This window comes from Microvirga splendida, assembly GCF_016427565.1.
GTDB classification, from domain to species: Bacteria; Pseudomonadota; Alphaproteobacteria; order Rhizobiales; family Beijerinckiaceae; genus Microvirga; species Microvirga splendida.
In genome coordinates this window covers 1-55,544 of the sequence record NZ_JAELXT010000023.1, presented here as the reverse complement: position 1 = coordinate 55,544, position 55,544 = coordinate 1, and the positions used below count along the sequence as shown (strand labels likewise).

General features: G+C 65.4%; 56 protein-coding genes, 1 tRNA gene, 1 other RNA gene and 1 pseudogene (1 of these 59 running past the window's edge). 32 read left to right on the top strand and 27 right to left on the bottom strand.

Annotated elements, in window-relative coordinates:
- A protein-coding gene (locus tag JAO75_RS18270; protein WP_199050575.1) for an AsmA family protein crosses the window boundary here: on the top strand, positions 1-2,743 show its 3' portion. The gene continues 827 nt to the left of window position 1, outside the view; the window shows 2,743 of its 3,570 coding nt (coding positions 828-3,570); its start codon lies beyond the left edge, outside the window; it ends in the stop codon at positions 2,741-2,743.
- 175 nt (positions 2,744-2,918) lie between these two features.
- Here the strand turns inward: JAO75_RS18270 and JAO75_RS18265 are convergent, their stop codons facing one another.
- From JAO75_RS18265 to fumC, 3 genes are all read right to left on the bottom strand, one after another.
- Positions 2,919-3,170 (bottom strand): ribbon-helix-helix domain-containing protein, encoded by a 252-nt coding sequence (locus JAO75_RS18265; RefSeq protein WP_199050574.1) that lies wholly within the window; start codon positions 3,168-3,170, stop codon positions 2,919-2,921.
- Entirely contained in the window at positions 3,171-3,359 is a 189-nt protein-coding gene (locus JAO75_RS18260; RefSeq protein WP_199050573.1) for a DUF4169 family protein, read from the bottom strand.
- 168 nt (positions 3,360-3,527) lie between these two features.
- The gene (gene fumC / locus JAO75_RS18255; RefSeq protein ID WP_199050572.1) at positions 3,528-4,922 is read right to left on the bottom strand and encodes a class II fumarate hydratase; all 1,395 of its coding nucleotides are present in this window, start codon (positions 4,920-4,922) and stop codon (positions 3,528-3,530) included.
- Between the two features lie 89 nt (positions 4,923-5,011).
- Here fumC and JAO75_RS18250 point away from each other — a divergent pair, with 89 nt between their 5' ends.
- Positions 5,012-6,427 (top strand): cytochrome P450, encoded by a 1,416-nt coding sequence (locus JAO75_RS18250; protein ID WP_199050571.1) that lies wholly within the window; start codon positions 5,012-5,014, stop codon positions 6,425-6,427.
- Between the two features lie 7 nt (positions 6,428-6,434).
- Here JAO75_RS18250 and JAO75_RS18245 read toward each other — a convergent pair whose 3' ends face one another.
- Both JAO75_RS18245 and ssrA read right to left on the bottom strand, forming a co-directional pair.
- Positions 6,435-7,016 (bottom strand): SspB family protein, encoded by a 582-nt coding sequence (locus tag JAO75_RS18245; RefSeq protein ID WP_199050570.1) that lies wholly within the window; start codon positions 7,014-7,016, stop codon positions 6,435-6,437.
- A 23-nt stretch (positions 7,017-7,039) separates the two neighbouring features.
- Positions 7,040-7,396: a transfer-messenger RNA gene (gene ssrA, locus JAO75_RS18240) on the bottom strand.
- Between the two features lie 68 nt (positions 7,397-7,464).
- Here ssrA and JAO75_RS18235 point away from each other — a divergent pair.
- The 8 genes from JAO75_RS18235 (at position 7,465) to JAO75_RS18200 (ending at position 13,679) form a co-directional block, all read left to right on the top strand.
- Complete coding sequence (locus JAO75_RS18235) at positions 7,465-8,259, top strand: thymidylate synthase (protein WP_199050569.1); 795 nt, start codon at positions 7,465-7,467, stop codon at positions 8,257-8,259.
- A gap of 5 nt (positions 8,260-8,264) precedes the next feature.
- Complete coding sequence (locus JAO75_RS18230) at positions 8,265-8,570, top strand: DUF2293 domain-containing protein (protein WP_199050568.1); 306 nt, start codon at positions 8,265-8,267, stop codon at positions 8,568-8,570.
- Between the two features lie 36 nt (positions 8,571-8,606).
- Positions 8,607-9,089 (top strand): GNAT family N-acetyltransferase, encoded by a 483-nt coding sequence (locus JAO75_RS18225; RefSeq protein ID WP_199050567.1) that lies wholly within the window; start codon positions 8,607-8,609, stop codon positions 9,087-9,089.
- Positions 9,086-9,598, top strand: a complete 513-nt coding sequence (locus JAO75_RS18220; RefSeq protein WP_199050566.1) for a dihydrofolate reductase — start codon at positions 9,086-9,088, stop codon at positions 9,596-9,598. Before JAO75_RS18225 ends, JAO75_RS18220 begins: the two co-directional genes overlap by 4 nt.
- A 138-nt stretch (positions 9,599-9,736) precedes the next feature.
- Positions 9,737-10,882, top strand: coding sequence for an FtsH protease activity modulator HflK (gene hflK, locus JAO75_RS18215; RefSeq protein WP_199050565.1), 1,146 nt, complete (start codon positions 9,737-9,739; stop codon positions 10,880-10,882).
- A complete protein-coding gene (gene hflC / locus JAO75_RS18210) occupies positions 10,879-11,868 on the top strand; it encodes a protease modulator HflC (protein ID WP_199050564.1) in 990 nt (329 codons plus the stop codon). Before hflK ends, hflC begins: the two co-directional genes overlap by 4 nt.
- A 15-nt stretch (positions 11,869-11,883) precedes the next feature.
- Complete coding sequence (locus JAO75_RS18205; protein WP_036350916.1) at positions 11,884-12,075, top strand: DUF2065 domain-containing protein; 192 nt, start codon at positions 11,884-11,886, stop codon at positions 12,073-12,075.
- Between the two features lie 86 nt (positions 12,076-12,161).
- Entirely contained in the window at positions 12,162-13,679 is a 1,518-nt protein-coding gene (locus JAO75_RS18200; protein WP_199050563.1) for a DegQ family serine endoprotease, read from the top strand.
- 67 nt (positions 13,680-13,746) lie between these two features.
- Here the strand turns inward: JAO75_RS18200 and serB are convergent, their stop codons facing one another.
- A complete protein-coding gene (gene serB / locus JAO75_RS18195) occupies positions 13,747-14,655 on the bottom strand; it encodes a phosphoserine phosphatase SerB (protein WP_199050562.1) in 909 nt (302 codons plus the stop codon).
- A gap of 45 nt (positions 14,656-14,700) precedes the next feature.
- Here serB and miaA point away from each other — a divergent pair, with 45 nt between their 5' ends.
- Positions 14,701-15,636 carry a tRNA (adenosine(37)-N6)-dimethylallyltransferase MiaA gene (gene miaA, locus JAO75_RS18190; RefSeq protein ID WP_199050561.1) on the top strand — a complete coding sequence of 312 codons (936 nt, stop codon included), beginning with the start codon at positions 14,701-14,703 and terminating at the stop codon, positions 15,634-15,636.
- On the opposite strand, the gene JAO75_RS18185 is transcribed toward miaA, so the two are convergent.
- Positions 15,611-16,441 carry an RMD1 family protein gene (locus JAO75_RS18185; RefSeq protein ID WP_199050560.1) on the bottom strand — a complete coding sequence of 277 codons (831 nt, stop codon included), beginning with the start codon at positions 16,439-16,441 and terminating at the stop codon, positions 15,611-15,613. The two genes, miaA and JAO75_RS18185, sit on opposite strands and share 26 nt — an antisense overlap.
- A gap of 276 nt (positions 16,442-16,717) precedes the next feature.
- On the opposite strand from JAO75_RS18185, the gene JAO75_RS18180 reads away from it, so the two are divergent.
- Genes JAO75_RS18180 through ilvN form a run of 4 tightly spaced genes read left to right on the top strand, consistent with a single transcriptional unit; the run spans position 16,718 to position 20,204 of the window.
- Positions 16,718-18,490, top strand: a complete 1,773-nt coding sequence (locus JAO75_RS18180) for an acetolactate synthase 3 large subunit (protein WP_199050559.1) — start codon at positions 16,718-16,720, stop codon at positions 18,488-18,490.
- Positions 18,491-18,544: 54 nt separating this feature from the next.
- The gene (locus JAO75_RS18175) at positions 18,545-18,946 is read left to right on the top strand and encodes an endonuclease domain-containing protein (protein ID WP_199050558.1); all 402 of its coding nucleotides are present in this window, start codon (positions 18,545-18,547) and stop codon (positions 18,944-18,946) included.
- Positions 18,946-19,626: a glutathione S-transferase family protein gene (locus JAO75_RS18170; RefSeq protein ID WP_199050557.1), complete on the top strand. Its 681-nt coding sequence runs from the start codon at positions 18,946-18,948 to the stop codon at positions 19,624-19,626. Before JAO75_RS18175 ends, JAO75_RS18170 begins: the two co-directional genes overlap by 1 nt.
- A gap of 29 nt (positions 19,627-19,655) precedes the next feature.
- Complete coding sequence (ilvN, locus tag JAO75_RS18165) at positions 19,656-20,204, top strand: acetolactate synthase small subunit (protein ID WP_199050556.1); 549 nt, start codon at positions 19,656-19,658, stop codon at positions 20,202-20,204.
- A 55-nt stretch (positions 20,205-20,259) separates the two neighbouring features.
- Here the strand turns inward: ilvN and JAO75_RS18160 are convergent, their stop codons facing one another.
- On the bottom strand, positions 20,260-20,808 hold the full coding sequence (locus JAO75_RS18160) for a DUF924 family protein (protein ID WP_199050555.1): 549 nt from the start codon (positions 20,806-20,808) through the stop codon (positions 20,260-20,262).
- Positions 20,809-21,050: 242 nt separating this feature from the next.
- On the opposite strand from JAO75_RS18160, the gene ilvC reads away from it, so the two are divergent.
- Both ilvC and JAO75_RS18150 read left to right on the top strand, forming a co-directional pair.
- Positions 21,051-22,103 carry a ketol-acid reductoisomerase gene (gene ilvC, locus JAO75_RS18155; protein WP_199050554.1) on the top strand — a complete coding sequence of 351 codons (1,053 nt, stop codon included), beginning with the start codon at positions 21,051-21,053 and terminating at the stop codon, positions 22,101-22,103.
- 159 nt (positions 22,104-22,262) lie between these two features.
- Entirely contained in the window at positions 22,263-24,014 is a 1,752-nt protein-coding gene (locus tag JAO75_RS18150) for a patatin-like phospholipase family protein (protein ID WP_199050553.1), read from the top strand.
- Positions 24,015-24,035: 21 nt separating this feature from the next.
- Here JAO75_RS18150 and JAO75_RS18145 read toward each other — a convergent pair whose 3' ends face one another.
- From JAO75_RS18145 to JAO75_RS18135, 3 genes are all read right to left on the bottom strand, one after another.
- Positions 24,036-24,383 carry a hypothetical protein gene (locus JAO75_RS18145; RefSeq protein WP_199050552.1) on the bottom strand — a complete coding sequence of 116 codons (348 nt, stop codon included), beginning with the start codon at positions 24,381-24,383 and terminating at the stop codon, positions 24,036-24,038.
- Between the two features lie 108 nt (positions 24,384-24,491).
- Positions 24,492-24,647 (bottom strand): hypothetical protein, encoded by a 156-nt coding sequence (locus JAO75_RS18140; RefSeq protein ID WP_199050551.1) that lies wholly within the window; start codon positions 24,645-24,647, stop codon positions 24,492-24,494.
- Between the two features lie 171 nt (positions 24,648-24,818).
- Entirely contained in the window at positions 24,819-25,340 is a 522-nt protein-coding gene (locus tag JAO75_RS18135) for a DedA family protein (RefSeq protein WP_199050550.1), read from the bottom strand.
- Between the two features lie 152 nt (positions 25,341-25,492).
- On the opposite strand from JAO75_RS18135, the gene pdxY reads away from it, so the two are divergent.
- The 3 genes from pdxY to JAO75_RS18120 are packed head-to-tail and all read left to right on the top strand — an operon-like array spanning position 25,493 to position 27,962.
- Complete coding sequence (gene pdxY / locus JAO75_RS18130; protein ID WP_199050549.1) at positions 25,493-26,341, top strand: pyridoxal kinase PdxY; 849 nt, start codon at positions 25,493-25,495, stop codon at positions 26,339-26,341.
- A 5-nt stretch (positions 26,342-26,346) separates the two neighbouring features.
- On the top strand, positions 26,347-27,252 hold the full coding sequence (locus JAO75_RS18125) for a PhzF family phenazine biosynthesis protein (protein ID WP_199050548.1): 906 nt from the start codon (positions 26,347-26,349) through the stop codon (positions 27,250-27,252).
- Positions 27,249-27,962 carry an NUDIX hydrolase gene (locus tag JAO75_RS18120; protein ID WP_199050547.1) on the top strand — a complete coding sequence of 238 codons (714 nt, stop codon included), beginning with the start codon at positions 27,249-27,251 and terminating at the stop codon, positions 27,960-27,962. The genes JAO75_RS18125 and JAO75_RS18120 overlap by 4 nt, the downstream gene beginning before the upstream one ends.
- On the opposite strand, the gene JAO75_RS18115 is transcribed toward JAO75_RS18120, so the two are convergent.
- On the bottom strand, positions 27,953-28,258 hold the full coding sequence (locus JAO75_RS18115) for a hypothetical protein (protein WP_199050546.1): 306 nt from the start codon (positions 28,256-28,258) through the stop codon (positions 27,953-27,955). The two genes, JAO75_RS18120 and JAO75_RS18115, sit on opposite strands and share 10 nt — an antisense overlap.
- Positions 28,259-28,684: 426 nt before the next feature.
- On the opposite strand from JAO75_RS18115, the gene JAO75_RS18110 reads away from it, so the two are divergent.
- Entirely contained in the window at positions 28,685-30,247 is a 1,563-nt protein-coding gene (locus JAO75_RS18110) for a 2-isopropylmalate synthase (RefSeq protein ID WP_199050545.1), read from the top strand.
- A 295-nt stretch (positions 30,248-30,542) separates the two neighbouring features.
- Positions 30,543-30,618, top strand: a tRNA-Lys gene (locus tag JAO75_RS18105).
- Positions 30,619-31,184: 566 nt separating this feature from the next.
- On the opposite strand, the gene JAO75_RS18100 is transcribed toward JAO75_RS18105, so the two are convergent.
- The 11 genes from JAO75_RS18100 to JAO75_RS18050 form a co-directional block, all read right to left on the bottom strand.
- A complete protein-coding gene (locus tag JAO75_RS18100) occupies positions 31,185-31,583 on the bottom strand; it encodes a Na+/H+ antiporter subunit G (RefSeq protein WP_199050544.1) in 399 nt (132 codons plus the stop codon).
- An 8-nt stretch (positions 31,584-31,591) separates the two neighbouring features.
- Positions 31,592-31,861, bottom strand: a complete 270-nt coding sequence (locus JAO75_RS18095) for a K+/H+ antiporter subunit F (RefSeq protein WP_199050543.1) — start codon at positions 31,859-31,861, stop codon at positions 31,592-31,594.
- Positions 31,858-32,346 carry a Na+/H+ antiporter subunit E gene (locus tag JAO75_RS18090; RefSeq protein WP_199050542.1) on the bottom strand — a complete coding sequence of 163 codons (489 nt, stop codon included), beginning with the start codon at positions 32,344-32,346 and terminating at the stop codon, positions 31,858-31,860. The genes JAO75_RS18095 and JAO75_RS18090 overlap by 4 nt, the downstream gene beginning before the upstream one ends.
- Entirely contained in the window at positions 32,346-33,881 is a 1,536-nt protein-coding gene (locus tag JAO75_RS18085) for a monovalent cation/H+ antiporter subunit D (RefSeq protein WP_199050541.1), read from the bottom strand. Before JAO75_RS18085 ends, JAO75_RS18090 begins: the two co-directional genes overlap by 1 nt.
- Entirely contained in the window at positions 33,878-34,240 is a 363-nt protein-coding gene (locus JAO75_RS18080) for a Na+/H+ antiporter subunit C (RefSeq protein ID WP_199050540.1), read from the bottom strand. Before JAO75_RS18080 ends, JAO75_RS18085 begins: the two co-directional genes overlap by 4 nt.
- 2 nt (positions 34,241-34,242) lie before the next feature.
- Positions 34,243-37,119, bottom strand: coding sequence for a monovalent cation/H+ antiporter subunit A (locus JAO75_RS18075; protein ID WP_199050539.1), 2,877 nt, complete (start codon positions 37,117-37,119; stop codon positions 34,243-34,245).
- A gap of 590 nt (positions 37,120-37,709) precedes the next feature.
- Positions 37,710-39,647 carry a beta-galactosidase gene (locus tag JAO75_RS18070; protein ID WP_199050538.1) on the bottom strand — a complete coding sequence of 646 codons (1,938 nt, stop codon included), beginning with the start codon at positions 39,645-39,647 and terminating at the stop codon, positions 37,710-37,712.
- A gap of 39 nt (positions 39,648-39,686) precedes the next feature.
- A complete protein-coding gene (locus JAO75_RS18065) occupies positions 39,687-40,766 on the bottom strand; it encodes an ABC transporter ATP-binding protein (RefSeq protein WP_199050537.1) in 1,080 nt (359 codons plus the stop codon).
- 14 nt (positions 40,767-40,780) lie between these two features.
- Positions 40,781-41,635: a carbohydrate ABC transporter permease gene (locus JAO75_RS18060; protein ID WP_199050536.1), complete on the bottom strand. Its 855-nt coding sequence runs from the start codon at positions 41,633-41,635 to the stop codon at positions 40,781-40,783.
- On the bottom strand, positions 41,635-42,558 hold the full coding sequence (locus JAO75_RS18055) for a carbohydrate ABC transporter permease (protein WP_199050535.1): 924 nt from the start codon (positions 42,556-42,558) through the stop codon (positions 41,635-41,637). The genes JAO75_RS18060 and JAO75_RS18055 overlap by 1 nt, the downstream gene beginning before the upstream one ends.
- 58 nt (positions 42,559-42,616) lie before the next feature.
- The gene (locus JAO75_RS18050) at positions 42,617-43,852 is read right to left on the bottom strand and encodes an ABC transporter substrate-binding protein (protein WP_199050534.1); all 1,236 of its coding nucleotides are present in this window, start codon (positions 43,850-43,852) and stop codon (positions 42,617-42,619) included.
- Between the two features lie 136 nt (positions 43,853-43,988).
- Between JAO75_RS18050 and JAO75_RS18045 the strand changes: the two genes are divergently transcribed.
- Positions 43,989-44,909, top strand: a complete 921-nt coding sequence (locus JAO75_RS18045) for a helix-turn-helix domain-containing protein (RefSeq protein ID WP_246742590.1) — start codon at positions 43,989-43,991, stop codon at positions 44,907-44,909.
- 4 nt (positions 44,910-44,913) lie between these two features.
- Here JAO75_RS18045 and JAO75_RS18040 read toward each other — a convergent pair whose 3' ends face one another.
- The gene (locus JAO75_RS18040) at positions 44,914-45,819 is read right to left on the bottom strand and encodes a MurR/RpiR family transcriptional regulator (RefSeq protein ID WP_199050533.1); all 906 of its coding nucleotides are present in this window, start codon (positions 45,817-45,819) and stop codon (positions 44,914-44,916) included.
- A 98-nt stretch (positions 45,820-45,917) separates the two neighbouring features.
- Between JAO75_RS18040 and JAO75_RS18035 the strand changes: the two genes are divergently transcribed.
- The 7 genes and pseudogenes from JAO75_RS18035 (at position 45,918) to JAO75_RS18005 (ending at position 52,095) form a co-directional block, all read left to right on the top strand.
- Complete coding sequence (locus tag JAO75_RS18035; RefSeq protein WP_199050532.1) at positions 45,918-46,685, top strand: transporter substrate-binding domain-containing protein; 768 nt, start codon at positions 45,918-45,920, stop codon at positions 46,683-46,685.
- A 128-nt stretch (positions 46,686-46,813) separates the two neighbouring features.
- Entirely contained in the window at positions 46,814-47,506 is a 693-nt protein-coding gene (locus tag JAO75_RS18030) for an ABC transporter permease (RefSeq protein WP_246742589.1), read from the top strand.
- Positions 47,503-48,207 (top strand): ABC transporter permease, encoded by a 705-nt coding sequence (locus JAO75_RS18025; protein ID WP_199050531.1) that lies wholly within the window; start codon positions 47,503-47,505, stop codon positions 48,205-48,207. Before JAO75_RS18030 ends, JAO75_RS18025 begins: the two co-directional genes overlap by 4 nt.
- Complete coding sequence (locus JAO75_RS18020; protein ID WP_199050530.1) at positions 48,207-49,322, top strand: succinylglutamate desuccinylase/aspartoacylase family protein; 1,116 nt, start codon at positions 48,207-48,209, stop codon at positions 49,320-49,322. Before JAO75_RS18025 ends, JAO75_RS18020 begins: the two co-directional genes overlap by 1 nt.
- Positions 49,323-49,363: 41 nt before the next feature.
- Positions 49,364-50,155, top strand: a complete 792-nt coding sequence (locus JAO75_RS18015) for an ABC transporter ATP-binding protein (RefSeq protein WP_199050529.1) — start codon at positions 49,364-49,366, stop codon at positions 50,153-50,155.
- A 559-nt stretch (positions 50,156-50,714) separates the two neighbouring features.
- Positions 50,715-51,317: pseudogene (locus tag JAO75_RS18010) on the top strand (ABC transporter permease); the annotation flags it as partial.
- 7 nt (positions 51,318-51,324) lie between these two features.
- Entirely contained in the window at positions 51,325-52,095 is a 771-nt protein-coding gene (locus JAO75_RS18005) for a metallophosphoesterase (protein ID WP_199050528.1), read from the top strand.
- 26 nt (positions 52,096-52,121) lie between these two features.
- Here the strand turns inward: JAO75_RS18005 and JAO75_RS18000 are convergent, their stop codons facing one another.
- Positions 52,122-52,457 carry a hypothetical protein gene (locus tag JAO75_RS18000; protein WP_199050527.1) on the bottom strand — a complete coding sequence of 112 codons (336 nt, stop codon included), beginning with the start codon at positions 52,455-52,457 and terminating at the stop codon, positions 52,122-52,124.
- A 118-nt stretch (positions 52,458-52,575) separates the two neighbouring features.
- The gene (locus tag JAO75_RS17995) at positions 52,576-52,959 is read right to left on the bottom strand and encodes a hypothetical protein (protein WP_199050526.1); all 384 of its coding nucleotides are present in this window, start codon (positions 52,957-52,959) and stop codon (positions 52,576-52,578) included.
- 184 nt (positions 52,960-53,143) lie between these two features.
- Between JAO75_RS17995 and hemN the strand changes: the two genes are divergently transcribed.
- Positions 53,144-54,496: an oxygen-independent coproporphyrinogen III oxidase gene (gene hemN, locus JAO75_RS17990; protein ID WP_199050525.1), complete on the top strand. Its 1,353-nt coding sequence runs from the start codon at positions 53,144-53,146 to the stop codon at positions 54,494-54,496.
- Positions 54,497-54,511: 15 nt separating this feature from the next.
- On the opposite strand, the gene JAO75_RS17985 is transcribed toward hemN, so the two are convergent.
- The gene (locus JAO75_RS17985) at positions 54,512-54,970 is read right to left on the bottom strand and encodes a MarR family winged helix-turn-helix transcriptional regulator (RefSeq protein WP_199050524.1); all 459 of its coding nucleotides are present in this window, start codon (positions 54,968-54,970) and stop codon (positions 54,512-54,514) included.
- 59 nt (positions 54,971-55,029) lie between these two features.
- Between JAO75_RS17985 and JAO75_RS17980 the strand changes: the two genes are divergently transcribed.
- Positions 55,030-55,544 (top strand): homogentisate 1,2-dioxygenase (locus tag JAO75_RS17980; RefSeq protein WP_199050523.1); only part of this gene is annotated, 515 nt, incomplete at its 3' end.

The following is a 55,544-nucleotide window of genomic DNA, read 5'->3' as shown; positions in this document are numbered from 1 at the left end:
CGTCAGCCTGGAGGCGGGCGAGGGCGGGGCGAGCCTGCGCATGACCGGTGAGGGCCGGGTCGCGCTCGACGATCCGCGCATATCGCTGCGCCTCGAAGGGCGCCGGCTCGATGCCGACAGCTTCATCCTCTCCGGCAACGGGCAGGATTTCGCGAGCCGCCTGCAGCAATGGTCCCTGCCGCTGATCCGGGTGCCCATCGATCTCGACCTCAAGATCGACAGCATCGGACTGGGCCAGGAGGATCTGACGAACGCCAGTCTGCGCCTGTCCCTGGATACCGGACGGGCGCGGCTGGACCGCATCGTGTTCACGGCTCCCGGCGACACCAAGGTGGCGCTCGAGGGCCAGCTCGGCCTGACCACGAAGGGCGGCATCAACGGCAAGGTGGCGTTGGCCTCTAAAGCGTCCGACCGTCTCGCGCGCTACCTTGCGAAGATCAATCTAAAATCGCCGCTGCTGACGGCCCTCGACGGGCGTCCGGTCGAGCTCTCCTCGGAGGTGGCGTTCTCGAACCCGGTCCTGTCATTCAACCGAATGCGGCTCAAGATGGGCGAGTCCACGCTCACCGGCAATGTCCGCTACACGGCCCCGGAGGCGAACGAGCGCGGCAAGCTTGAGGCGCAGGTTGCCATCCAGGGCCTGGATCTCGACGACCTGCCTCAGGTCTCCAGCGTGTTCCAGGCCACCGAGAATCTCGATGTCGGCTTCATCCTGGACGCGCGCGGGGTCAGCGCCGGCAGGAGCCCGCCGACGGGGCGGATCACGGCGCGCATCCTCTCCGACGGCCGGGCCCTGGTGGTCGAGACCCTCGACATCGTGGATCTTGCCGGCGCCAATGCCCGGGTGCGCGGGCGGATCGCCCCGGACGGCACGGGCCGGATCTCCGGCAAGGTCACCGCCCAGCGGGCCGAGCCCCTGATCGATCTCCTGGGAAGCGTCTGGATTGGCGGAATCTCCAAGCTCGTGCCGCATTTCGTCCGGGAAGGGGCGCTCGATCTCGATGTGGTCTCCGAGCGGGTGGCGCCCGCTCCCGGCTCCAACGAGCTGCGCCTGCGCACGACGGCCACCGGCCGCATGGCCGGCGGGCCCTTCGAAGGCAGGGTCGAGTCCATCGACGGGCGCACCGAGAGCCTGACCCTCAGCCTCTCGACCGATAACACGGGGCGCTGGGTCAACCGGCCGAACATGGCCGGCCTCAACCAGCCCTCCAGGATCGACATCCGCGGCTCCCGCGTCGATTCCGGCCGCTTCAGCGTCACCCTCACGGGGGACATGGCCGGGTTGAAGGTTGCCACGACACGGCCGTTCGCCCTGAGCCAGGGCGACGACGTGGTGGACAGCGGCGAAGTGGAGATCGCCACCCCCGACATTACCCCCTTCCTGCGCCTGCTCGGCGACGGGGCCGGCGTTTCCCCGCCGGTGCCGGTGAGCGGGCGGGTCACCCTCGGCCGGGAGCGCGGGGCGACCCTTCTGGACATCAACGCCAAGGTCTCCAACGAGCCCGTGCAGGCGCGCCTCGTGGCCGCCTCCCGCTCCGAGATCAGCGGCGAGGTCTCTCTCGGCCGCCTCTCCATGCCGTGGTTCGTGGCCGCGCTGGCGCTCAACGTGCCGGGCGATCAAACCACAAATTCCATCTGGTCCACGGCCCAGTTCGGCCAGAGCGGGCGCCTCGTCACCGGCGGCCAGGTGACCTTCCGGGTGGGGATGCTCGAACTGGGCCGCGGCCTCCAGGCCACCCGGGCCTCCTTCCTCCTGGCCGCCCAGCCGGACGGGATCTCCATCCGGAACCTCGAGGCGACCATCGGTTCGGGCAGGATCACCGGCACGACGACGATCACCCGGCAGGGGGCGCTGGCCACCATCGTGGGCGAGGGAGCTCTGGACCGGGTACCCCTGTGGGCCCTGGTGGGCCAAACGCCCTTCGAGGCCGTTCTGTCCGGCCCGCTCCGCTTCGGGGCGGCAGGATCGAGCCTGTCGGAGCTGGTCGCCAATCTCGGCGGCGCCGGCGAGTGGCAGGTCACGAACCTCCGGATTCCCGCGGCCGACCCGAATGCCTTCGACCGCGCGTTCAAGCGGGCGCTGGCCGAGAACGATCCCCTGGTCGAGGGCAAGGCGGAAGCCATTCTCGGCATGGAGCTTGGAAAGGCGCCTTTCAATGCAGGCCCGGTCAAAACCTCGGCGGCCCTCGTGGGCGGGGTGCTGCGGCTCTCGCCCTTCGTGGCGGAGAGCGGGCCGGCCGTCTGGCAGGGCGGCATCACCTACGACCTGAAGAACCTCCAGCTCGAGGCCCGTGGCGCGCTCACGGCCAAGACGGCCCCGGCCGAATGGGTCGGCGCTCCGCCGTCCATCGGGCTGAACTGGCAGGGCTCCCTGGCGGCTCCCACCCGCCAGATCGACGCCGGGCCGTTCCGCAATGGGCTCGCCGCCATCGTGCTCAAGCGGGAACTAGAGAAGATCGAGGCGTTCGAGCGGGCCGCTGCGGCGCGCCAGCGCCAGATCGAGGCGCAGCGCGAGGCCGAGCGCCAGAGGGCTAAGGCGGCCGAAGAAGAGGCCCTGCGGCAGGCCAAGGCACGGGCCGAGGCCGAGCGGGTGCGCCGGGAGGCGGAGCGGCTGCAATCGGAGCAGCGCAGGCAGCCGGAGGAGCCCGAACCGGCCCCGACGCAGACCTCCCTGCCGCCCCTGAATCCGCCCGTCGAGGTGGCTCCCCCGCCGTCGGTCTACGGGGCTCCGCCGGTACGCTGATCGGCGCATTTCTCCCTCTCCCGTTCGGGAGAGGGCTGGGGTGAGGGAAGGCCGGTGCCGAACGAGGCGCTGCGGGTGACGTGCTGCATCGGACGTGTCGGCGCAGGCTGGTGAAGCGTCACGCCCTCACCCCTGCCCCTCTCCCGCCCGGGAGAGGGGAACCCGCGCAAACTTTCTAAACCGATACGGCACTGTCCGATGGCGGCATGCCCAGCCGCTGCCGCAAATCGTTGAGCACGAAGACGCGGATGGCGGAGGACAGGTTCTGCTCGCCGCGCTCCGCATCGATGCGCCCGATCAGGGCCTGAACGGAGATCGTCTCCCGTTCAGCAATCTCCCTCAGGCCCTCCCAGAACGGCTCCTCAAGGGAGATGCTCGTCCGGTGGCCGGCAATGGAGACGGAGCGCTTGAGAACCGCGAAGCCCATTCACGGGGTCTCGTCGGGATCGCGCTTGTGGGCCTCGAGGCGGCTCTTCGCCCTATCCTGCTCGGCCTTCGTCAGCGTCTTCTCGGCCTTGGTGCGGCCGAAGCTGACACGGTTCTGTTCGGCGCGGGCCTCCTTGTCGGCCCGAGCCTTGTTCTTGCGCGCCTGGCGCAGATTGATGATCTCAGCCATGGTGCGACGCCAGCATCGGCCCCAAAAGTGGAATGCACTTTTGGGACTCAGGCGATGCTGCCTTTTCTAAGCGGCGCATGGTTCGGTGCGTAAAACCGGAGCCACTTTTCACTGTCGTGGCCCTTCGGGTCGCTAGCGCGGCCCGCTGGGTCCGCACGATGCGCTGCCTCATTCGCCCGGCTGCAGCATCGTCTCGGGACGAACCACGGCGTCGAACTCCTCGGACGAGACGCCGGCCTTGAGGGCCTCTTCCTTGAGCGTCGTGCCGTTCTTGTGCGCGGACTTCGCAATGGCGGCCGCCTTGTCGTAGCCGATGGTCGGCGCCAGCGCCGTCACGAGCATGAGCGAGCGCTCCATCAGCTCCTTGAGGCGGTCCTTGTTCGGCTCGATGCCGACGACGCAGTTGTCCGTGAAGCTGACCGCGCCGTCCGCCAGCAGGCGGATCGACTGCAGCACGGCATTCACGATCACCGGCTTGAACACGTTGAGCTCGAAATGGCCCTGGCTGCCGGCGAAGGTGACCGTGGTCTGGTTGCCGGCCACCTGGCAGCACAGCATCGTCATGGCCTCGGCCTGGGTCGGGTTGACCTTGCCGGGCATGATCGACGAGCCGGGCTCGTTCTCGGGCAGGGAGATCTCGCCGATGCCGGAGCGGGGGCCGGAGCCCATCAGGCGGATGTCGTTGGCGATCTTGAACAGGCCGGCAGCCAGGCTCGCCAGCGCGCCGTGGGTGAAGACCAGGGCATCCTTCGAGGCCAGCGCCTCGAACTTGTTGGTGGCCGAGGTGAAGGGCAGCGCCGTGAGCTCCATGACCTTCGCGGCGAAGCGGTCCGCAAATTCCGGATGCGCATTCAGGCCGGTGCCGACGGCGGTGCCGCCCTGGGCCAGGGCATAGATGCCGGGAAGGGTCGCCTCGATGCGGGCGATGCCGAGACGCACCTGCGCGGCGTAGCCGGAGAACTCCTGGCCGAGGGTCACCGGGGTCGCGTCCTGCAGGTGCGTGCGGCCGATCTTGACGATGTCCTTGAAGGCTTCCTGCTTGGCTTCCAGCGCCTTCAGAAGGTGCTTGAGACCGGGGATCAGCCGATCATGGACCTCGCGGGCGACCGCGATGTGCATGGCGGTGGGAAACGAGTCGTTTGACGACTGGCCCATGTTCACATGGTCGTTGGGGTGAACCGGCTTCTTGCTGCCGCGCTCGCCGCCCAGGCGCTCGATGGCGAGGTTCGAGAGAACCTCGTTCATGTTCATGTTGGACTGGGTGCCCGAGCCCGTCTGATAGACCACGAGCGGGAACTGGTCGTCATATTTGCCCTGCACAACATCGGCGGTCGCCGCCGCGATGGCGTCGGCCAGGCGCGGCTCCAGCTTGCCCAGATCCTTGTTCACAAGCGCGGCCGCCTGCTTCACGATGGCCAGCGCATGGACCAGCGGGAGCGGCATCCGGTCCGTCCCGATGCGGAAGTTCTGGATGGAACGCTGCGTCTGCGCGCCCCAGAGCTTGTCGGCGGGAACGTCGATGGGGCCGAAGGTATCTGTTTCGATGCGGGTGGAGGGCGACATCCTGACCTCTTTCGATGGAGTTGCGTGTTCTTATCTCAAATGATGGCGCTCGCAACCGTCGAACGCGCATGGAGGCCTTGGAAATTCGCATGAGCGACACCCTGGAAACGCCCCTTTTCCGCCCGCCTCACCCCAAGCCCCGCACCGAGCTTCTCGGCATGGTGGCCTTCCTGCGCGCGGTGCGCGAGAACCCCCTGAACATGTGGATGGAGGCTCATTTCGAGGAGCCGGTCGTCACGGGCGACGGCGCCATGGGGCGCATGACCGTGGTGAGCGATCCCGCCGGCATCCGCCACATCCTGGTGGACAACGTCGCCAACTACCGCAAGGACGACTTGCAGATCCGGATCCTGGCGCCGGGACTGGGCCGGGGCCTCGTGACGGCGGAGGGCGAGGAGTGGCGGCTTCAGCGCCGCACCCTCGCGCCGCTCTTCACCCCGCGCACGGTCACGGGCTTCTTCCCGGCCATGGTGGAGGCGGCGGACCGCCTCGTCAGGCGCTGGCAGAGACGGCCCGACGGGCGCGTGGTCGATGCCGCTCTCGACATGACCCGGGTCACCCTCGACGTGCTGGAGCGGACGATCTTCACGCAAGGCGTGCCGAAGGACCCGGATGCGCTCGGCCGGGCGATCACCCGCTACTTCAACTCCATCGGCCGGGTCGACCCGCTCGACATCTTCGGCTTCCCGGACTGGGTGCCCAGGATCGGGCGCCTGCGGGCGAGGCCGTCGATCCAGTTCTTCGAGGAGACGGTCAACGCGCTGATCGACGCCCGCAAGGCGCTGCTCGCCAGCGGGGAGCCCGCTCCGCGAGACCTGCTCACCCTGCTGCTCGAAGCGGCTGACCCCGAGACCGGCAAGGGGCTCTCCGACATCGAGGTGCGGACGAATATCGTCACCTTCATCGGCGCCGGGCACGAGACCACGGCCAATGCCCTGTCCTGGACGCTCTATCTGCTCTCGCAGGACGAGCGGGCCCGCGCCCGTGTCGAGCGGGAGGTGGACGAGGTGCTGGGGGAGGGGGAGATCGAGCCGCATCACCTGGAGCGGCTCGTCTATACCCGGGCGGTGATCGACGAGGCGGTCCGGCTCTACCCGCCGGCACCATACATGAGCCGCACGGCCATCGCGGACGACCGGATCGGCGATGTGGACATCCCGGCCGGATCGATGGTGGCGATCTCGCCTTATGTGCTGCACCGTCACCGCAGGCTGTGGGACGAGCCCGATGCCTTCCGGCCTGAGCGCTTCCTGCCTGAGAACCGTAAGGGGATCGACCGCTTCGCGTATCTGCCTTTCGGGGCGGGCCCGCGGGTGTGCATCGGCGCGAGCTTCTCGCTGCAGGAGGCCGTGATCGTGCTGGCAAGCATCGCCCGGTCCATGCGGCTCGATCTCGTGGAGGGGCACGCGGTCGAGCCCGTTCAGCGCATCACCCTGCGGCCAGGCAACAGCCTGCCCATGCGCGTGACGCAGCGCGTGCGCAAAGAGGCTTTGGCCGAAGCGTGAAGGGGGCTTAGTTCTTCTTGCGGAAAGCGTCGAGGCTGACGACCTCGGCGGTGCCTGAGGCCGCGTCGGACTCGGGCGCCTGCTCCACCGGAGCCTCGGCCTGCGGGGCTGCGGTCGGCTTCTCGGCTGCGGGCAGCGCCTTGCGGGGCTGCTTCAACTCCACGGGTTCCGCCGTGCCGCGCGCCGGCTGAGGCGCGGGCTCGGCCTCCTGAGCCTCCTCCTCGCCGTCATCCTGGCTGTCGAACTTCAGGCCGAACTGCACGGACGGATCGAAGAAGCCAGTGAGCGCATCGAACGGGATCAGCAGCCGCTCCGGGATGCCGGAGAAGGATAGCCCCACCTCGAAGGTGTGCTCGGTGACGTTGAGGTCCCAGTACTGGTGCTGGAGGACGATGGTCATCTCCTGCGGGTACTTCTCGCGCAGGCGGTTCGAGAGGCGAACGCCGGGAAAATCCGTCTGGAAGGAGATGTAGAAATGGTGCTCGCCCGGAAGCCCGTCCTTGGCATCGATCAGCACCTTGCGCACGACGCCCTTGAGCGCGTCCTGCACCAGAAGATCGTAGCGGATCAGGTCTTTACCACCGGCCATGCGTGAGCCCTTGCAGAAACAAAAGTGGAGGCTTCTGTTGCCAGGTGCCTCCGGACCCCGCCTTACGGTGCTAACCGCAAGGGCTTTGATTCGGCTTTAGGGACCGCTTACGCAGCCACTGCAACCGGAGCATAGTTGTCGTTGGCAACTATAGATTCGGCCCGATAACGGCGGAACCATGCCGAGCGAAAGTCTACCCTTTACGCCCTCGTCGATCCTATTTCGCCCCCGCCGAAAGCCAGATCCTGCCTGGATTTTGGTGGAGGCGCCGGGTACCGCCCCCGGGTCCGATGGGTTTATTCCGATAGCCGTTTATCGCCATAGCCGATCTTGCGACCGGCACCCCCAATATAGGCAGGGCGGACGGAATTTGAAAGAGTGGGGATGGGGATGAATTGCGACTCGGAAGGCCAGACCCCCTGACCTATAATGCGCCGAGGAGCACCGCATGCAGGCCTACCACGATCTCATCCGCCGCATCATGGACGAGGGCGTCCGCAAGGACGACCGCACCGGAACGGGCACGATCTCCGTGTTCGGCCACCAGATGCGCTTCGATCTCAGCGAGGGGTTTCCGCTCGTCACCACGAAGAAGCTGCACCTGCGCTCCATCGTCCATGAACTGCTGTGGTTCCTCAAGGGCGACACCAATATCCGCTACCTGAAGGAGAACGGTGTTTCGATCTGGGACGAGTGGGCGGACGAGAACGGCGACCTCGGTCCCGTCTACGGCAAGCAGTGGCGCTCCTGGGCCAAGCCCGACGGTGGGACGGTCGATCAGATCCGTTGGGTTCTCGACGAGATCCGTCGCAACCCGGACAGCCGCCGCCTGATCGTCTCCGCCTGGAACCCGGCCGACCTCGACAGGATGGCGCTCGCGCCCTGCCACTGCCTGTTTCAGTTCTACGTCGCGGAGGGGCGGCTCTCCTGCCAACTCTACCAGCGCTCGGCAGACGTGTTCCTCGGCGTGCCCTTCAACATCGCGTCTTACGCGCTGCTCACGCATATGATGGCGCAGGCGACCGGGCTGCAGCCCGGCGACTTCGTCCACTCCTTCGGCGACGCGCACCTCTACCTGAACCATCTGGAGCAGGCGCGCCTGCAGCTCTCCCGCGATCCGAGGTCGCTGCCGAAGCTGCGGCTCAACCCGTCGGTGCGGTCGCTGTTCGACTTCACCTACGACGACATCGCGATCGAGGATTACGACCCGCATCCGGCCATCAAGGCTCCCGTCGCGGTCTGACCATCATGAACAGGCGCGAGGCCATCGAGAGCGCCGTGCGCATCCTCGCTCCGCGCATTCCAAGGCACGAATTCGAGGCCGTGACCGATCATGCGCTGGGCAGCCGCGGTCTGCACGGCGCCTCCCCGGAGGCGGCGGCCTGGCTTTCGATCACGGCCTATATCCGCCACCGTCTGACGGATTACGACAGCCTTCTGGACGACGGCTACGATCAGGAGAGCGCCCGGTTCTTCGTGCTCGACGACATGAACGCCGTCCTGGAGGAGTGGGGTTCGCCCCGGCGCGTGCAGTCTGAGGACGAGACGGAATAGGCTCGACAGTAAAAATAGGAATTGTCACAAGACAGCATGACTCTTTCAATCCGACCTGCCACTGGGTCCGACGCGGCCCTGATCTTCCGCTTCATCCGCGAACTCGCCGAGTACGAGCGGCTGGCCCATGAGGTCGATGCGACCGAGGCCGATATTGCCGCGGCGCTCTTCGGCCCCAACCCGCGCGTCTTCGCGGATATCGCCGAGTGGGAGGGCGAGCCCGCCGGCTTTGCCCTCTGGTTCTACAACTTCTCGACCTTTCGCGGGCGCCATGGGATCTATCTCGAGGACCTTTTCGTGCGGCCGGAGCTGCGCTCGAAGGGAGTCGGCCGGGCCCTGCTGCGGCACCTGGCGCAGCGGTGCATGGCGGAGGGGTTGCCCCGCCTCGAATGGTGGGTTCTCGACTGGAATGAGCCGGCCTTGCGCGTCTACCGCGCCATCGGAGCGATCCCCATGGAAGAATGGACGGTACAGCGCATGACAGGCGAGGCTCTGAAGCGACTGGCGGAGGAGCCATGACAATGCCCCTGATCCTCGTGGTCGCGATGGCCGAGAACGGCGTCATCGGACGGGACAATCGCCTGCTCTGGCGGATCAAGACCGACCTGGGGCGCTTCCGCCGCCTCACCATGGGGAAGCCGATGATCATGGGACGCAAGACGTTTCAGTCGATCGGCAAGCCCCTGCCGGGCCGGGAGACCATCGTGCTGACCCGCGACGAGGGATTTGCCGCGGAAGGTGTGCATGTGGCCCACACCTGGGAGGAGGCCGTGGCGAAGGGGGAGGAGCTCGCAGCCGTAATGGGAGCCGATGCCGTCGCCGTGGCAGGCGGGGCCGAGATCTATGCTCTCGCGTTGCCGCATGTGCAGACGCTCTTCCTGACCCAGGTGCATACGGCGCCCGAGGGCGATGCGGTTTTTCCGGCGTTCGACCGGTCACAGTTTCGCGAGGTGAAGCGGGAGGATCATCCGAAAAGCCCGGATGACGAGCATCCGTTTACCTTTATTGATCTCGAAAGGCGTCCTTGAGCCGCCTCAAGGTTGACGAAGCGGTTCACAATCCCCAATTCGCAGGCTTGACAGGCGGAAGAGGCAACACCCACAACCGTCTCAAGTTTCTTATCGGCCGTGTCGGCCGGTCTCTTCGCAAGTGAGGAAAGGCGTCCTATGCCTTGGAGTAACCAAAGCGGCGGCGGCGGCCCCTGGGGGCAACGCGGCGGATCGGGAGGCGGGAAGAGCCCATGGGGCTCCGGTGGCCCGCAGGGGAACGGCAATCCCCCTGATCTTGAAGACATCCTGCGCCGCAGCCAGGATCGGCTGAAGGACTTCATCCCCGGCGGCTCCATGGGAGGCCGGGGTCTGATCGTTCTCGTGCTGGGCGTCATCGCCGTTTGGCTGCTCACCGGCTTCTACACGGTGCGGCCCAACGAGGTCGGCATCAACATGATCTTCGGCCGCTATACGGGAACGTCGGGCGAGGGTCTGCGCTACAACCTGCCTTACCCGATCGGCCGTGTGGTGAAGCCCAACGTCACCGCACAGCAGCGGGTCGAGGTGGGCTACCGCTCCACGCCGACAGGGCAGGGGCGTGCGCGCGACGTGATTGAAGAGAGCCTGATGCTCACCGCCGACGAGAACATCGTCGACATCGACTTCGACGCCGTCTGGCAGATCAACCCGGCCCGTCCGCAGGATTACGTCTTCAACCTGCAGAACCCTGACGGCACCATCAAGTCGGTGGCCGAAAGCGCCATGCGCGAGGTCATCGGCCGCCGCAACATCCAGCCGATTCTGACCACCGAACAGGCCAGCGTGGCCCAGGAAGTGCGCGAGATCATGCAGGAAGCCCTGGATGCCTACGGCGCCGGTGTGCTGATCAACGTGGTCCAGCTCCAGGCGGTCAGGCCGCCGTCGGAAGTCCAGCAGGCCTTCTTCGACGTCAACGCCGCCCAGCAGGATGCGGTGCGCGTGCAGAACGAGGCCGGCGCTTTCGCCAGCCGCGTCGTCCCCGAGGCGCGAGGCGAGGCGGCTCGTACCGTCCAGCAGGCCGAGGCCTATCGGGAGCAGTCGGTGGCCGACGCCACCGGTCAGGCCGCCCGCTTCCGCCAGGTCTACGAGGAGTACCGCAAGGCTCCCGATGTCAGCCGCGAGCGCATCTTCCTCGAGACGATGGAGCGCGTTTATGGCGGCGTGGACAAGGTCATCGTGGATCAGAACGGGCAGGGTGTGGTGCCCTTCCTGCCGCTGACCCAGAACCAGCCGCGTCCGCAGCCTCAGGGCAATACCCCCAACCAGCAGGGAGCCACGCGATGAACGGCTCGACTCTTCGCACGGGCCTCCTGATCCTTGTGGGCCTGATCGCCATCGTGCTCTACAGCGCGGTCTACATCGTGCAGCAGACCCAGTACGCCCTGGTGCTGCGCTTCGGCGCCGTGCAATCCGCCATCTCGGAGCCGGGCCTGAAGTTCAAACTGCCGCTGGTGGACAACGTCACCTACTTCGAGAAGCGGGTGCTCGATCTCGACCTGCCGGTCCAGACCCTTCTGTCGGCCGACCGGCAGAACCTCGAGGTCGATGCCTTCACCCGCTACCGGATCGTCGATCCGCTGCGGTTCTACCAGGCGGTGGGCAGCATCGCCCTGGCCAACCAGCGCCTGCAGAGCTTCACCAACTCGGCCATGCGTAACGTCCTGGCCAGCGCCTCCCGCGATGCCATCGTCCGCACCGATCGTGCCGACCTGATGAACCGCATCCAGGAGGACGTTAACCGGCAGGCAGCCAGCCTCGGCATCGAGATGATCGACGTGCGTCTCACCCGCGTCGACCTGCCGGCCGCCAACAGCCAGGCCGTCTATCAGCGGATGCGCACCGAGCGTGAGCGCGAGGCCGCCGACATCCGGGCCAATGGCCAGCAGCAGGCGCAGACCATCCGTGCCCGCGCCGAGCGCGAGGCGACGGTGATCCGCGCCGAAGCGAACCGGACGGCCGAGGAACTGCGCGGTCAGGGCGATGCGGACCGTAACCGCATCCTCGCCGAGGCCTTCAGCCTCGACCCGGACTTCTTCGGTTTCTATCGCTCGATGCAGGCCTATGAATCGGGGTTGAGAGGCGGGGAAACCCGTCTCGTGCTGAGCCCGGATTCCCAGTTCTTCCGCTACTTCAACGATCCTGCGGGACGCGGAAACGGCGGCGGGGCTCCTGCGCAGGCGGCTCCCACCCGGGTGCCCTCTCCGGCGCCCGCCCAGCCTGCTCCGGCACCGGCTCAGCCGGTGCCGGTTCAGCCGGCGCCGGCCCAGTAAGAACAAGCCTGCCTGATGTTGGACTTGATTGCAGCCCTCGGCCTCGCTCTCGCGGTCGAGGGCATTCTGTTTGCGGCCTTCCCGGATGGGATGCGCAGGGCCATGTACGAGGCGGCCCACAGCCCGAGCGACCAGATGCGGATCGTCGGCATCATTTCGGCCGTGCTCGGCCTGGGGGTGATCTGGCTGGTGCGCCAGTTCGGATGACGTGGGGTCACGCCCCCGTCAATGCCTGCTTGAATGATGAGGCTGAACGCCAATCTATACCCAGGAACTCCGAAAGAGGATTGTCGATGAACACAGCCACGAACGCGCTGGCGCCTTCCACGACGGTGCCGCCCCAGCGTCCCCTGCGGCGGCTCGCCGTGTCATGCTTCGCGGCCCTGACCCTGGTCGCGACGGCGATGCCGCTGCCGTCCTATGCCCGCTCGGCTCCTGACTCCTTCGCCGACCTGGCCGAGGAGGTCACGGGCGCCGTGGTCAACATCTCGGCCTCGACGACGGTCGAAGCCCGCAACCGCACCTTGCCGCAGCTGCCGCCCGGCACGCCCTTCGAGGATCTCTTCGAGGAGTTCTTCAACCGTCGCGGCCAGGGTGGCGGACCCGGAGGCGAGAGTTCTCCCTCGCGTCCGCGCAGCTCGAACTCCCTCGGCTCCGGCTTCGTGATCGATCCGTCCGGCATCGTGGTGACGAACAATCACGTGATCGGCGACGCCAATGACATCAGCGTGATCTTCCCCGACGGCACGCGCCTGAAGGCGGAAATCATCGGCAAGGATTCCAAGGTCGATCTCGCCGTCCTGAAGGTCACGTCCGACAAGCCCCTCAAGGCGGTGAGGTTCGGCGACTCCGAAACAATCCGCCCCGGTGACTGGGTCATGGCCATCGGCAACCCGTTCGGCCTCGGCGGCTCCGTGACGGCCGGCATCGTGTCGGCCCGCGGCCGCAACATCGAATCCGGTCCCTACGACAACTACATCCAGACCGACGCCTCCATCAACAAGGGCAATTCCGGCGGTCCGCTCTTCAACATGAACGGCGAGGTCATCGGCATCAACACGGCCATCCTCTCGCCCACGGGCGGCTCGGTCGGCATCGGCTTCGCGGTTCCGGCCTCCACGGCGGTGCCGATCATCGATCAGCTGCGCCAGTTCGGCGAGACCCGTCGCGGCTGGCTCGGCGTGCGCATCCAGAACGTGGACGAGCCCACCGCCGAGGCCCTGAACCTCGGCAGCGCGCGCGGCGCTCTCGTGGCCGGCGTCGACGACAAGGGGCCTGCCAAGCCGGCCGGTATCGAAGTGGGTGACGTGATCGTCCGCTTCGACGGCAAGGAGGTGAAGGATTCCCGCGACCTGCCCCGGATCGTGGCCTCGACGCCGGTCGGCAAGGCCGTCGACGTGACGATCGTGCGCAAGGGCCAGGAGATGACCCGGCAGGTCACCCTCGGTCGTCTGGAGGACACCGAGAAGCAGGCCAGCCTGCAGCAGCCCTCGACCGAGCCGCAGACGGCCACCCGCCAGGCGCTCGGCCTCAACATGTCCGGCATGACGGAAGAGCTGCGCCGCCGCTTCAGCATCAAGGACGACCTCAAGGGTGTGGTGATCACCCGGGTCGACCCGAACTCGGCAGCCTCCGACAAGCGGATCCAGGCCGGTGAGGTGATCGTCGAGGTCAACCAGGAGCCGGTGACGAACCCGGCCGAGGTGACCAAGAAAATCGACGACCTCAAGGCTCAGAACCGCAAGTCGGCCCTGCTGCTGGTGGCCAACGCCCAGGGCGAGGTGCGCTTCGTGGCTCTGTCGATCGAGTAAGCTGATCGGTGCATCAATGATAGGAAAGGCGGCCTCTCAGGCCGCCTTTTTCGTATTCAAGGATGTCTCATCCCTGCACGATGTCCCCTGCCTGATAGCCCTGCACGTAAAGCAGCGCCGATAGATCCGCATGGTCGAGCCGTGCGTGGGCTGCGGCCGCCACCGCGGGCTTGGCCCGGAAGGCCACGCCGAGGCCTGCTTCGCCCAGCATGGCGAGGTCGTTGGCGCCGTCGCCCACGGCCATCGTGTCGTGCGGCGCCAGGCCGAAGCGGGTGCGCAGCTCGATCAGGGTCGCCAGTTTCGCCTCGCGCCCGAGGATCGGCTCCTCGACGAGGCCCGCGAGCCTCTCTCCGTTCAGGATCAGACGGTTCGAGCGGTCCTCATGAAACCCGATCGTCGCTCCGATGGGGTCGGTGAACAGGGTGAAGCCGCCTGACACGAGGCAGGTATAGGCGCCGTTGGCACGCATCGTCCGCACGAGAGCCGTCCCACCGGGAGTGAGCGTGATGCGCTTCTCGATGATCTCGCCGACCACGTTGACGGGCAGGTTCTTCAAGAGAGCCACACGCTCGCGCAAAGCCGGCTCGAAGGCGATCTCGCCGCGCATGGCGCGCTCCGTGATCTCGGAGACTTCCGCTTTGAGCCCGACGTAATCGGCCAGTTCGTCGATGCATTCCTGGCCGATCATGGTGGAGTCCATGTCCGCCAGGAACAGGCGCTTGCGCCGGTGGGCCGACGGCTGGACGACGATGTCGATGGGCTGGCCGTCCAACGCCTGCCGCAGTACGGCCTCTGCCGCTTTGACGTCCTGCGAGCCGGCTACCATCAGATCCGCAGCGATTCCGCTTGCCAGAACAGCCTGTTCCGTTTCTTGTCCGAGCGCCCGGGCTGCCAGGGCCAGGATCTCGTCGGTGACGGCCGGCCGGGACGGGTTGGCAATCAGGGTCGCGACGAGGGAATTCGAAGGTGACGCCATTGGGGAGACCTGAATTGGGGAGACTTGGATTGGAGAGACTTGGCTGTGAGTGACGTTCGGGTCGGCGCGGTTCTCATCGCAGGGCCGACCGCTTCAGGCAAGTCCGCCTTGGGCATCAGGTTGGCGCAGGCCCTCGACGGGGTGGTGATCAATGCCGATTCCATGCAGGTCTACCGCGACCTGTGCGTCATCACCGCACGCCCTACGCCGGAGGAGGAGGCGCAAGCTCCCCACCAGCTCTACGGCCATGTGGATGCAGCCGTGAATTTTTCCGTCGGGCGCTATGTGGCCGATGCCGTCAAGGTCCTGCAGGAGACGCAGGGTCGAAAGCTGCCGATCTTCGTGGGCGGAACGGGGCTCTACTTCAAGGCGCTGACGGAGGGGCTGTCCGACATGCCGGCTGTGCCGGAGGAGGTGCGGGAGCAGGTGCGCCGGGAGAGCGAGGGGCTGGAGACGCCCGAGCTCCACGGCCTCCTCGCCGGTCGCGATCCCGAGACCGCCTCGACCCTCCGGCCGTCGGACCGGCTGCGGATCCAGCGGGCGCTCGAAATCTTCGCCGCAACCGGTCGACCCCTCGTGTCGTTCCATGGCGCCCGTGAGCCGGGTCCCCTCGCCGACAGACCCGTCGTCAAGCTCTTCCTTGCTCCCGACCGGGACGAGCTGCGCCTGCGGATCGACCGCCGCTTCGAGGTCATGATGGAGCAGGGGGCACTCGACGAGGTGAGGGCGCTGGGCGAGCGGAACCTCGATCCCATGCTCCCGGCCATGAGGGCCCATGGCGTGCCGGGTCTCCTGGCCTATCTGCGCGGCGAGATCTCCCTCGCCGAGGCCATCGCCAAGGGGCAGGGAGATACGAGGCGCTACGCCAAGCGCCAGTTCACCTGGTTCCGGCACCAGCTGCAGGACTGGCACTGGGTCGAGCCTGAGAGGGGATTTGAGACAGTGATGGCTCGCATTAATGCCCTCCCAGATAGCCCGTGATCATCTGGTAGAAGGTGATGAAGATCTCGAACACGATCAGGAGGACGATGATCAGTTCGAGACGGAGCGACCGCTCGGTGTCGATGAGGTCGGTCAAGGCCTGAGCCGTATCGCCGATTACCTCGAGCTTGCGGTGGAGCGACGTGGCGCGCTCCTTCAACTCGTATTCGTCCTCCAGGCGGGCGTAGAGGCGCTCCAGGTCGGGGCGATCCCAGAGGACGTCGGGCTTTTCCTCCACGGCCACGCGGCCGGAGACGCGCTGGCGGACCAGGAGGGCATGGCCCACATGCTTGAGAATTTCCCGCCGGCCCGGGGGACGCCGGCCCTTTTCCGCCAGATGCCGCGCGGCGGGCTCCACGATGTCGAAAACGGCCGCCGCCTCCCGCTCGTCACGGGCGAGCGCTGCACTCTTCGAGAGTGCATCCGCAATGACGACCAGCCGCTCGGTGGAGAGCTGCTTGATGTAGATCGGGCCTCCCGGGGGGATCTGGTCGTCTCTGTCCGGCGAGATCTCGATGATCGCTGTTTCCTCCTCATGGCGGGCGAACTCGCCCAGGATCCGCTGGCGCAGGCTGCGGATGACCTCGTCCTCCTCCAGGGGGGTGAGGCCGACGAGAACCGCCACGCCATAGCGGAACAGGGCCACGAAGCCCTCCTGCCCGGTCCGGAAGGCGAGGGGCGTGGTGGACAGGACGTCGCTGCGCTCGAGGCCCGCTATCTCGAGGCGGTCTCCGAGGAGGAGGGCGCGGGCGGTCAGGCGCAGATTCTGCATCGGCGCCCCGGGTGATGAGACGGTATCGGTCATGGTCATACGACTAAAATAGGGGCCTCACCCGAAAAGCTAAGCCGCTGCGTGCCAAGTTCCTCCCGCTTGACCGAATGAAATGGATCGTTTAGCGTCTGCGCAACTTTTGAACCGAAGAGCTGCCCCAATGCGCAAGCTTATTCTCGTAGTACGAGCGCCGTCGACGGAGCGGGATTGACCCGCAGATCCGGCGATGGCGCACAGGCCCCCTCAGGGGCCTTTTTTATTGCCCAGATTCCTTGAGACAAAGCAGACGAGACCGACGGAGCGAGACCCATGAGCGAGACGATGACCGGAGCCGAAATGGTGATCCGAGCCCTGCAGGACCAGGGAGTCGACCATATCTTCGGCTATCCCGGCGGCGCGGTCCTCCCCATCTACGATGCGCTCTTCCACCAGGAGAAGGTGCGGCACGTCCTCGTGCGTCATGAGCAGGGCGCGGTCCATGCGGCCGAGGGCTATGCGCGCTCCTCCGGCAAGCCCGGCGTGGTGCTCGTCACCTCCGGTCCCGGCGCCACGAACGCGATCACGGGCCTCGCCGACGCGATGATGGATTCGATCCCGCTCGTCTGCATCACCGGCCAGGTGCCGACCCATCTCATCGGCTCGGATGCGTTCCAGGAATGCGACACGGTGGGCATCACGCGCCACTGCACGAAGCACAATTACCTCGTTAAATCGATTGAGGACCTGCCGCGCGTTCTGCACGAGGCCTTCTACGTGGCGCAGAACGGCCGTCCCGGTCCGGTGGTGGTCGATCTGCCGAAGGACATCCAGTTCAAGACGGGCTCCTATGTGCGGCCCCTGAGCAACCAGCACAAGACCTACCGCCCTACGGTGAAGGGCGACATGGAGCACATCCGTGCGGCCATCGAGCTGATGGCCAATGCCAAGCGGCCGGTGTTCTACACGGGCGGCGGCGTCGTCAATTCGGGGCCTCATGCCGCGACGCTGCTGCGCGAACTCGTCAGGCTCACGGGCTTTCCCATCACCTCGACCCTGATGGGCCTCGGCGCCTATCCGGCCTCCGACCGGCAGTGGCTCGGCATGCTGGGCATGCACGGCACCTACGAGGCCAATCTCGCGATGCATGAATGCGACGTGATGATCAATATCGGGGCCCGCTTCGACGACCGCATCACGGGTCGGCTCGATGCCTTCTCGCCGTTCTCCAAGCGCATCCACGTGGACATCGATCCGTCCTCCATCAACAAGACCGTGAAGGTGGACATTCCGATCGTCGGCGACTGCGCGCACGTGCTTGAGGACATGGTGCGCCTGTGGCGGCAGGACGCGCATCAGGCCGACAAGGTGGCGCTGAAGGATTGGTGGGGCAAGATCGAGGGCTGGCGGGCTCGCAACTGCCTCGGATTCCGGAATTCGACCGAGACCATCAAGCCGCAATATGCGATTCAGCGTCTCTATGAGCTCACGAAGGATCGCGAGACCTATGTCACGACGGAAGTGGGGCAGCACCAGATGTGGGCGGCCCAGTACTTCAAGTTCGAGGAGCCGAACCGCTGGATGACCTCGGGCGGCCACGGCACCATGGGCTACGGCCTTCCGGCCGCGGTCGGCGCGCAACTGGCGCATCCCAATGCGCTGGTGATCGACATCGCGGGCGAAGCCTCGATCCAGATGATGCTGCAGGAAATGTCCACGGCCCTGCAGTACAATCTGCCGGTCAAGGTGTTCATCCTCAACAACGAGTACATGGGCATGGTGCGCCAGTGGCAGGAACTGCTGCATGGCGGGCGCTACTCCCAGAGCTACTCCGAGTCGCTGCCCGATTTCGTGAGGCTCGCCGAGGCCTATGGCGGCGTCGGCATTCGTTGCGATAAGCCCGGCGATCTCGATGCGAAGATCATGGAGATGATCAACGTGAACCGACCGGTGATCTTCGACTGCATCGTCGACAAGACCGAGAACTGCTTCCCGATGATCCCGTCGGGCAAGGCGCATAACGAGATGCTGCTCAACGATTATCTCGGCGAGACCGGAGCCGACATCGGTTCCGTGATCGACGAGAAGGGCAAGATGTTAGTCTAACGGAGAACCCCTCTCCCGGGTGGGAGAGGGGCAGGGGTGAGGGAAGGCCGCTTCATGGTCAAGGAGCCACGGCAGTTTGCACGCAACCTTCGCAAGGTTCCGACCTCTGCGGAGGATGTGCTGTGGCAAGTTCTGAGAGGACGGCGCTTCAAAGGCCTGAAGTTCCGGCGGCAGGTTCCTTTCCTGACCTACACGGTTGATTTTCTCTGCGTCGAGCGAAAGCTAATCGTTGAGATCGATGGAAAACAGCATGAGTGGTACGCTGAATATGATAGTCGCCGGACGGACGAAATTGAGCGCCACGGATTTAGGGTCATTCGCTTCACAAATGGTGACGTGCTGAGCGATCTTGAATCCGTTTCGCTGAGAATTGCAGAGGCTGTGGTGCCTTCTGCGTCCTCTTACCCTCACCCCTGGCCCCTCTCCCACACGGGAGAGGGGAAAAGAGACACGTGATGCCAACCCTCGTCATCGCCAACAAGTGCTATTCGTCCTGGTCGCTGCGCCCCTGGCTGCTGATAAAGCAGTTGGGCGTGGCGTTCGACGAGATCTTTATTCCGCTCGACCTGCCGGACACTAAAGAAAAGGTGCTCAGGCATTCGCCGGCCGGCAAGGTGCCGATCCTGATCGACGGCGATGTCATCGTCTGGGAGAGCATCAGCATCATGGAGTACGTCGGCGAAGCCTACGGTGCTCCCGTGTGGCCCGAGGATCGCAAGGCTCGCGCGATGGCGCGCTCGGTCGCGGCCGAGATGCATGCCGGGTTCTCGGCCCTGCGCTCCGCGTGCCCGATGAATCTCGGCAAGAAATATGCGCAGAAGGACAGGGGTGAGGCGGTCGCGCGCGATGTCGCCCGCTTCAGCGAGATCGTGCGTCAGGCGCGGGAGCGCTTCGGCGCGGGCGGGCCGTTCCTCTTCGGCGCATTCTCGGCGGCGGACGCCATGTATGCGCCGCTCGTGACGCGCCTCGACACCTATTCCATTGCGCTCGATGCGACCACGCGCGCTTATGTGGACGCGATTCTCTTGCTGCCGGCCTTCCAGGAATGGCGTTCCGACGCCTTGAAGGAGCAGTGGATCGTGGAGGCCGACGAGGTGGGCGAGGATGCGATTGAGAACTACCGCAAGGCGGCTTGAGGCTTGAAGGAAATTCGGGAAACCAGACCATGCTCCAGATGAAGACCCACTATCCCGATGCAACCCGTGTCGAGCCGTCCAACCGGCACACGCTGGCCATCATCGTCGACAACGAGCCGGGCGTTCTTGCCCGCATTGCGGGCCTGTTTTCGGGCCGCGGCTACAACATCGAAAGCCTGACGGTCACCGAGACCGAGCACGAGGCGCATATCTCGCGCATCACCATCGTGACCACCGGCACCCACAGCATCATCCAGCAGATCAAGAGCCAGCTCGAGCGTCTTGTGCCGGTGCACCGGGTCGTCGACCTGACCCTCACCGGCGAGGCGGTCGAGCGCGAGCTCTGCCTCGTGAAGGTGGTCGGCAAGGGCGACCACCGGGTGGAGGCCATGCGGCTGGCATCCGCCTTCGGGGCCCGCACGCTCGATGCCACGCTCACGTCCTTCGTGTATGAGCTGACCGGCACGACCGACGAGGTCGAACGGTTCATCAAGCTGATGACGGCCGTGGGCCTCGTGGAGGTCTCCCGCACCGGCGTGGCCGCCATGGCACGCGGCGCGGAAGGGATGGGAGGCTAGCGCATCACGCTGGCCCGGGGGGCACGTCGGTTAACAATGGGGCCAAGCCGACGCTCTAACCCCTGAAGTCATCCTCCTGCAGGAATGCCTCCTCCTCGGGCGTGGTCTCACGGCCCAGGATGGCGTTGCGGTGAGGGAAGCGGCCGAAGCGGGCGACGATGTCGTGGTGGTGGTGCGCATACTTGACGGAATCCTCTTCGCCGAGGGCTTCGTTCAAGGCCACCGAGCGCTCCTGGTCCGCCAGGGATTCGGAGTGCATGAAGGGCAGGTAGAAGAACCGGCGGAAGAGCGGTTCCACCTCGTGGTCGAAACCGCGCTCGATAGCGCGGTCGGCGGCCATCAGGGCGACCGGGTCGGTTTTGTAGGTCTCGCGCTGGCCCCGGAACATGTTCCGGGGGAACTGGTCGAGGAGGAGAATGACGGCGAGCGCGCCCTCCGGGGTGAGCTCCCACTCGTTGAGATCGCCTCTAGCGGCGGCCTCATAGGTGGGCAGGAAACGGTCACGGCAGGCTTGGTCGAAGGCTTCGTCCTTCGCAAACCACTTCTCCGGGCCGGCCTCGCGCCAGAACTGGATGACTTCGTCGGGAGTGGCAAGGCGCTGCATGCGGCTTCGTCCTCTTCGGTGCGGAGATGCAGGCAATCTAGGGCATAGGGGAGCGGTTTGAACTCTCCAGGCTCGGATCGTTTGGGTGAAACGGGCTGCTCTGCACAGGATGCAGGGAAGGGTCGCAGTTTTGCTACAAACAACACCTTGTCAGCGCAGTTTTATTCGCTAAAAGCGGCGCCTGATAATTCAATGTTGCGCCAAGTCGATCGAGGCGGTGCAGCGTCAATAAACCCGGGGGAATGCCCCCTTTGAGACAAGGGACTTGGAAAGCCATGCGTGTCTATTACGATCGCGACGCAGATATCAACCTGATCAAGGGCAAGAAGGTCGCCATCGTCGGCTATGGCAGCCAGGGCCATGCCCATACGCTGAACCTGCGCGATTCCGGCGTGAAGGACATCGTGGTGGCGCTGCGCAAGGGCTCGCCCTCCGCGGCGAAGGCCGAGAAGGCCGGCATCAAGGTCATGGAAGTGGCCGGGGCCGCCAAGTGGGCCGACGTGGTCATGATGCTCACCCCCGACGAGCTTCAGGCGGACATCTATCGCAACGATCTGCAGGACAACATGAAGGAAGGGGCCGCGCTCCTCTTCGCTCACGGCCTCAATGTCCACTTCAACCTCATCGAGCCCCGCAAGGATCTCGACGTGCTCATGGTGGCTCCCAAGGGCCCCGGCCACACGGTGCGCTCCGAATACCAGCGCGGCGGCGGCGTGCCGACCCTGATCGCGATCCACCAGGACGCCACGGGCAATGCCCACGACATCGCGCTCTCCTATGCCTCCGCCAATGGCGGCGGACGCGCCGGCATCATCGAGACCAGCTTCAAGGAAGAGTGCGAGACCGACCTCTTCGGCGAGCAGGTGGTGCTCTGCGGCGGCCTCGTCGAGCTGATCAAGGCCGGCTTCGAGACCCTGGTCGAGGCGGGCTACGCCCCCGAGATGGCCTATTTCGAGTGCCTCCACGAGGTGAAGCTCATCGTCGACCTCATCTACGAGGGCGGCATCGCCAACATGAACTACTCGATCTCGAACACCGCCGAGTACGGCGAGTACGTGACCGGTCCGCGGATCATCACGGCCGAGACCAAGGCCGAGATGAAGCGCGTCCTCGAGGACATCCAGTCCGGCAAGTTCACCCGCGACTGGATGCTCGAGAACAAGGTCAACCAGACCTCGTTCAAGGCGACCCGCGCCCGCAACGCGGCCCATCCGATCGAGGATGTCGGCTCCCGCCTGCGCGACATGATGCCCTGGATCAAGGAAAAGGCCCTGGTCGACAAGAGCCGGAATTAAGCACTTCAAGCAGGGGCGGGGCTGGAGAAACCTTGTTTTCCAAGGACAAGGAACTCCGTCTCCGCCCCGCTGTCGTCTTCCTGCACTCACCCGGATGAGGATTTGCGGGCCTGTTCGTTTCCGGTTAGTGGGCTCTGATACGCAACCATCCGACAGCCCATGAGCGCATCGATCCTGACCGAAGACCTGCCGGCGTTGAGGGCGTCCTTTTGGGCGGATCTCGATCCCGTGACGCGGCTGGAACTCCAGGCGGAACTCGAGCAGGTGATTCTTCCGGGAGGGGCTGTCCTGTTCCAGGAGGGCGATCCGGCAGACGGGCTCTACATGCTCGTGTCCGGAGCGCTCGGCGTGTCTGTTCAGGGCAGTCATGGCGAACAGCGCCGGGTCGCCCGCGTCCTTCCACCGGAAACGATCGGGGAAATGGCCCTGATCTCCCATGCGCCCCGCTCGGCCAGCGTGACGGCCTTGCGGGACTCGGTGTTGCTCAAGCTGACCCGTGAGTCTTTCGAGCGCTTCGTGGAGCGCTACCCCTCCATCATGGTCTACCTGTCGCGACTGCTCGCCGAGCGGCTTCGCGCGACCACCCGAAGCACCCCGGTCACCTTCAAGCCGACCACCTTCGCCATCGTGCCGGTCACCCAGGGCGTAGCGGTGGCCGACTTCGCCCATGCCTTTCTGGAGGAGATGCGCCGCAGTCATGGGGCCGGAATCGCGCTCCTTGACGAGATGCCGCCCGAGGAGGACGAGAACTGGCTCTACCGGTTCGAGGCTGGCCGGGAGCGCGTGATCTATGTCGCGTCCGAACCGTCAGGGTCCTGGACGGGCCGCTGCATCCGCCATGCCGATCACGTCATGTTCGTGGCCTGCCCGGGCGAGCCCCTGGTTTCCGAGGCGGAGGCGCTGACATGCGCCGTGTCGTCCTGGCGGCGTCAGGATCTCGTCCTGCTTCAGAAGGCGGACGCCTCCCGCCCGACGCCAGCGCATCCATCGCTCGCTCGCCTCCCCGTGGACCAACGCATTCAGGTGCGGGCGAAAAGCCCAGCCGATCTGCAGCGCCTCATCCGGACCTCGAGCGGGCGCGCGGTGGGGCTGGTGCTGGCCGGGGGAGGAGCCAGGGGCTTCGCCCATCTCGGGGCGATCCGGGCCCTGCGCGAACACGGCTTTCCCATTGATCTCGTCGGCGGCACCAGCATCGGATCCGTCATGGCGGCAACGGCCGCCATCCAGATCGGCCTGGACGAGGCCAAGGACCTCATGAGGGAAGCCTTCGTCCGGAACCCGCCGCTGAACGACTACACGCTCCCGCTCGTGGCTTTGGTACGGGGGCACAAGGTGGATGCGCGGCTGTTAGAGCATTTCGGCGACCGGACCATCGAGGATCTCTGGCTGCCGTTCTTCTGCGTCTCGTCGAACCTGACGACCGGCACGACCCACGTGCATCGTCAGGGCCCGCTCTGGCGTGCCTTGCGGGCAAGCCTTGCTATTCCCGGTCTGCTGCCGCCGGTCATCGAGCCCGATGGCGTGCTCGTGGACGGGGCCATGATGAACAACCTGCCGGCGGACATCATGGCCGACCTGCAGAGAGGCCCGGTTCTCGGGATCGATGTGGCCCGGGACGTTGCTTTCACCACGGCTGGCGAGGAGGAGAAGAAGGCGCCTCTCCTGCGCCGGATCCTCGGCTTGCCCGCGCAGGCGCCGGACATCGTTAGCCTGCTCTACCGGGCGGCGACGATCTCCAGCGATGCCCAGACGCTCAAGGCCCGCGCCCATGCGGCCCTGGTCATTCATCCTCCTCTCGCGGATGTGCCGCTGAGGGGCTGGGAGCAGTTCGAGAGGGTGGTGGAGATCGGCTACGAGCACACCCGCGAGCGCATCGAGGCGGGCGCTCTCGATGGCTTCAAGGTTGTCTGAGGACCGCCCGGATCTTCGATGCTACAGGCGGTGCCACGCCATGGCAGACACAGCCACAATAAGGCAGAGGGCTAGGCCAAGCCTCTCGGAGCGGTGCCGGCAGAATTGATGCACGGCATAGCTGCCTCCGAGGACCAGGATCAGGCACCAGAGATCCTGAGCCAGGTAGTTGATCCTCGTGGGGCCGATCAGGGGTCGCGCGGTCCTCCAGCTCTCCGCCATCCAGAACAGGGAATAGACGAGAGAGGCGCCGCCCCAGACGCAGGGCCACCAGACAGCCGGCAGGCCTGCTGTAAGCGGGTTTGCAGCCTTCGGAGGCAGGGGGGACGGTGCGAGATCCGCGTAAGAATCGGGTGAAGAAATGGTCACGGCAACATTCCGCAATGATACAGCAAAGCTAGTAACATCGCGGAATGGTGCTGTGAGCTATGGGAATGAGTAGGGAGAGCAGCCGGTGAGACGAAAAGTTTTCAGCCCTTATTGCTGATTGCTCTTCGTGTTCTGGGCCTTGTTGTTGCTCTGCTTGCCGGGGTCGAGGCGCTTCTTCGTCGTGCCGCCCGATCCGCGGGTATCGTCGTCGAGGTGCTTCTTGCTCTCGGCAGAGTTGTCGCCGTTCATCTTGCCTTTGCCCATGAGGACCTCCTGTGGTGATGGAGGTTAATGAGCCCTTGGACCTGGGGTTCCCTAAAGCATCGGACCCAAAAGTGGCGTTGCACTTTTGGGTCCGATGCTTCGTCTTTAAGATGCGCATCGTTCTTAGCGGAAAACCGGATCCACTTTTCCGCACGATGCGCTGGCGCGCCCCTACCACAGCAGGTATTGGGCCAGTCCCGCGCCGGGTGCCAGGATCACGAAGGCCCAGACGGAGGCCGAGGCCAGGTTGGCCGCCTGGAACAGCACGCCCGGCATGAGGAAGATGCCGGCGATCAGGGCGATGACCGCCCGGATGGGGCCGAAGAAGCGCCCCAGGAACACGGCCCAGGGGCCGAAGCGCTGGAAGAAGTCTTCTCCTCGCTCGATGAGCTTGGGATTGCGCGACAGGGGCCAGACGCCATAGGCGGCCTTCTTGTAGCGCTGGCCGACGGCATAGGAGACCCAGTTGCCCAGGAAGGCTCCGCAGACGGCGCCCGCCCAGGCCTGCCAGAACGGGATGTCGGCTGCTGCCAGCACGAAGCCCACGGCAATCAGGATCGTCATGGTCGGCAGGAGCAGGGACACGAAGGCAAGCGACTCGGCGAAGGTCATGAGCCCGAGCACCAAGGGAGCATAGGCCTGGTGGGTCTGCACGAACTCCAGGACGCTGTTCTTCCAAAACTCGATATCCATGAATCCTATCAGGCTCCGGCTTCGTTGGGGTGCATACAGGGTTTTCGGGACAATCGGATAGATCCAATCGCATCCGTGATGAATAGGATCACATCACGCAATTTGAAGCAGGACCCGTGTTGCGCTAACCCGTACTCAAGGGGGCAAGAGCCATGAACGTTCTCTCGATCCAATCCCATGTCGCCTATGGTCACGTGGGTAACGCCTCGGCGGTCTTTCCGATGCAGCGCCTCGGCGTCGAGGTGTGGCCCATCCATACGGTGCAGTTCTCGAACCACACCGGCTACGGTTCCTGGAAGGGCCGGGTCTTCGACGGCCCCGCCATCGAGGACCTGGTGGAGGGCATCGCCGAGCGCGGCGTGCTCGGCCGCTGCGACGGCGTGCTCTCCGGCTACATGGGCTCGGCCGATATCGGCACCGCCATCCTGTCCGCCGTCGCGCGGGTGCGCTCCCTCAACCCGGATGCCCTCTATTGCTGCGATCCGGTGATCGGCGATGTGGGGCGCGGCGTGTTCGTGCGCCCGGGCATTCCGGAATTCATGCGCGAGCAGGCGGTGCCCGCGGCCGACATCATCACGCCGAACCAGTTCGAGCTCGATTACCTGTCCGGCCTCACGGCGCAGACGCTGGACGACGTGAAGCAGGCGGTCACAATCGTGCAGGGAATGGGTCCCAAGGTCATTCTCGTCACCTCCGTCGAGGCCAAGGAAACGCCCTCGGACAGCGTCGATCTCGTGGCCGGCGAGGGCGGGCGCTTCTGGCGCGTGCGCACGCCGAGGCTCTCTTTGTCGGTCAACGGGGCAGGGGATGCCATCGCGGCGCTGTTCTTCGTTCACTATGCCCGCTCACGCTCCGCCCCGACGGCCCTTGCCGAAGCCGCGGCGTCTGTCTACGGCTTGCTGAAGCGCACGGAAGAGGCAGGCTCCCGCGAGATCCTGACCATTGCGGCGCAGGATGAATTCGTCTCGCCCACCCGTCGCTTCGACGTTGAAGAGGTTTGATCCGCATGCCCCGCCGCTTTGTCACCCTCGATGTCTTCACGGCCACGCGCTTTGCCGGAAATCCTCTCGCCGTTGTGCTCGATGCCGAGGGGCTCGACATGGCAGCGATGCAGCGGATCGCCAAGGAGTTCAACCTCTCCGAGACGGTGTTCGTCTTCCCGGCCTCGGAGCCGCGCCAGCGCGCCGACATCCGCATCTTCACACCGGCCCGGGAACTGCCCTTCGCCGGTCACCCGACGGTCGGAACCGCCGTGATGCTGGCCCTGCTCGATCAGGAAGGCCAGCCGGGCGCCGTCGCCTTCGGGCTCAAGGAGCAGGTCGGCATCGTGCCCTGCGCCGTCGAGGTGAAGGATGAGACGAGCGGCACGGCCCGCTTCCGCCTGCCGCGCCTGCCCTTCGTGTGGGGCGAGGGTAAGGATTCCACGACATGTGCCTGGGCGCTCGGGCTCGACCCGACGGAGATCGGTTTCGACCGCCACGTGCCGAGCCGCCATTCGGCCGGCGTCGCCTACGATCTCGTGCCTGTTGCGTCCCTTGAAGCCTTGGCCAAGGCCAAGCCGCAGGGCGAGCCCTTCGACAAGGCCTTCGGCGACAGCGACCACCCGGCCCCTTATGTCTATGCCCGCATCCCCCAGGCGGAGGGATTGCGCTTCCGTGCCCGCATGTTCGGTCTGGGCATGGGGATCGTGGAGGATCCCGCCACCGGCTCCGCGGCAGCCGCCTTCGCCGGTGCCCTCATGCAATGCGAACCCCTGGGCGACGGCGAGCACAACATCGTCATCGAGCAGGGCGTCGAGATGGGCCGCCCGAGTGAGATCAACCTGCAGATGACGATCAATGATGGTGCGCTCGTGTCCGCCGAGATCGGCGGCGGCGCCGTGATGATGAGCCGCGGCGAGATCTTTGCGTGAACCGCGACATCGAGATCCGGCGCGTCTCACGCGTCGAGGCGTGCTGCCGCCCGTTCGATTGGGCCTGGCCCAAGCAGAACCGTGACTTCATCGCAGAGAACTGGAAGCGGCGCATTGCGGGCAAGCCGCAGATGTTCAACGGGCGCGTGCTGCTGCTGCAGGATGTCGCCTTCGAGCACGACCTGTGCCGCAACACCTATTTCGAGGTGGACTACGCCGACTTCGTCGCCTGGATCGACAAGGGCTATCCCGATCCCCACATCGCCAACGGCTTTGCCATGGGGGCGCTGCGCGGATCGGATGGTGCTTACATCTGCGGCGTGATGGGGTCAGGCACGACGAATGCGGGCCGCGTCTATTTCGCGGCCGGCACACCGGATCCGTCCGATCTGCGGCCCGACGGCACCGTCGATCTCGCCACCAGCCTGACCCGCGAGCTTGCCGAGGAGACAGGCCTGCACGAGGGCGACTATCACGTGGACGATGAATGGATCATCGTCCAGCGCTGGCCGACCATCGCGCTTCTGCGCATGGTGACCCTGCCGGTGACGGCCGAGGAGGGCGCGGCGAAGATCCGCGCCAACATCGCCCGGCAGCACGAGCCCGAACTGCAGGATGTGCGTATCATTCGTAACTCGCGAGACATCGATCCCGAGCGGATGCCGCTCTTCCTGCAGTCCTTCTTCGGCTGGATCTTCGATCAGAGATAGCCGTGCCGCGCCTTCGTGGCGTTGACCATCCGCACGGCTTCCGCATCGCGCCCTGCGGCACAGGCCGCCTCGGCCTGGGCGATCTCCCGTTCCACGCGGTTGTAGACGGATTGGTTCACATGCCCCATAGCCAGGTCGTTGCTCATGACGGCGCGATAACGGCCGATCTCGCCATTGCAGCCGGTGCCGGAGCTGCTGGCCGCCACGCCCATGCTGGCGGGTGCGGTGGCGGTCTGGTTGCAGGCGGCCAGCGCCAGGGCGCCGGTCAGGAGCAGGGCAGGGGTAGCGATCTTCATGGAAGCATCTCCTCGATGGACCTCGCGAGCGAGGCAGAAAGGCCAAGCTTCGTCTGTTCTAGGGCACTTTCCGGGGAGACCAGCCCTGCCGCGCTTCAGGTCATAACCCATACGTTCGTCGCGCCTTCTCTTTTCATTTGTTTCAAAGGCTTGCCATTCGGGAGGAGCGCCGTTACAAACGAGCCCGTTGTTCGCGGCTTCAAGCCCGCGGCCATGGAGGATTTGGGCAGCGATGATCATCGGCTCCCCCAGCGCAAGGATGAACGGAGCCGCTTCCGCGGCCGGTCGCGCGCGCCTTCTTGGCCTCCTTCTCCTTAGCTGCCCCTGAGGGTCGGCTGGGCGTTGCCGCCTGGGCTCTCAGGGGTTCTGGACAAGCAGGAACAACCTTGAGCTCTAGGGGCTCCTCCTCCGAGAAGGACTATAAGAATGACCGCTTCCGTATCCGGCGCCGCTAAGGACCGCGTTCTGATCTTCGACACCACATTGCGCGACGGCGAGCAATGCCCCGGCGCCACCATGACCCTGGAGGAGAAGCTCGAGGTCGCGGAGCTGCTCGACACCATGGGCGTGGACATCATCGAGGCGGGCTTCCCCATCGCGTCGAACGGCGACTTCGAAGCCGTCGCCCTGATCGCCAAACAGGTGAAGCGCGCGACCGTTGCCGGCCTCGCCCGCGCCATCTCGGCCGACATCGCCCGCGCCGGCGAGGCCGTGCGCCATGCGGTGCGGCCCCGCATCCACACCTTCGTGTCCACCTCGCCGATCCACCTGGCGCACCAGATGCGCAAGTCGGAGGAAGAGGTGCTGGAGATCATCACCACCACGGTGACCCAGGCGCGCAACTTGATCGAGGACATCGAGTGGTCCGCCATGGACGCCACCCGCACTCCGATCGACTACCTGTGCCGCTGCGTGGAAGCCGCCATCAAGGCCGGCGCCACCACCATCAACCTGCCCGACACGGTGGGCTATGCCACGCCGGACGAATACCGTGCCATGTTCCGGGCGGTGCGCGAGCGCGTGCCGAACGCCGACAGGGCGATCTTCTCGGCTCATTGCCACAACGATCTGGGCCTCGCCGTCGCCAACTCCCTGGCGGCCCTGGAAGGCGGCGCACGGCAGATCGAATGCACCCTCAACGGCATCGGCGAGCGCGCCGGCAACGCGGCCCTGGAAGAGATCGTCATGGCGATCAAAACCCGTGGAGACGTGCTGCCCTACGAGACCGGCATCGAGGCCACCATGTTGACCCGCGCCTCGAAGCTGGCGTCCGCCGCCACCTCGTTCCCGGTGCAGTACAACAAGGCCATCGTCGGCCGGAACGCCTTTGCGCACGAGAGCGGCATCCATCAGGACGGCATGCTCAAGAACGCGCAGACCTACGAGATCATGACGCCCGAGAGCGTCGGCGTCTCCAAGACGTCGCTCGTCATGGGCAAGCATTCCGGCCGCGCGGCCTTCCGCAACAAGCTGGAAGAATTGGGCTACAGCCTTTCCGACAACCAGTTCCAGGATGCCTTCGAGCGGTTCAAGGAACTGGCCGACCGCAAGAAGCACGTCTACGACGAGGACATCGAGGCGCTGGTCGACCAAAACATCGCCATGGCGCATGACCGCATCAAGCTGGTCTCCCTCCACATCGTGGCCGGCACCCGCGGCCCGCAACGCGCCACCATGCGGCTCCAGGTCGACGACCGGATCGTCGTGGAGGAGCAGGAGGGCAACGGCCCGGTGGACGCCACCTTCAACGCCATCAAGGCCCTGGTGCCCCATGAGGCGGTGCTGGAGCTCTATCAGGTCCATGCCGTCACCGAGGGCACCGACGCCCAGGCGGAGGTTTCCGTCCGCCTCTCGGCCGACGACCGCAGCGTCACCTCCCGGGCCGCCGACCCGGATACTCTGGTGGCCTCCGCCCAGGCCTATCTGGGCGCCCTCAACAAGCTCATGAGCCGGGGCGCCCGCCTGCACGCCCAGCACGCGGCGGAATGATCTCATGGAAAGGCCCGCTGCGCGGGCCTTTTCTTGTGCGGACAAGCCCGGGGATCGAACCCTCAAGCTTGAGGGGGCAGGTCGCCCATGCCCCGAGAGGCGACCTTTCCCGGGCTTTCGGGGTGTCGTATGAGGCTGCAAAGCGGAACAATGTTCCGCCCGAGCTTGGTGCTCTCCGGAAAATCCATCCCCAAGGCGGAAAACCTCACCTGCAGGGGCTAGACAGGCCCCATCCGGTTTGTTACACGCACGGCCTCTTCAGCGGTCACCGCACCGCTGAATTCGCTTCGGCGACGGGTGTGTAGCTCAGTTGGTAGAGCAGCTGACTCTTAATCAGCGGGTCCAAGGTTCGAATCCTTGCACACCCACCAAAGAATTCAAGATTCTGGTGCTTCTTGATCTTAAGTATGCATGCCGCCGGTGCGAAGCTGAGCGCGCCGAGTTCCTGCCTCGAATATTTCTATAGAAACTCAGGGCCTGCTCCACTCATGGATTTCCCTGCTCTTGAGTCCGCTTGCGCGAGCTTGGCATAGCTCTCATCGACTATCCTATCTGATTTTACGCAGTTCCCGTATGCACATTGCAGCCGCCACGCCGATACCCACTGTTATTGCCCAAAATGCATGTCGGTCTTCGTTCGGCATTGTTGTTGGCTGATCGAACCACAGCAGTCCTGCTGCAACGGTAAGCAGGGCGATGACTGTACAAAGCGCTATACGGGTAAGTATGACCTTAATATGCCCTTTAATAACCATGCGTGCGCCCCCCATGGCGAAGCGTTACATCACGCCATGATGCTGGCAAGCAAATGGCACAATTTCGGTTAAGCTGTTTTAGGAATAGCGCCATTCCTCAAACTAAGTGCTGATGTGTTAGCCGGTGAGTTCGGAGATGATCGCGGTTTCGCGGGAGCGGGCCATGCCGCGAATCCTCAGCTTCATTCAGCCGAAGAGGTTCGAGCAGGCTCGGAGTGCTGATCGGCCTCGGCTGCGTCGAGCGTGGCCCAGCCGACGGGGCGGCCGGTGTCGGGGAGCACTTCGCGCTCCCGTCTCTCGTGGAGAATATAGGCCTTGGCGATCATCTGCGCGGTGACGGGCGCGGTCAGGAACAGGAAGAGCGTGATGAGCAGTTCGTGGATCGACGGATTTCCCTCCACGATCCAGAAATACAGCATCGAGGCGATCAGCATCGAGCCGATGCCGAGCGTGGTGGCCTTCGTCGGGCCGTGCAGGCGCCGCATCAGGTCCGGCAGCTTGGCGAGCCCCAGGGATCCGACGAAGAGAAAGAACGCGCCGACGAGAATGAGGAGGGAGATGACGATTTCCGCGATGACCATGGGGCTGCTCACTCGATGACGTTGCCGCGCAGGAGATATTTGCACAGGGCGACGGTGGTCACGAAGCCGACCATGGCGAACAGGAGAGCCGTCTCGAAATACATCGTCGTGCGAAACCACAGGCCGATCACGACGATCAGCCCGATGGTGTTGATGACGAGGGTATCGAGGGCGAGGATCCGGTCGAGCACATCCGGGCCGCGCGCCAGGCGATAGAGCGTCAGCAGGCTTGCGATCGCAATGGCCGCAGTGGCGATGATGCAGGCGATGTCGATCATTCGAAGATCTCCTTGAGGCGGCGCTCATAGCGCTCCTTGATCTGCGCGACGGTCGCAGCCGGATCGGCGGTCTCCAGGCAATGGACGAGGAGCGAGCGCCCGTCGGCCGAGAGGTCTGCGCTGACGGTGCCGGGGGTCAGCGTGATCGTTCCCGCCAGGGCCGTGATGGCCTCCGCCGTGGTCAGGTCGAGCGGCACGGTCACATACTGGGAGCGGAGCGTGTCGCCGCGCCGGAACAGCACGAGGTAGGCCACCTGAACGTTCGAAATCGCGATGTCCTTCAGCACGATGCCGAAATACCCGAGAACCGCCATGGGGCGCCGGATGCGGGGCCGTTCGGGCCAGTAGCGGCCCGTCAGCATCGGAATCGCCCAGCCGATGATGATGCCGAGCGCCACGGCGCCGGCCGAAAGGTCGTTGACGAGCAGGATCCAGACGAGCGCGATGACGATGCTCAGGATTGGCTGCGGAAAGAGACGAGCCATCACCGCACCTCCGTCGCCCGTTGCGCCTGAGCCGGCCGGCCCAGAACCGCGTCCACGTAGGAGCGAGGCGTCACCAGCTGCTGCGCTGTTGCCTCCAGGTGCCGGGTCACCGGACCGGCCCCGAGGGAGAGCAGGGCGGTTCCGAGAATGAGGATCGCCGCAGGCATGATGGGCGTGGTGCGGGCGGGCGGTCCAGGCTCGATCGTTCCCGCCGTGGCCTCGCTCTTCCAGAACAGCATCGTGCCGGCCCGGCTGAAGCCGATGATGACCAGCAGGCTCGTGGCGAGCACGAAGGTCCAGATCCAACCGGCGGCACCGGACGTGCGTGTCGCATCCAGGATCATCAGCTTGCCGATGAAACCCGACAGGGGCGGCAGGCCGCTCATGGCGATTGCGGCCAGGAAGAACAGGCCGCCGAGCATGGCGGCGTTCGCCATGACAGGACTGGGCTCGAGATCGTCGCGCCAGCGCCCGCGACGGGAGGCGATCAGGTCGCTGAGCAGGAACAGGGCCCCGCCGGTCAGGGTCGAGTGCAGGGTGTAGTAGAGGGCGGCGGTCAGGCTTCTCGCATCGAACAGGGAGACGGCTACGAGGAGCGAGCCCATCGACCAGACGACGGCGAAGCACACGAGATCCACGAGAACGCGGCTCGCCAGCACGCCGATGGCGCCGATGGCCAGGGTCGCGAGGGCCGCCGGCATGATCCAGGGCGCCGCGATGGAGGCCGCCGCCCCGCCATCCTGGCCGAAGACGAGCGTGAAGACGCGGATGATGGCGTAAGCGCCGACCTTGGTCATGATGGCGAACAGGGCCGCGACAGGCGCCGGGGCCGCCGCATAGGCGGTGGGCAGCCACCAGTGCAGGGGCACGAGGGCGGCCTTCAGGGCGAAGACCAAAAACAGCAGCAGCGCTCCCGTCCGCAGAAGCGCCGCGTCGCCGGCCGCCACCTGGCCGACCTTTCCGGCGAGATCCGCCATGTTGAGGGTGCCGGTGACCCCGTAGATGATGCCGACGGCGAACAGGAAGAGCGTCGAGCCGAGGAGGTTGATCGCCACATACTGGAAGCCTGCCCCGAGCCGGCGCGGGCCGCCGCCATGCAGCAGCAGCCCGTAGGATGCGATCAGCATTACCTCGAAGAACACGAACAGGTTGAACACGTCTCCGGTCAGAAACGCCCCGTTGATGCCCATGAGCTGGAACTGGAACAGGGGGTGGAAATGATGCCCCTTCGCATCCCACCCGCGAATGGCGTGAAGCATCACGGCCGATGCCAGCACGCTTGAGAGCAGAACCATCGTGGCGGACAGCCGGTCCAGCACGAGAACGATCCCGAACGGCGCCGGCCAGTCTCCGAGCCGGTAGGACAGCACGTCACCCTCGATGGCGAGCATGAAGAGCCCGATGCTGGCGAGGCACAGGAGAGCGGTGGCCGCCAGCGAGACCCGACGCTGCAGGTCCGGGGATCGCCGGAGCAGCAGCAGCAGCGCCGCCGCCATGGCCGGAATGATGATGGGCGCGATGATCCAGCCGCTCATGAGGTCAGCCGTTCCTCGGCGGGCTCCGGCAACTTCGGGATGCCCTCGTCCACCCGGTCCGATCCGGTCTCGAGGAACCCGCGCAGGGCCAGCACCACGATCAGCGCCGTCATGCCGAACGAGATCACGATGGCGGTGAGCACCAGGGCCTGCGGGAGCGGGTCCGCGTAGATTGTCGTGTCGGACGAGATGATCGGCGGCCTGTCGACGGACAGGCGCCCCATGGCGAAGAGAAAGACGTTCACTCCATAGGAGAGAAACGTCATGCCGATGATGACCGGAAAGCTGCGCCCGCGCAGGATCAGGTAGATGCCGGCGGCGCTCAGCACCCCGATGGCGCTTGCAACGAGGAATTCCAAGGTCAGGGCTCCTTTCCATGAACGGTGGTCGGGGGCGCGACCGTGGCGGCCATGCGTTTCAGCCGAATGTCGGATGGGCCCAGGGGCACCGGCTTGCGCTCGGCGCGGGCTTCCACGCGGGCAATCTGGGCCAAGGACAGGAGCACGGTTCCGACCACCGCAAAGAAGACCCCGGTGTCGAACGCCATGGCGGTGGCAAGCTCGAACTCGCCGATGACGGGAAGATGGACGTAGCCGAAGGTGCTGGTCAGGAACGGACGGCCGAACAGGAGCGAGCCGAGACCCGTGAGACCCGCCAGCAGGACTCCGACACCTAGCATCGTGTGAGCGTTCAGGCGCAGGCGCTCCGCCGTCCAGACATAGCCGCTCGCCATGGCCTGCATCAGGAGCGCAATGGCGACGACGAGGCCCGCGATGAAGCCGCCGCCGGGCTGGTTGTGGCCGCGCAGGAAGATGAACGCCCCCACGGTCATGGCGAGGGGCAGCAGCGCGCGGGTCACCACGACAAGCATGAGCGGATGGGCGTCCGCAGCCTCGTCGCCCTGGTGCATGGATTCCAGCCGGCGGGCGGCGGCGCCCTTGAGCGAGCTGTCGAGCAGGGCGTAGATCGCGAGGGCCGCGATGCACAGCACGATAATCTCGCCGAAGGTGTCGAAGCCGCGGAAGTCGACGAGGATCACGTTGACCACGTTCGTGCCGCCGCCGCCGGGCTTCGACTGCGCCAGGTGGTACTCGGAGATCGGCTGGAAGTCCCGCGTCATCACCGCGTAGGCGAGGCCCGCCAGCCCGAGGCCTGCCGAACAGGCGATGACGCCATCCCACATGCGGCGGATCGCGCCGGTCTCCCTGGGGGTCGTGCGGGGCAGGAGGTTGAGCGCCAGCAGCAGCAGGATCGTCATCACCACCTCGACCGAGATCTGTGTGAGGGCGAGATCCGGGGCCGAGAACTGGATGAAGGCGATGGACACGCCAAGTCCCACGAGGCTGGTGAGGATGAGCGTGAGAAGGCGGTTGGCGTGCAGCACCGCAACGGCGAGGCTGGTAGCCAGGAGAGTGGCCCAGATGACCAGCGCCGGTCCATTGACGGGCAGGGGAGCCCTGGTTCCCGCCGCGTGGGTTCCCGTCATGAACCCGGCGCCGCCGACGACGATGATGGCCACGATGATCGTCGCGAAATAGCGGGGCAGCGACTCGGTGTGGAGCGTCGCCACAACGACCCTTGATCCGCGAGCTGCACTGTCGAGCACCCGGTCGAAGATCCGCTTGGCCTCCGGGCGCGGCGTGGCGAGGCGGAGGCGGTCCAGCGGCTTGAACGCCATCAGGAGGGCCGCTCCGCCGACGAACGCCACGACGCTCATCATCAGGGCAGGCGTGAAGCCGTGCCAGAGGGCGAGATAGTAGGAGGGCAGGGCCTGGCTGCCGATGACGGCGAGCGCGGTGCGCTCCACCACCGGCCCGGCGATCAGCGCCGGCAGAAGCCCGATGGCGATCACCGGCACGACCAGCACCGCCACGGGAATCCAGAGCCCGACGGGCGGATCGTGCGGATGGTGCGGGTAATCGGTCCGGACCCGGCCGAGATAGGTCGCGACGGCAAGCCGCGCCGAATAGGCGACCGAGAGCAGGGCGCCGACCGTCGCCAGGGTCGGCATGATCCAGGGATTGCCCGCATAGGGCGTGTGCACGACCTCCTCCAGCATCATCTCCTTCGACAGGAAGCCATTGAGCAGCGGCAGGCCCGCCATGGAGCCGGCGGCCACGAGGGCGAGCGTGGCGCTGATCGGCATCAGGTGCAGGAGGCCGCCGAGACGCCGGATGTCGCGCGTGCCCGCCTCGTGGTCCACGATCCCGGCGCTCATGAACAGGGCCGCCTTGAAGGTGGCATGGTTGAGGATGTGGAACACGGCCACCACGGCGGCCATGGGCGTGCCCAACCCCAGCAGCATGGTCATCAGGCCGAGATGGCTGACGGTGGAATAGGCGAGGATCGCCTTCAGGTCATCCTTGAACAGGGCGATCCAGGCCCCGATCAGCATGGTGATCAGCCCGGTCATGGATACGATAAGGAACCAGGCCTCGGTTCCGGCAAGCGCAGGCCACAGGCGTGCCATGAGGAACACACCTGCTTTCACCATCGTGGCCGAGTGGAGATAGGCCGACACCGGCGTCGGGGCCGCCATGGCGTGCGGGAGCCAGAAATGGAACGGGAACTGGGCCGACTTGGTGAAGGCGCCGCCGAGGACGAGAAGCAGCATCGGCAGGTAGAGCGGCGAGGCCTTGATCACGTCGCCACGCTGCAGGATCTCGGTCAGTTCATAGGATCCCGCGATCTGGCCCAGGAGGAGAAGGCCCGCGAGCAGCAGGAGGCCGCCGCCGCCCGTGACGACCAGTGCCATGCGCGCCCCCTGGCGCCCCTCCGGGAGGGCGCGCCAGTAGCCGATCAGCAGGAAGGAGCTCAGGCTCGTGAGCTCCCAGAACACCACCAGCAGGAGGATGTTGTCGCTGACCACGACGCCCACCATGGCTCCCTGGAACAGGAGAAGGTAGGCATAGAAGCGACCCATCGGGTCGTCCTGGCTGAGATAAAAGCGGGAATAGATGATGATCAGGAGGCCGATGCCGAGGATCATCGCGGCGAAGAAGAACCCGAGGCCATCCAGGAACACGCTGAACGACAGGCCGAACTGCGGCAGCCACTCGTAGGTCGCCCGGACGATCTCGCCCCGATAGACCGCCGGCGCGGCAGCCGCCAGGATGAGGAGCGCCGCGACCGTCGGAACCGCGGCCGCCACCGCGCACAGCGTGCGCCCGGACCGGATCGCCAGCGGCGGGAAGATAGCTGCCAGAAGCGGCATCAAGGGAAGCAGTACGATGTTCAACGTAACATCTCGTATGGAGCTGCGCGAATGGCACGGACAAGGTGCCGGCACTTGTAGATTGCCTCGGCGCCGTGCCCGTCAATGCCTGAGCCCCGGAGGACGGAATCAGCACTCGCCCGAACGGCTTCGCTCATCGAGGATGGTCCGGGCACCATTCCTCAAGCCGATCCATCCCGCCCGACATCAGGCGGAGTTGCTGGAAGCGAGGGGCAGGACCATCGGCTGGGATTGCTCGATCCTAGGCGTCTACCTTTCCGGAAGGTCCCCAATGAAGTGGTGATTGGGAAAGGCCGATCTGACCATCGGGGCAGTCGCAGCAAAGCCCGAGGCAAGCGGTATCGTCAGCATCTGGTTCTCTCCGTCCGATGAGGCGTTGGGGACTACGGGCAAACGGACAGGCTTGGATAAGGTTCTGCTGCATCTTAGAAGTCGGGATGAAACTCGATTGGCCTCGGCTTCTCAGACCCGGGCTGGGGATCGAGCAACACTCTTCCGGAAAAGCAGCGCCCGTAGGTTCGGCCGGATGGGCGGCCTGTCGGGAATATGAGAGATGATGAAGACCTCGGACCATTGCTGCTCCGGGTCCTTGTTCACGTAGCCAGAATCGTGACGTCTCCCGGTTTAAGCTCCCGGCTTCCGATCACGACCTTTCCCAGCGACGCGGCAACATCCCAGGTGCTGTTGCCGTAGTTGAATGCGAAGGTGAGAGCACCGCGCCGGCGCAGGCGGATGTCCTCCGGGAGCTGCATGCCTTCCAGGCCGGACCGATCGAGGCACCATGCCATGAGATCGCGCAGGCCTTGCCCTTCGAGCCAGCCCGCCAAATAGGCTTTTGAATCTGCGCTCATGAGGGCAGGGCACCCGTCCTCGAAGCGGGCGTGCACCTGAACCCTTGCGCCAGCTTCGACATCCTCGCGCCAGCGGGTCGCCGTTCCTTGCACGGTGCCGGTCAGCGGCTCCTGGAGCCCAGGCCGCAGGGACGAGACCTGGATGACCTTGATGGGGATGAGGTCGGCGAGCGGGCCGGGCGCGAGGTTGTCCGGGATGGCGAAGGTGCGCGTGCGCGACCCCGTGCGCGGGCCGAACAGGATGAAGCCCTCCGCGTCGCGGAACGCCGCATGCGCCGCATCGCTCACATAGGGGAGGGTGGGAGCGAGCACCAGGCGATAGCCTTTCAGCGATGCGCCGGGGCGGACGATGTCCACATCCAGGCCGAGGCGCCGAACGGCCTCGTACCAGCGATAGGTCATCTCGGCATAGTCGAAATCCTGGCCCTGGGGCTGGATGCGCGTGATCCAGGACGCCTCGTAGTCGAAGACGAGCGCCACCGGGGCTTGGCCACCGTCCGGCAGGGATCCGAGCGCCTTCAGTTCGCGGCCCACCTGCGCTGCCTCCTCGCCGCCCGGCGAGAGGGTGCGGTCGGGGAGGTTCAGGCCCGCATGGTTCTGCTCCTGCGCGAAGGGCGCTTGGCGCCAGCGGAAATAGCTCACCACCTCGGCGCCGTGAGCAAGCGCCTCCCAAGTGAAGAGGCGGATCTGGCCTTTGCGTGGAATTGGGTTCCAGGGAGCCCAGTTCACCGGACCCGGCTGCTGCTCCATCACCCACCAGCGGCCACGGCCGACGCCCCGGTAGAGATCGTGATGGAAGGCTGCCATGTCCGGATGCGCGGTGCGCGCGTAGCGGATCTTCTCCTCCTCGGAGAAGGGGAAGCGCTCGGTGAAGCCGATGGGGTAGGAATCCCAGGTGGCGAAATCCAGATCGTCGCCCACGTCCCAATGATCGAAATCATGGAACAGGCCCATGAAGTTGTGCGTGATGAAGCGTCCCGGCGAGTGGGCGCGCAGGATCTCCACCTGCATGCGGTTGTAGGCCGCCACCTGCTCGGAGGAGAAACGCCAGAAGTCGAGCCGCGCCGCAGGGTTCGTCTCGGTCACCGAGAGGTTGGGCAGGAACGCCTCGTCGAAGGAGCGCAGCTCCATGGACCAGAACACGTTGCCCCAGGCCTCGTTGAGCGCTTGCGGGGTCTGGTAGCGGCGGCGCAGCCATTGCTTGAAGGCGGCGAGATCGTGCTGACCCCAGGAGAGAATGGTGTCGTGGCAGCCGTACTCGTTATCGGTCTGCCAGCCCGCGAGGCCCGGATGCTCGCCGTAGCGGCGCGCCACGGCCTCCACGATGCGCCGGCTCTCCTGGATCCAGGCGGGCGCGGAGAAGGAATAATGCCGGCGGGATCCGAAGCCGCGCACCTGATCCTTCTCGTCGACGGGCAGAATGTCGGGATGACGGTCGATCAGCCATTTCGGCGGCGTAGCCGTCGGCGTGCCGAGAACGATCTTGAGGCCGGCGCCGGCGAGCACATCCATGGCGCGGTCGAGCCAGCCCCACTCGAAGCGGCCGGGCTCCGGCTCGATCCGGCTCCAGGCGAACTCGCCGATGCGGACGTGGGTGATGCCGAGCGAGCGCATGCGCGCCGCATCTTCCTCCCACCAGGACTCCGACCAATGTTCCGGATAATAGCAGACGCCCAGCATGAAACCCGTGCTCTAACTTTTCGTAGAATGATCTGGTGCTTAAAGGAGCGCGCCGTTGATCACGGCTGCGCCTTGTGAATCGAAGAGATGGCAGCTGCGGCGCGAGACGCCGATGGGCACCGTGTCGCCCGCCCGAACGGAGGAGAGCCCGTCCGCCCGCACGACGACTTCCACGTCCGAGCCGAGATCCACATAAAGCATGGTCTCGGAGCCCAGGCGCTCGGTCAGGCGCACCTGACCCTGAAGGGTCGCATCCTCGCCGGTGCCGAGGCTGAGATGCTCCGGGCGGACGCCGAGCGTCACGCCATCCTCGCGCGTCGGCAGCACGATGGGAGCGCCACCCGGCAGGGTGAACCGCATGCCGTCGCCATCTCCTCCCGTGCGCTGAACCGGCAGGGTGTTCATGGTCGGCGAACCGATGAACCTGGCGACGAACAGGTTCTTCGGGCGATGATAGAGTTCAAGCGGCGAGCCGACCTGCTCGATCCGTCCTGCATTGAGCACCACGATCCGGTCGGCCAACGTCATCGCCTCCACCTGGTCATGGGTCACGTAGATCATGGTGGTGCCGAGATCCTGGTGCAGCTTGCCGATCTCGATGCGCATCTGCACGCGCAGGGAAGCGTCGAGGTTGGAGAGCGGCTCGTCGAACAGGAAAACCTGCGGGTTGCGCACGATGGCGCGGCCGATGGCGACGCGCTGGCGCTGGCCGCCGGAGAGCTGAGACGGCTTGCGGTTCAGGAGGTGGCCCAGCTGCAGCATGTCGGCCGCGTGCTTCACGCGCTGCTCGACCTCCGCCTTCGGCGTATTCGCCATGCGAAGCCCGAAGGAGATGTTCTCGGCCACCGTCATGTGCGGGTAAAGGGCATAGGACTGGAAGACCATGGCGGTGCCGCGATTGGCGGGCGCCACATGTGTCATGTCGGCGCCGCCGATGGTCACCTGGCCGTCGCTGACCTTCTCGAGCCCCGCGATCAGGCGCAGCAAGGTGGACTTGCCGCAGCCGGACGGGCCCACGAACACGCAGAACTGGCCGTGCTCCACCGCAAGGTCGATGCCCTTGATGATTTCCACGTCGCCGAAGCGCTTGCGGACATTGTTCAGGCGCACATCAGCCATGGCGCGAACCTTTCTCAACCCTTCGTCGCCCCGAGCGTGAGCCCGGCGATGAAGTGGCGTTGCATCAGGAAGAAAAGGGCGACGGGCGGCAGCGCGGCGATGATCGCGCCGGCGGAAATCAGCTGCCAGGCCGACGTCCAGGTGCCGCGCAGCGCCTGGAGGCCGGCGGTCACGGGCCGGACCTCATCCGACTGCACCAGCACGAGCGCCCAGAAGAAGTCGTTCCACACAAAGGTGAAGACCAGCACGGCGAGCGCCGCCATGGCGGGACGCACGAGGGGCAGCACCACATGCCAGAAGATGCGCAGCTCCGACACGCCTTCCACCCGCGCCGCCTCGATGAGGGCATCCGGGATCTGCTTGATGAAGTTGCGCATGAACAGGGTGCAGAACCCGGTCTGGAACGCCATGTGGAACAGCACCAGGGCCAGGATCGTGTCGTAGAGCGGCACCACGTTCACGAACAGGTCGCGCACCGGGATCATGAGGATCTGGAACGGCACGAAATTGCCAGCAATGAAGATCGCGAAGAGCACGAGGCTCCCGCGGAAGCGGTACTTCGCGAGCGCGTAGCCGGCCATGGCCGAGAGTGCGATGGACAGGGCCACCGCAGGCACGGTGATCAGCACGGAGTTCACGAGGAACTGCCCCATGGGCGATTGCGTGAACACCGCCGTGTAGTTCTCGACGAAGCGCGTCTCCTCGGGCCATGTCCAGAAGCGGCCCTGGTTCAGCTCGTCGATGGAACGGATCGACGTGAAGGCGATGGCGACCAGCGGCAGCAGCCAGACCACGAGAGCGGGAATGAGCGACGCGCGATAGAAGGCCTGCGCCGCTCGGCTTCTGTCCTGGATCGGAGTTGGAAACATCAGGCCTGCTCCCGCCTCAGCATGCGCCAGAGGAAGAACGCGATATACACGTTCATGATGAGGAAGAGCACCGCCGCCACCGCCGCGCCGTAGCCGTAGCGCACGGAGAGGAACGTCTGCTCGTACATGTAATAGGCGAGCACCGTCGACGAGCTGTAAGGCCCGCCGGCCGTCATGATGGCCACGAGGTCGAAGGAGCGCAGCGCGCCGATGACCGAGACTACCACGGCGATGAAGGTCGCGGGGCGCAGCTGCGGCAGGACCGCATGCCAGAACAGCCGCCAGCCTTTCGCGCCATCCATGCGCGCGGCCTCGATCACCTCGGGATTCATGGCCGCGAGGCCCGCGAGGTACAGGATCATGCAGTAAGCGATCTGGGGCCACAGGCCCGCGACGATCACGGCGAAGGTCGCGCCGGTCTCGCTGTCGAGGGGCGAGATGCCCTCGATGCCGAAGGCGCGCAGGACCTCGTTCAGGAGGCCGTATTGCGGGTTGTAGAACCAGGCGAAGACAAGGCCCACCACCACCTGGCTGATCACGAAGGGAAAGAAGAACAGGGATTTGACCAAGCGGATGCCGAAGACGCTCTGGTTCAGGAAGAGCGCGATGGCCAGACCGAGGGCGGGGGCCAGCATGAAGGCCAGGAGCCACCAGATGTTGTTGACGATGGATGTCCAGAACACCCGGTCATCGAACAGCTCGCGGTAATTGTCGAAGCCGATGAAGCGCCTTTCGCTGATGCCGTCCCAATCGTGCAGGGACAGCCAAAGGCTGCTGGCAATCGGCCAGAGCACGAAGAGCGAGAAAGCCGCCAGCGCCGGCAGGAGCAGCAGCAGGGGCGTGATTGACGCCTGATGACGATGCCACCAGCTCTCGGGCCGTGCCGTCACAACGGGAAGCGAAGGTGTTGCGGACGAGGACATCGCGAATCCGGTTGGGTTGGAGCGGCGGCACCCGCAGATGCCGCCGCTCTTGTCGCGATCAGTTCGCGTAGACGCGCTTGCGTGTGCGCTCGAGATCTTCCAGCACGCGGTCGAGGCGGTCCGGGTTCGCCATGAACTCCTGGAAGCCCTTCATGCCCACGGTGGCGAGCTCCTCCGAGGTGTCGCGGTCGAAGAACTGCGCGAGGCCGTCCGCCGAGGAGAGGAGCTGCTGCCCCGCCTTGAGGAAACGGTCGTCCGGCACGGAGGCCTTCTGGTTCACCGGGATCTGGCGCGTGCCGGCGGCGAGCGTGGTCTGAACGTCGGGGCGCATCACGAAGGCCAGGAACTTCTTGGCATCTTCCTTGTTCTTCGCCTTAGCCGGGACCAGAAGCGCATCCATGGGCGCATCCTCGGCCCTTCCGACCCCCGGGTTGATCTCGGGGAAGCGGAAGAAGTCCATGTTGTCGGCCACGTTGGCCGGGAAGTTGCCGGTGATGAAGTTGCCCATGAGCATCATGGCCGCCTTGCCCTGGTAGAGCGGGGCCTGGCTGTCCTGCCACGACATGGAGGCGTGGTTCTTCATGAAGCAGCCCTTGTCGAGAAGCTCCTTCCACTTGGCGAACACGGCCTTCACGCGGTCATCCGTGTAGGGCACCGAGCCGCTCATCAGCTCCTGGTGGAACTTCAGGCCGTTGGTGCGCAGGTTGATGTAGTCGAACCAGCCGGCGGTGGGCCACAGGTCCTTCGAACCGATGGTGATGGGCTCGATGCCGGCGGCCTTCAGCTTCTCGCAGGCCGAGACGAGGTCGGACCAGGTTTTCGGAGCTTCGGTGATGCCGGCCTTCTGGAACAGGTCCTTCCGGTAGAAGAAGCCCCACTGATAGTAGGAGTGCGGCACACCGTACTGCTTGCCCTGGTCGGACATCAGCTCGGTGGCGACCGGCCCGAATTCCGCTTTCGCCTGAGGGGTGTAGATGGCGCTCACGTCCTCCAGCAGGCCGGGCTTGGAGAACTGGCGCATGCGGGTGCCCGCATACCAGAACACTACGTCGGGCGACTGAGCGGTGAGCCAGTTGCGGATGGAGCGCTTGTAGCTCTCGCGGTCGTAGACGTTGAGCTTCACGTCGATGCCGGGGTTTTCCTTGCGGAACTGATCGACGATCCCTTCCCACGATTTGCGCAGGGATGGCTCGGACGCATCGGCGTTGATGACGAGTTCGGCCGCCGCAGCCGGCATGCCGACGATCATGGAAATGCCGAGCATCAGCCCGGCCAAATGCCTGGAAATACGCATGTTATCCTCCCTCGGAGCCGGCTTTCGGGTCTCTGTGGACAATACCTGCCTGGCTCATCAGCATTGAGCATGCGCTAAGGATTCTGGAACTTCTACCTTGTTTCAGGTCAAAAATTCCGGAATCATAAGGTCGGCCATGACCGCGCAACCCATTCTCGACCCTCACTCCCACCCGGAGCCTCCGCCCGGGGCCACGACGGTAGTCTTCGACGACCACAGGTTCTGCGCGGCCACGCGGACCAATGTCGAGGTGATGACGGCGCCGCACATGCACAGCCAGTTCGAGTTCAATTACGTGCTCGAAGGCGCTATGACCTATTGGTTCGACGATCACATCATCGAAGTCGGGGCAGGCAGCCTCGTTCTGTTCTGGGGCATGATTCCGCACCAGACCATTGCGCGCGAACCGGGCACGCATTTCTCATGCCTCTACATTCCCTCGGCGGTTCTTCTCGGGGTCCAGTCCTGCGACGGGCTGCGCACCGCCCTTTTCGAGGGCGCGTTCGCCGTGGCCAGGACGTGCCTGCCCTACGACCCCGAACAGACCGAGCGCTGGCGAAAGGATCTGCTCACGGGGGATCCCCTGCTGCAGGACATCGTCCGCGAGGAGGTCAGCGCCCGGCTGCGCCGTCTGGAGCGCGACGGCTGGCACGACATCCGGGCGGTCGCCCGCCCGGAGGCGCCGGGCGCGCGCGCTGCCATGAAGCGGCTCGCCAAGGTGGAGCTCATGGCCCGGTTCATCGACGAGCACGCCTGCGACGACATCGATGTGGCGTCGGTCGCCCGCTCGGTGGAGCTCCACCCGAATTACGCCATGGACCTGTTCAGGCGCGGCGTCGGCCAGACCATCGTGCAGTACATCATTCGCCGTCGGCTCGACATCGCCCTGTCGGTTCTCGTTTCAACCGAGCAGACAGTGGCCGACATCGCCTTTCAGGCCGGCTTCAAGTCCCTGTCGCGTTTCTACGAGGCGTTCACGTCCCGCTTCGGCATGAGCCCCAATCGCTATCGCCGGCACTACAGGCAGGTCTACAGGCCGGCCGGCGACCGCATCTGAGTTCTCACGAATCCGGCTGCAGGAGATAGGAGGAGATCGCCTCCGTCAGGCGGGCCGCCCGCGCAATGTTCTCCCGGTCGGAGACCATGACCGATGCGCAGATGGCCTCGATGACCGCGACCGCGGCAACCGCGCTGCTGGAGAGGACGGGATGATCGCTGGGCGCGACGAGCAGCTCGTGGGCGTACCGGGCCAGTGGCGATGCGACCGAGTCCGACAGCGCGATCACATGAGCCTGCTGGTCGCGGGCGTATCGGCTGAGGTGCACCACGTCGTTGGCATAGCGCGGGAAGGTAATGGCGAACAGAACGTCGCCTTTCCCGATGGTGGCCAGCCGCCCGGCCGCGACCTCCGTCCCGCCATATTCCACGACGTTCACCACCTGGCGGCAATAGGGCTGTATGCCCAGCGTCAGGAGCGCCGCGAGGTGGGCGCTGATCCCGAACCCCATCACGTAGATGGCGGAAGCCTCCACGAGCCGTCTGGTGACGGACGCGACCTGCTCCGGGCCGACGCAGCTGTCGACCTGCGCGAGATTGGCCCGGGCCACGGAGAACCCGTCGTTGCCCGGCGACTTGTCCTCGATGCGTTCCCGAAGTTTCTCGACCGACTGCACCAGCGTGTGGAGCGTGCCTGCAATTGCGCTGCGCAATTCCGCAAAGCCTGCATATCCGAGTTCCCGGGCGAAGCGGCTGATGGTCGGAGCCGATATGCCGCTCTGGCGGGCCGCATCGTCGATGCTCCAGGCCGCAAGCCGGAGAGGGTTGCGCAGCACGAATTCCGCGAACCTCCGTTGGGAAGGGGAGCCCTCCTCCATGACGGCGGCGAGCTTTTGGCCGATATCCGAGCGCGCGAAAGCGACGGGAGGAACCGACATGGATGCGGCGGCTGAGTGAGCGGATTTTTTCATGTCTTGATCGTATGAAAATTATCGGTCATAGTCCACAGGCTGGCTGAGCCGCCTTGAAGAGCGGTGCCCTTCCATCTTAACCCAGAGGCATAATTCACATGATCCGTCATCTTGCAGGCGCCGTCGCTCTCGCTCTCGTCATCGCCACCCCCGCCTTCGCTCAGAACCAGAAGGTCCGCGTCGGCGTGGAGGGCAACTATCCTCCTTTCTCCTCGATTGCTCCCGACGGCAAGCTCCAGGGCTTCGATATCGACATCGCCAATGCGATCTGCGCGGAGATGAAGGCGGACTGCACCCTCGTGCAGCAGGAATGGGACGGCATGATCCCGGCCCTCAACGCCAAGAAGTTCGACATGATCGTCGCCTCCATGACCATCACGGACGAGCGCAAGAAGGCCGTCGATTTCTCCGATCCCTACTATGACGTGCCCTCGCGCTTCATCGCCAAGGAAGGCGCCTTCAAGGATCACTCGCCCGCCTCCCTGAAGGGCAAGAAGATCATCGTGCTGCGCAACTCCCCGCGCGCGAAGTTCATCGCGGAGAACTACAAGGACAGCGAAGTTCTGCTCGCCGACAAGGAAACCAATGTCTATCTCGAGCTGGCTGCCGGCCGCGGCGATGTCGCGCTTGGATCGGCGGTTGTTTCCGGCGAGGCCTTCCTGAAGAAGCCCGAAGGCAAGGGCTATGCCCAGCTCGGCCCGTCCATCCGCATCGGCGCCGGCAGCGGCGTGGGCATCGCCCTGCGCAAGGACGACGCCGAACTGCGCCAGAAGGTGAACGCCGCCCTCAAGGCGATCCGCGCCAACGGCACCTACAAGAAGCTCGCCGACAAGTACTTCGACTTCGACGTCTCGGAAGGCATCTAAGCCTCCGCTCGCGGACAGGGTGGCCGGGCCTCCGGCTCGGCCAACCCAGAACCCTATTTGAAACGGGCGATCCTTGAGGATCGCCTCACGCAGACGCGCAGGCGAGTGGGCCGCGCGGGACCCGCTCCATGTTGCTGCACGGCTATCTGCCCGCCATTCTCGGCGGCCTTCAATCGACAGTCAGCGTCGCCGGCACATCGCTTGTGATCGCCTGCGTGTTCGGCATGATCGGCGCCGCCGCCAAGCTGTCGAGCGCGCGCACGCCCCGCGTCGTCGCCGAGACCTATACGACCATCATCCGCGGCGTGCCCGACCTCGTCCTCATGCTGCTCATCTTCTACGGCGGGCAGATCGCGATTAATGAGGTCGCGGATTATTACGGCTGGGGCTATATCGACATCGACCCCTTCATTGCCGGCACGATGACCATGGGCTTCATCTACGGCGCGTTCCTCACCGAGACGTTCCGGGGCGCGATCATGGCGATCCCGCGCGGGCAGATCGAGGCGGGCCAGGCCTTCGGGCTCACGCGCTGCGAGGTGCTGCGCCGCATCACCCTGCCGCAGATGGTGCGACACGCGCTTCCCGGCTTCACCAACAGCTGGCTCGTGATGCTGAAAGCCAGCGCGCTCGTTTCCATCATCGGCCTGGACGACATGGTGCACCGGGCGAATCTCGCCTCGGCGGCGACGCGAAAGCCCTTCACGTTCTACGCCACCATCGCGCTGATCTATCTCGCGCTCACGACGATCTCGATCCTGGCCCTGCGCTGGGTCGAGAGCCGCTATTCCCACGGCGTAAGGAAGGTGGAGTTCCGATGATCGACTGGTCCGTCATTGTCGACTCCATCCCGGCATTCCTGAAGGGCCTGCAGACGACGATGCTCCTGCTCGTCCTGTCCTGCGGCGCGGGCTTCCTCATGTCCGTTCCGCTCGCCGTCGCGCGCGTGTCCCCGAACCCGTGGCTCTCGAAGCCGGTGTGGCTCTTCACCTACGTGCTGCGGGGCACGCCCCTGCTCGTGCAGATGTTCATGGTCTATTACGGGCTGGCGCAGTTCGAGGCCGTGCGGGAGAGCTTCGTCTGGCCGTTCCTGCGCGATGCCTGGTTCTGCGCCTGGCTCGTCTTCACCCTCAACACCACGGCCTATACCACCGAGATCTTTGCCGGTGCCCTGCGCGCCACGCCCTCCGGCGAGCTCGAGGCCGCCCGCGCCTGCGGCCTGAGTGAGGCGGCGATCTACCGGCGCATTCTCCTGCCGAGCGCCCTGCGCCGTGCGCTGCCCCAGTACGGCAACGAGGTCGTCATGCTCATGCATGCCACCGCCATCGCGAGCACGGTCACTCTCGTCGAGATCACCCGCGTGGCGCGCGACATCTACTACAACCACCTGAGCCCCATCGAATCCTTCGGAGTCGTGGCGGTGATCTACTTTGTTCTCACGTTCGGCATGGCCGGCCTGTTCAAGCTGGCGGAGCGCCGCTTCCTCCGGCACCTGCGGCCGGTCGCTTCCGGAGTTGCGTGATGCGCCACGAGACCTTCCCGTTGCCCGGAACCACCCCGGGTGTTTCCATCGGCCTCACGGTCCTGCGCTTCGGCCTGCCCGGCGCCGGCCCGAAGGTGTATATCCAGGCAGGCCTCCATGCGGACGAGACCCCCGGGCACCTGACCGCGCATTGCCTGCGCGGGCATCTCACGGCGCTGGAAGAGGCCGGCCGGATCGAGGGCGAGATCGTGCTCGTGCCCGTGGCCAATCCCATTGGCCTGACGCAGCGCCTCAACGGCGTGTTCCACGGCCGGTTCGACATGGCCGACGGGGGCAACTTCAACCGCGCTTTCCCGGACTTGGTCGACGAGGTGGCCGAGGCCGTCGGGTCCCGCCTCGGCCAAGACGGTGTGGCGAACGTGGCGCTGATCCGCACGGCTTTGAAGGAAGCGCTGGCGAGGCGAAAGCCCGTGTCGCCGACGGAGCACCTCAAGCACATGCTGCTCACGGAAGCCATCGACGCCGATGTGGTGCTCGACATCCACTGCGATTCCGAGGCCGTCGTTCATCTCTATACGCTCACGCCGCAATCCGACGATTTCGCGCCGCTCGCCGCGTATCTCGGAGCGAAGGCCATGCTGCTTGCAACCGAATCCGGCGACAATCCCTTCGACGAGGCCGTGAGCCGCCCGTGGCTGCAGTTGCAGGAGCGCTTTCCCCAGGCGGCCATTCCCCTCGCGGGACTGGCCACAACGCTGGAGCTGCGCGGCGAGTCCGATGTGAGCGATGCCCTCGCCGAGGCTGACGCCCAGGCGATCCTGAATTTTCTGACCCATCGCGGCGTCATCGCCGGATCGGCGCCGCCCGTTCCGGAAACGGGCGTGAAGCCCACTCCGCTTGCCGGTTCCGAGCCGCTGACCGCGCCTCGCCCCGGGATCGTCGTTTTCCAGCGGGAGACCGGGGAGCGGGTGGAGACCGGCGATGTGATGGCAAGGCTGCTCGATCCCGTTTCGGGGGAGGAGACTCTGATCCGCTCCTCCACCGACGGCGTCTTCTACGCCCGGTGCAGCGGGCGTTTCGCCCATGCCGGGAAACGCCTCGGCAAGATCGCCGGCACGGAGACCTTCCGCCATGGAAAGCTGTTGAGCCCATGACAAGCGCCACCGCCATGCCGATCCCCCATGAGGGCCCAACCATGAAGAATTCGCAGAACTCCGCCGGTGTCCTGACGGCCGTCGACATCCGCAAGAGCTTCGGCCCGGTCGAGGTGCTCAAAGGGCTTTCGATCAACGCCAAGGCCGGCGACGTGATCTCGATGATCGGTGCATCCGGCTCGGGCAAGAGCACCTTCCTGCGCTGCCTCAACCTCCTGGAGCGTCCCAATGCCGGGCGCATCGAGATCGCCGGTGAGGAACTGCTGCTCAAGGCGGATAAGAAGGGCGAGCTTCAGGCGGTGGACCAGGCGCAGCTGCGGCGCCTGCGCGCGCGTGTCGCCATGGTGTTCCAGCAGTTCAATCTCTGGGGGCATATGACGGCGCTCCAGAACGTGATCGAAGCCCCGATGATCGTTCTCGGCCTCTCGCGCAAGGATGCAGTGGCGCGCGCCGAGCATTATCTCGAACGGGTGGGCGTGGCGCATCGCAAGGAGGCCTACCCGGCCTTCCTGTCGGGCGGCGAGCAGCAGCGTGTGGCGATTGCCCGCGCGCTCGCCATGGAGCCGGACGTCATGCTGTTCGACGAGCCGACCTCGGCCCTCGATCCCGAACTCGTCGGCGAGGTCCTGCGGGTCATGCGCTCACTCGCCGAGGAAGGGAGAACCATGATCGTGGTCACGCACGAGATGGGGTTCGCCCGCGACGTGTCGAACCATGTGGTGTTCCTGCATCAGGGGCTGATCGAGGAGGAGGGAGCTCCGTCCCGTGTTCTGAGCGCCCCATCCAGCCCGCGCCTGAAAGCCTTCCTGAGCAACACGTCGCGCCTGAACTGACCGCGAGCCGGCGCAATCGTCGATGGCGGCGGATGTGCTTACATGAGGCCAACGAACAGGGTCAGATCCTCGCTCAGCATTCGGATGGTCAGCAACGTCTCTCTGTAGAATACCGAATGCGCCCCTGCGACGAAGCACAGGATCTGGGTCTTCGGTTCAGATCGGAGTCCCTGCCAGCAGGCAAACCACTGCCGTCGGCATGACGAGGCGAGCCCTTGCGACCATCCACATCAATTCCAGGGGATCGATGTGCGCTATCGGATCTAGCCGTCGTTCAAGCGGGCGGGGCCTCCGCCTAAGATTTCGCGGTGGCGATATCGATCTCCGCCCTTGGTTAGTCGCTCACTTTCTCCGAACCTGTGAGAAGGCTCCATCCTTGCGCCACGATGCTGCTCCCACACTCGAGGATCGGAATGCCTGGTGCAACGCTGCCCGCCGTCAGCATGCGCGCGGTGCAGCATGTTCTGCGACTGATCTCCCGCCAAGGCTGATTGTCTGACTGCGGAAAGTCGCGTCACAAAAGTGTAGCGCAGTATCTTTAGACGCCGTCGTCACCAACAGCGTGCTCATCGCCCTCGGGGTGGTGGTGCTGTCCCTGTCGCTTGCCATCCCTGCGGGCTACGCCCTGGCCCGGCTCAGACTGCCGGCGCGCAGCATCATCCTTCTCATGTTCCTGGTGCCGCAGGCCTTTCCGAACCTGCCGGTCTACATGAACATCGCCCGCCTCTTCTACGATGTGGGACTCAACGGAACCTATCTGGGCGTCATCCTGGTCCATACGGTTCACGGGCTCGTCTATGCCATCTGGATCGCGACCGCCGCCTTCGCGGCCGTGGATCACACGCTGGAGGAGGCGGCCCGCATCTCCGGAGCCGGGCCCTTGCGGACCTTCGCCGACATCACCCTGCCGCTGGCCATGCCCGGCCTGATGGCGAGTGCTGTGTTCGTGTTCCTCGAATCCCTCGACGAGTTCACCGCCACCTTCTTCGTCGGCGCTCCCGAGGTGAACACGCTGCCGCTGCTGCTCTACACGGCAAGCGCCGGCGGCAATTACCAGATCGCGTCGATCACGGCTCTCATACTCCTGGTGCCGTCGATCGGGTTCATGCTGCTGGTGGAACAGTTCCTGCGCGCCGATGTGCTCGCCAAGGTGGGACAGTGAGGCCCCGATGCTGATCGCTCACCTCTCCGACCTGCATGTCTGCGCCCGGGCGCCGCTCTCGGCGACGAATGCTCATACCGTAGAGGCCATTGCCAGTGTGTTGCGCCTGTCGCCGCAGCCTGACGTCGTGGTCGTCACGGGAGACATCGGCGAGGGAAGCCCCGACGATTACGCTCTGCTGGCGCGTTATCTCTCTTCGCTGCGTATGCCGATCTATATGGTGCCCGGCAACCATGACGACCGCGAGGCCATGCGCGCGGCCTTCCTCGACCATGGCTATCTGCCGGCCTCAGGACCCCTGAATTTCGTGGTCGAGACCCGGCCCGTGCGGCTGATCGGTCTCGACAGCCTCATTCCGGGTCGGGTCGAAGGGGCTCTCGACGATGAAACGCTCGACTTCCTCAAGGAAGCTCTTGAAGCTGCGGCGTCTGTTCCGACCTTCATCCTCGTTCACCACACCCCGCTCCGCTGCGGGCTTGAGGAGAAGGATTCCATCCGCCTATTCAGAGGTTCAGAGCGACTGTTTGAGATCCTATCCCGTCACAGGCAGGTGGCGCGGGTCCTCTCCGGTCATCACCACCGGGCTCTGCTCGGCCAGTTCGGCAACGCGGTCTGCCAGGTCGCTCCCCCTGTTCGCTATCAGGAAGCATGCGGCTTCGGAGCCGGCCGGGCGGAAGCGGAGGTCGAGCTGCCAGGCTTCCTCCTGCATCGCTGGATCGAGGGCGCCGGAGTCGCGACACAGCACTGTCCGCTGAAGATCGGCTTACCGACAGCGTGACGCAAAGGCCTACAGAGCCTCCAGTATCAGGCCTCGGGCGCTTTCTTGCCGGAGGCTTTGCTGGCCTTGGCGGGTGCTTTCTTGCGAGCGGGCGTTTCGGCATCCGCCGATTTCAGCGCGGGAGCCTTTCGGCGAGGTGCCTTCTTCGAAGCAGGATTGAGTGAGCGCTCGAGCTGCTTGGCATCCCTCTTCAACGCCTTCATGCCCTGCTGGACGGATTTCAGAAAACCTTCCGCGGCAGATCCGGTCTCGCTCTGAGCGACGACCTTGAGCAGGGTCTTTTCAAGCTTCTTGCTTCGCCTCAGTGCCTTCTCGGTGTCGGCCAGCAAGCCCTGAACGATGTCCTGTTTCTCCGCGGCCACGATGGTCTCCTCTGATCGAAAGCCCGTCGATAACAGGTGCCCAGAAACCGTAACAGTGAAGTTTTGGTGACAGTTTCATGACAGAGGATGCGCTGCAGCCCTCGGAACCCTGAGGGAGTTAGCTCGGCTTGTCGGAATGCGCCGCCGGAAGGGCGAGGTGTTCGTTCAGGGTCCGCACGATCCTGACCACGTCCTCCCTGGGAATAGCGAAGGCAAGGGGCCCGTAGGCTGGGTGGTCGAAGGCGAGCAGCGAGCCGTCGATGCTCGCGACCTGCACATACCAGGGCGGCTCGATCACGGTTTCCACCGTCTTCCCATCGAGCGGGAGCTTCTGCGAGCCCTCGACCATGCGGGACCTCGCCTGGCCGAGCAACTGAATCAGCTTCGTCAGCTGGTTGAGGTCGAGCCCGACCGGGTGCGAGGAACCTGCCGTCGAGCCGATCTCGACCGTCACCGACTGCCGGTCGTCTGAGACCTTCACGCCAACCCGTATCTCGGCCATTCCACACGCCTCCATCCTCTTTCGGGTCATGTGGTCCAGGGCGGTGAATTCAACCGGGTACAGCCTGAATGGGTTCCCGGTACCGCTAAAGTGTTGGAGCCGGGCTGCCGCAGACTTGACCGAGGTCAAAGAACCGGAGGGCAAAGCCCGCTACACCGGGACTTCTGGACCTGCGAGGACCCCAATGAGAGACGACCTGAGGGCGCGATACGGCGAGGAGCGGCTTCCCCGCTACACGAGCTATCCCACGGCGCCGCAATTCTCCGATGCCATCGGCCACGAGGCCTATGGGCAATGGCTCGCCTCGCTTCCCGCAGACGCCACAGCCTCCCTCTACCTCCACGTGCCTTTCTGCCGCTCCATGTGCTGGTATTGCGGGTGCCACACCACCATCACCCAACGCGATGCGCCGATCATCGATTATCTCGCCGTCTTGCGCCATGAGATCGAGCTTGTCGGGGATCGCCTGACCAGTCCGCTGGCCGTGCGCCACGTGCATTTCGGCGGTGGAACCCCCACCATCATGGAGCCGTCCGAGCTTCTTGATCTCGTCGCCCTGATGCGGCGCAGGTTCCGTCTCGACACCTCCGCCGAGGTGGCTATCGAGATCGATCCGCGCACCCTGACGAAGACAATGACGAAGGCTCTGGGGGAGGCGGGCGTCACCCGGGCGAGCTTGGGCGTCCAGAGCTTCGACCCGGTCGTGCAGCGCGCCATCAACCGCATCCAGAGCTTCGAGCAGACAGCCCGTGCGACGGAAGGCCTGAGGGAGGCGGGTGTCCACGGCATCAACTTCGATCTCATCTACGGCCTGCCGCACCAGAATGTGGAATCCTGCTTGGAGACGGTGCGGCAGAGCATTGCGCTTCGCCCGGACCGCTTCTCCGTCTTCGGCTATGCGCATGTGCCCTCGTTCAAGAAGCACCAGCGCAAGATCGACGAGGCGGTGCTGCCCGATGGTGAAGCTCGCTATGCCCAGGCGGAGGCCATTGCCGAGGCTCTGATGAGCGCCGGATACCGTCGCATCGGGCTCGATCATTATGCGCTGCCGGACGATTCCATGGTGCAAGCCCAGGTCGACGGAACGCTGCACCGGAACTTCCAGGGCTACACGACGGATTCCAGCGATGTGCTGATCGGCTTCGGCGCTTCCGCCATCGGCCGGCTGACCCAGGGCTACGTTCAGAACGAGGTGGTGCTCGGGCGCTACGCCGAGCGCATCCGGCGTGGGGAACTGGCGACGGTGAAGGGCTATGCCCTCACGGCCGACGACCGCCTGCGGGCCGATCTCATCGAGCGCGTAATGTGCGATTTCCGGGTCGATGTGGGCCAGGTCTGCCGCCAGCACGAGACCGCTCCCGAGGCTATCCTCCAAGAGATCCCGAAGCTGCGCGCGCTGCAGGATGACGGTATCATCCGGCTTGAGGGCAACATGCTGTCGGTCAACGACAATGCCCGCTTCCTGGTCAGGAGCGTGGCCTCGGCCTTCGATGCCTATCTCGGCGCCTCCGGGCGCAGTCACAGCCGCGCGGTCTGATCGCGAGGCCGGGCGTCAAGTCCGGTCGTCTTCGAGCTGTCCGGCGACCTTGATCACTGCCTCGAGGCGTCCCAGGGCCGCAAGAAGAGGCCCGGCATCCGGCCCGAGCTGCTCCAGAAGGCGGTGCTCGAAGGCAAGCGCCTTGGGCACGATTTGCCGGTAGGCCTTCTCGCCCTGTGCAGTGAGCGTCAGGATCTCCTCACGGCGGTCTTCCTCGCTTGGGCGGCGCCGGAGCCAGCGCCGCTCCTCCAGAGCCCGCACTGCCCGGCTCACCTTCGTCTTGTGCATGGCCGAGTGGCGGCCGATGGCCTTGGCGCTCATCGCCTCGAACTGTCCCAGCGTGGCCAGCACCCGCCATTCCGGGATCGTCAGGTCATGGTGCGGGCCATAGACCGAGCGGAAATCCTGGGAGACCGCCGCGGCGATCCGGTTGAGCCGGTAGGGCAGGAAGGCTTCGAGCTGGAGTTTGGCCATCGGGTTGTTGGTTACAAAATGGATAGTTACATTCGTGACCAACTGTGGAGGTCATGCCCATGAATGTCCAGAACCCGCCCCTGCCTCAGGCTTCCGAGCGGATCGAGAGTGCCATCCAGCCCGGCTACATGTCCGGCTTCGGCAACGGCTTCGAGACCGAGGCGCTGCCCGGCGCCCTGCCCATCGGGCGCAACTCGCCGCAGAAGTGCTCCTACGGCCTCTATGCCGAGCAGCTCTCCGGCTCGCCCTTCACGGCGCCGCGCACCACCAACGAGCGCTCCTGGCTCTACCGCATCCGCCCGACCGTCTCCCACTGGGGTCAGTTCCGGAAGGCCGATAGCGGCCTGTGGCGCACGGCGCCGGCCGCCGAGGTCGAGGTGCCCATCGCGCCCATGCGCTGGGACCCGATCCCGATCCCGGCCGAGTCCGTCTCGTTCCTGGAGGGCATCCGCACCATCACCACGGCGGGCGATGCGGGCTCCCAGGCCGGCATGGGCGCGCATGTCTATCTCATCACCCGCTCGATGGAGGATGAGTACTTCTACAACGCCGACGGCGAGCTTCTCTTCGTGCC

Coding starts and splice junctions, on each gene's coding strand:
- JAO75_RS18245 (WP_199050570.1), bottom strand. CDS start 7,016: ATGGCCGGTGGTAAAGACCTGATCCGCTACGATCTTCTGGTGCAGGAC.
- JAO75_RS18110 (WP_199050545.1), top strand. CDS start 28,685: ATGACCGCTTCCGTATCCGGCGCCGCTAAGGACCGCGTTCTGATCTTC.
- JAO75_RS18160 (WP_199050555.1), bottom strand. CDS start 20,808: ATGCAGCGCCTTGCCACTCCCGACGAAGTCATCCAGTTCTGGCGCGAG.
- JAO75_RS18045 (WP_246742590.1), top strand. CDS start 43,989: ATGACCGCGCAACCCATTCTCGACCCTCACTCCCACCCGGAGCCTCCG.
- JAO75_RS18175 (WP_199050558.1), top strand. CDS start 18,545: ATGGTCAAGGAGCCACGGCAGTTTGCACGCAACCTTCGCAAGGTTCCG.
- JAO75_RS18085 (WP_199050541.1), bottom strand. CDS start 33,881: ATGAGCGGCTGGATCATCGCGCCCATCATCATTCCGGCCATGGCGGCG.
- hemN (WP_199050525.1), top strand. CDS start 53,144: ATGAGAGACGACCTGAGGGCGCGATACGGCGAGGAGCGGCTTCCCCGC.
- JAO75_RS18250 (WP_199050571.1), top strand. CDS start 5,012: ATGAGCGACACCCTGGAAACGCCCCTTTTCCGCCCGCCTCACCCCAAG.
- JAO75_RS17985 (WP_199050524.1), bottom strand. CDS start 54,970: ATGGCCAAACTCCAGCTCGAAGCCTTCCTGCCCTACCGGCTCAACCGG.
- JAO75_RS18050 (WP_199050534.1), bottom strand. CDS start 43,852: ATGCGTATTTCCAGGCATTTGGCCGGGCTGATGCTCGGCATTTCCATG.
- serB (WP_199050562.1), bottom strand. CDS start 14,655: ATGGCGTCACCTTCGAATTCCCTCGTCGCGACCCTGATTGCCAACCCG.
- JAO75_RS18180 (WP_199050559.1), top strand. CDS start 16,718: ATGAGCGAGACGATGACCGGAGCCGAAATGGTGATCCGAGCCCTGCAG.
- JAO75_RS18205 (WP_036350916.1), top strand. CDS start 11,884: ATGTTGGACTTGATTGCAGCCCTCGGCCTCGCTCTCGCGGTCGAGGGC.
- JAO75_RS18040 (WP_199050533.1), bottom strand. CDS start 45,819: ATGAAAAAATCCGCTCACTCAGCCGCCGCATCCATGTCGGTTCCTCCC.
- JAO75_RS18095 (WP_199050543.1), bottom strand. CDS start 31,861: ATGATCGACATCGCCTGCATCATCGCCACTGCGGCCATTGCGATCGCA.
- JAO75_RS17995 (WP_199050526.1), bottom strand. CDS start 52,959: ATGGCCGAGATACGGGTTGGCGTGAAGGTCTCAGACGACCGGCAGTCG.
- JAO75_RS18200 (WP_199050563.1), top strand. CDS start 12,162: ATGAACACAGCCACGAACGCGCTGGCGCCTTCCACGACGGTGCCGCCC.
- pdxY (WP_199050549.1), top strand. CDS start 25,493: ATGAACGTTCTCTCGATCCAATCCCATGTCGCCTATGGTCACGTGGGT.
- JAO75_RS18055 (WP_199050535.1), bottom strand. CDS start 42,558: ATGTCCTCGTCCGCAACACCTTCGCTTCCCGTTGTGACGGCACGGCCC.
- fumC (WP_199050572.1), bottom strand. CDS start 4,922: ATGTCGCCCTCCACCCGCATCGAAACAGATACCTTCGGCCCCATCGAC.
- JAO75_RS18140 (WP_199050551.1), bottom strand. CDS start 24,647: ATGGGCAAAGGCAAGATGAACGGCGACAACTCTGCCGAGAGCAAGAAG.
- JAO75_RS18035 (WP_199050532.1), top strand. CDS start 45,918: ATGATCCGTCATCTTGCAGGCGCCGTCGCTCTCGCTCTCGTCATCGCC.
- JAO75_RS18025 (WP_199050531.1), top strand. CDS start 47,503: ATGATCGACTGGTCCGTCATTGTCGACTCCATCCCGGCATTCCTGAAG.
- JAO75_RS18020 (WP_199050530.1), top strand. CDS start 48,207: ATGCGCCACGAGACCTTCCCGTTGCCCGGAACCACCCCGGGTGTTTCC.
- hflK (WP_199050565.1), top strand. CDS start 9,737: ATGCCTTGGAGTAACCAAAGCGGCGGCGGCGGCCCCTGGGGGCAACGC.
- JAO75_RS18265 (WP_199050574.1), bottom strand. CDS start 3,170: ATGGGCTTCGCGGTTCTCAAGCGCTCCGTCTCCATTGCCGGCCACCGG.
- JAO75_RS18070 (WP_199050538.1), bottom strand. CDS start 39,647: ATGCTGGGCGTCTGCTATTATCCGGAACATTGGTCGGAGTCCTGGTGG.
- JAO75_RS18230 (WP_199050568.1), top strand. CDS start 8,265: ATGAACAGGCGCGAGGCCATCGAGAGCGCCGTGCGCATCCTCGCTCCG.
- JAO75_RS18060 (WP_199050536.1), bottom strand. CDS start 41,635: ATGTTTCCAACTCCGATCCAGGACAGAAGCCGAGCGGCGCAGGCCTTC.
- JAO75_RS18100 (WP_199050544.1), bottom strand. CDS start 31,583: ATGGTCATCGCGGAAATCGTCATCTCCCTCCTCATTCTCGTCGGCGCG.
- JAO75_RS18150 (WP_199050553.1), top strand. CDS start 22,263: ATGAGCGCATCGATCCTGACCGAAGACCTGCCGGCGTTGAGGGCGTCC.
- JAO75_RS18220 (WP_199050566.1), top strand. CDS start 9,086: ATGACAATGCCCCTGATCCTCGTGGTCGCGATGGCCGAGAACGGCGTC.
- JAO75_RS18090 (WP_199050542.1), bottom strand. CDS start 32,346: ATGGCTCGTCTCTTTCCGCAGCCAATCCTGAGCATCGTCATCGCGCTC.
- JAO75_RS18170 (WP_199050557.1), top strand. CDS start 18,946: ATGCCAACCCTCGTCATCGCCAACAAGTGCTATTCGTCCTGGTCGCTG.
- ilvN (WP_199050556.1), top strand. CDS start 19,656: ATGCTCCAGATGAAGACCCACTATCCCGATGCAACCCGTGTCGAGCCG.
- JAO75_RS18235 (WP_199050569.1), top strand. CDS start 7,465: ATGCAGGCCTACCACGATCTCATCCGCCGCATCATGGACGAGGGCGTC.
- JAO75_RS18065 (WP_199050537.1), bottom strand. CDS start 40,766: ATGGCTGATGTGCGCCTGAACAATGTCCGCAAGCGCTTCGGCGACGTG.
- JAO75_RS18125 (WP_199050548.1), top strand. CDS start 26,347: ATGCCCCGCCGCTTTGTCACCCTCGATGTCTTCACGGCCACGCGCTTT.
- JAO75_RS18005 (WP_199050528.1), top strand. CDS start 51,325: ATGCTGATCGCTCACCTCTCCGACCTGCATGTCTGCGCCCGGGCGCCG.
- hflC (WP_199050564.1), top strand. CDS start 10,879: ATGAACGGCTCGACTCTTCGCACGGGCCTCCTGATCCTTGTGGGCCTG.
- JAO75_RS18030 (WP_246742589.1), top strand. CDS start 46,814: ATGTTGCTGCACGGCTATCTGCCCGCCATTCTCGGCGGCCTTCAATCG.
- JAO75_RS18015 (WP_199050529.1), top strand. CDS start 49,364: ATGAAGAATTCGCAGAACTCCGCCGGTGTCCTGACGGCCGTCGACATC.
- ilvC (WP_199050554.1), top strand. CDS start 21,051: ATGCCCCCTTTGAGACAAGGGACTTGGAAAGCCATGCGTGTCTATTAC.
- JAO75_RS18225 (WP_199050567.1), top strand. CDS start 8,607: ATGACTCTTTCAATCCGACCTGCCACTGGGTCCGACGCGGCCCTGATC.
- JAO75_RS18115 (WP_199050546.1), bottom strand. CDS start 28,258: ATGAAGATCGCTACCCCTGCCCTGCTCCTGACCGGCGCCCTGGCGCTG.
- JAO75_RS18135 (WP_199050550.1), bottom strand. CDS start 25,340: ATGGATATCGAGTTTTGGAAGAACAGCGTCCTGGAGTTCGTGCAGACC.
- JAO75_RS18185 (WP_199050560.1), bottom strand. CDS start 16,441: ATGACCGATACCGTCTCATCACCCGGGGCGCCGATGCAGAATCTGCGC.
- JAO75_RS18260 (WP_199050573.1), bottom strand. CDS start 3,359: ATGGCTGAGATCATCAATCTGCGCCAGGCGCGCAAGAACAAGGCTCGG.